The following is a 47,935-nucleotide window of genomic DNA, read 5'->3' as shown; positions in this document are numbered from 1 at the left end:
TCCTTGTCATTGCTTAGATGATCAGATCATGAAACCTAAAAATAGTTCAAAAAAAATCCCCAAGCGTGGCTTAGGGATTTGTGTATAAGAGACAGTCCACAAGGAAGCCTTTTTAGTGCACGTTACTTTCTTCAATCAAGAGCGAGATTCCCTACTCGTTCGTTCCTCACGATAGGGAATGACGGTATTTTTTGTCATCCCCGAGAGAGAATAATCACCGAGTCGGGGATCTCTTAATAGTTCCCCGAACCAAACTCATCGAAATCACACGGACCGATGACAACTAGGGCTTAACAGGGAAACTGATCTGCGCTTTTAAGCCACCTTCACTGCGATTATTGACCACCACTGCGCCTTGGTGTTGGCTAACAATACGCTTGACGATCGCCAAACCTAACCCCGTTCCTTCACTACCACGAGCCGTATCGCCACGAGTGAAGGGTTCAAATAGCTTGCCGATCTGGTCTTGTGGGATGCCAGGGCCGTTATCCTCTACCGTTACCCAAGCCAGCTTGTTATCCGCTGTCATGCCGGTTGATACCTTCACCCAACCATTGCCATAACGCAGCGCATTCACCACCAAGTTACTCACGGCACGCTTCATCGCGATCGGGTTGCCTAATGCAGGCTTCATGGTATCCGGAATATCCGTTTCAATCTGTACCTCATACCCTCCCTCAGAACTCGATACCTCGCGTGCAATGTCATCGACATCGACCGCTTCAAATGACTCTCGATCAACTGGCTTTAGGTAATCCATAAATTGGCTAATGATCTCGTTACACTCTTCCGTATCACTGATGATACCTTCGGCTAAATAACTGTCTTCCGGTGACATCATTTCTGTCGCTAAACGAATACGAGTAAGTGGGGTACGTAAATCATGACTCACCCCTGCCATCAACAACGTTCTGTCTTCTTCTAACTCTTGGATATCCTTAGACATTTGATTAAAAGTCCGAGTCACTGAACGAATTTCCTTTGTGCCTCGCACCGTTAATGGCGGTGGAATTTCACCACGCCCAACCTCCTGCGCTGCTCTTTCTAAAGCGATCAATGGCCGATTTTGCAAACGAATAAATAACCATCCACCAGCAACGATCAACATTGCCATGATCAGACTATTGCGAAATAGTGGCATAAAGTCTTCTTCTTGAAGCTCTGATAACGGTATGCGAATCAGTGAATTAGGAAGTTTTGCAATATCCATCCACAACACATAGCTATCTTTGGCTAGAATCAGACGCACTTCAGTCTCAGATCCTAACTCTTTGGTCATCTCCTCACTCATCAAGTCAATCGAGACTGCGTGATAATATTCGTTCGCGACTTCGCTATCTTTAGCATGTACCGTCACCCCTAATTGCTCAAGCACGCGCTGGCGCATTGGGGCCTCAATCTCAATATTATTTCTTTGGTCTAGAACTAAATTCAGCTCATGAGCCAGTATCTTATTGAACTGCTGCAAACTAGGCATTAAAGCGTAATTAAATACTGCGTAGTAAGAAAAGATTTGGCTTGCGACCAATAACGTTAAGAAAAGTACTATCGACTGAGTAAAGGAACTACGTATACGCATGGGGCACCCAAGATGTTGAAAGAAAAAACAAAGCGTTATATGACTATAACCATAAACCTTCGCTCTGAATAGAAAACGGGCCATCACATATCAATGAGATGGCCCGCAAATAGAGAGCTCTGAATCGCAGAATCAATGAAACGGCTTTCGGGCTTTCAATACTAAATTACAACGCCTTACCATCAGGAACGAAGACATAACCTAAACCCCACACTGTTTGGATATAGCGAGGCTTACTTGGGTCTTCTTCCACTAGGCGACGTAAGCGAGAAATCTGCACGTCGATAGAACGTTCCATCGCTGAATACTCACGACCACGAGCCATGTTCATCAGCTTATCGCGAGACATTGGCTCACGTGCGTTGGTGACTAATGATTTAAGTACCGCAAATTCACCTGAAGTCAGCGGCATTGGCTCTTCACCGCGGAACATCTCACGCGTACCCAAATTCAAACGGAATTCACCAAACTCAACCACTGATTCTTCTGTGCTTGGGGCACCTGGCGCTTCAATTACTTGGCGACGTAATACTGCTTTGATACGAGCAAGCAGTTCACGTGGGTTGAATGGTTTTGGTAGATAGTCATCAGCACCAACTTCCAAACCAACAATACGATCCACTTCATCACCTTTTGCAGTAAGCATCAGGATTGGTAGCGAGTTGTTTGCATTTCTTAGGCGACGACAGATCGATAGACCATCTTCGCCCGGCAACATTAAATCCAATACCATCAAGTGAAAATTTTCACGGGTTAACAGGCGGTCCATCTGCTCACTGTTTGCCACGCTACGCACTTGAAAGCCCTGCTCTGACAGATAGCGCTCTAACAGTGCACGTAAACGAGCATCGTCATCGACCACTAAAATTTTGTAGTTTTCTTGCATGTAATGGTTCCACCTATTAATCGCTTATTGGGTTATAAGCTTTTGGGCACAGTCTAATGAGTTTAATACATTAAAAATGTAACATTATTGGAGAAAAAGTCGCCTAAATAATTGTTAACGTATGTTGCCTTTCTATATATTCTATCTTAGATCATCATTTCATTAAGTCAGATTTATGAAAACCAAACTTATCACCCGAGAAGGTTATAACAAGCTCAAAGCAGAACATGACCACTTATGGCACGAGAAACGCCCTGAAATTACTAAGATAGTCACTTGGGCTGCAAGCCTTGGAGATCGTTCAGAAAACGCAGATTACACCTTCAATAAGCGTTTACTTCGTCAGATCGATCGCCGAGTACGTTTCTTAAGAAAGTTCCTACCTGATGTCACGATCGTTGATTACTCGCCACAACAAGAAGGTAAGGTATTTTTCGGGGCTTGGGTCGAAATTGAGAATGATGATGGGGAAATTAAGAAGTTTCGAATTGTCGGCCCAGAAGAGATATACGGCGATGCTAAAGGCTATATCTCTATCGACTCACCAATGGCTAGAGCTCTGCTCAAGAAAGAAGTGGATGATGAGTTTACGGTAAAAACACCGGAAGGCGACAAAGAGTGGTTCATTAACTCGATTCGCTACGCAGACAACGAATAACCAAACTTAATAAATACTTAGCGATGAGCTGAGTATTCAAGCAAACTCAAACTCCAGACAAAAGAAAACCCCGCTAGGCTTTCGCCTGACGGGGTTGAGTCTCTATCGCAGCAATCCGGCTACTGTTTATCTCTTCGAGATAAGGTGCTCCCTGCATCTTTCCTTGATAGTGGCTAAATCCTTTAACCAATTTCCTTTTTGTTCATCGCCATCCTAGCGGTGTCCATTCTAGCCTGTCATCCTGACTGGCGAATCTCATCCAGAGATTGTTACTTCCTTGCTGACTACTCATCCTAAGTAATCAAATCTTCATCCTGAAGATACCTAGTCCATTAGGCTTTTTCCTGTTCCTGCCAACTCCCTGTCGACAAGTTAAATATTACGGTAATTGAGCGAGTTTCCTAGATAGTCGCAAAAAACATTTCAGGTGGGAAATACACCCGAAAATACACAATCAAATAAAATCAGTGACTTAGGTTAATTTCAAGACAGTTTCATCGATTTAAAGAGACTTAGTCTCACATCACTTGTAAGAGATCTCGCACAAAGCAGGTATCACAAACGGAAATTCGACTTCTGACAGGATAATTACACAGCCAAAGCTAGAAAAAGCGTACGCTCACCCCCATGTATTTGTCATGATATTAAATAAGAGATTCATCGGATGAGCCAAGCTATCTGTCGACTGATCGCTGAAGAACTGAATGTCCGTTCTGAGCAAGTCACTGCCGCAGTAAACCTAATTGACGACGGTAACACCGTTCCCTTTATTGCCCGCTACCGTAAAGAAGTTACGGGTGGCTTAGACGATACCCAACTACGTAACCTTGATAGCCGCCTTTCTTATCTTCGCGAGCTAGACGATCGTCGCCAAACGATTCTTAAGTCGATTCAAGACCAAGGAAAACTCACGCCAGGACTCGAGCGTGATATCACTCAAGCAGACAGCAAGACTCGTCTAGAAGATTTATACCTTCCATACAAACCAAAGCGCCGTACCAAAGGTCAGATCGCGATTGAAGCAGGCTTAGAGCCACTTGCCGATAAGTTATGGAATGAACCACAGCACGATCCGGAAACGGAAGCAGCTAACTTCATCAGCAGCGATAAAGGCATTGCTGATACCAAGGCTGCACTGGATGGCGCACGCGCGATCATCATGGAGCGCATTGCGGAAGATGCAAACCTGCTTGAAAAGATTCGCCAACACCTGAACCGCAATGCAGAGCTTGGTGCTCGTGTTGTGGCTGGCAAAGAGAACGAAGGTGAGAAGTTCAAAGACTACTTCGAGCACAACGAAGCGCTTAGCAAAATACCGTCTCACCGTGCCCTTGCAATGCTGCGTGGCCGAAATGAAGGCTTCCTAACACTGGCAATGAACGCAGACCCAGAGCAAGAAGAAGGAGTACGTGGTTCATACTGCGAGAACATCATCTCTGATCACTACGGCATTACCCTAAACAGCGCTCCTGCAGATGCTTGGCGTAAGCAAGTGATTAGCTGGGCATGGCGCATCAAGGTTTCTATGCACATGGAAACCGAATTGATGGGCGCGATGAAAGAACGAGCAGAGATCGAAGCAATTGAAGTATTCGCCACCAACCTTAAAGACCTGCTAATGGCTGCGCCTGCTGGCCCTCGAGCAACATTGGGCTTGGATCCAGGTTTACGTACCGGTTCGAAAATCGCTGTTGTGGACTCAACAGGTAAAGTTCTAGCGACAGAGACTATTTACCCTCACCCACCGCAAAAGCAATACGACAAGTCAGCACACGTGGTTGAGCAGATGGTTCGTCAGTTCAACGTTGACCTGATTGCGATTGGTAACGGCACAGCTTCCCGCGAAACCGACAGCTTCGTGGCTGATGTGATTAAGCGTGGCAACCTAAAAGCACAAAAGATCATTGTTAGCGAAGCGGGCGCATCGGTTTATTCTGCGTCTGAGTTAGCAGCAAAAGAGTTCCCGAACATGGACGTATCGATCCGTGGTGCAGTGTCTATCGCGCGTCGTCTGCAAGATCCATTGGCAGAGCTGGTGAAGATTGACCCTAAATCGATCGGTGTGGGCCAATACCAACACGATGTGAGCCAAACTATGCTAGCTAAACGCCTCGATGCGATTGTCGAAGACTGTGTAAACGCCGTAGGTGTTGATGTGAATACCGCGTCTGCCGCACTACTTACTCGCGTAGCGGGCCTTTCTAGCACCATCGCTCAGAACATCGTGGATTTCCGTGATGAAAATGGTCGTTTTGAAGCGCGTACTACGCTGAAGAAAGTCGCTCGCTTGGGGCCAAAAGCCTTTGAACAGTGTGCTGGTTTCCTACGAATTATGGACGGCAAGAACCCTCTCGATGCATCATCGGTTCACCCAGAAGCTTACCCTGTGGTGAAAAGCATCGCTGAGAAAAACCACAAAGACATCAAATCTCTGGTGGGTAACACAGACTTCCTGCGTGGCTTGCATGCCATTGATTACACCAATGAAAACTTTGGTGTGCCTACGGTGACCGACATCATCAAAGAGCTAGATAAGCCCGGCCGTGACCCTCGCCCAGAGTTCAAGACTGCTACCTTCGCCGACGGTGTAAACAGCGTTTCAGACTTAGAGCCGGGCATGATTCTAGAAGGTGTGGTTTCAAACGTGGCTAACTTCGGTGCCTTTGTCGATATCGGCGTTCACCAAGATGGTTTAGTGCACATTTCAGCGCTTACCGATCGCTTTGTCTCTGATCCACGTGAAGTGGTTAAAGCGGGTGACATCGTGAAAGTGAAAGTGATGGAAGTGGATGTTCAGCGTAAACGTATTGCACTCAGCATGCGTATGAAAGACGAGCCGGGACAAGACAACCGAGCTCAACGTTCAAGTGCACCTCGCACGCAAAGCCGCCCGAATCAACACTCGCAAGGTGGACAACGCCGTCGTGAAGAGCCACAACAAAATGGCGCAATGGGCGGTGCATTCGCAGCTGCTTTTGCTAAAGCGAAAAAATAATCCAATAGCGCATTTGAAAAACAGATTCGCCTAAAACAGAAAACCTGCATCCCTTAGGGTATGCAGGTTTTTTTATTATTTGTTCAAAAAAGACATCGAAATTTAGCTGAATCATGAATTATCGATTCATAGCACGACTAACATTTCAGATGGAGCATGAGGCGCAACAGCATGACCATAATGATACTTTATGACCTTACGTCGTTTCTCCATCTGTCCCTCCTGAATCGCCGCATCTAAAACATGCTTTGGCAGGCGGAAACGCATGGTATAGCCTTTTCCTTGGTCAGCACTGTATGTTCTCAGCGCTAACAAGCTGAACAGCCGCTCAAAAGGGTCTTGTGGCTCTTCTTGGCTAACCGAATTGGCCTCTGACTCGTTCTCCATTTCATAACCTGGATGGTCTGAAGGATCCCAAGCCGACTGCTGCCTTCGTTTATCGTCTGATTTTACCTTACGCTCTGCATTGGTTCTCGCCAATGCTACTGCGGGAGCAACAGGCTCTCGGACTCTATTATCACGCGCAACTTGCTCTGTTTGCACATTAACGGACGGGGCGATTAGTGGCACACTCACTGCAGTTGCAGGTGACACAATCATCGCGAACTCTCCTCAAGAATCGCCCATCACTATTGCCATAACACTGTTGTACCGAGAACACACAACAGGCATGGCCCAAGTTACTGCACTCTGCTCAGGTGAGAGAGAGATGTCTGAGTATCATGCAGTGCATTGGTTAGATTATATATCGACCAAGATGGTGATAAATTTAGCAATTATTTTTGTGCGAAACTGACTAGCTCACTGCAGAAGGCATCCGCTTCCGTCATAAACGGTGCATGCGAGGATTGAGTGAAGATGTACTGCTCGGTGTGAGGTAGTGCATTGCCCAGATCTTTAGCGACCTTGATTGGCACCAGCCCGTCTAATCGACCGTACAAGCGCAGCATAGGAACGGAAATCTCCGGTAATTGTTCTCTTAAATCGACATCAGACAGCATCTTTAGTCCTGCCAATAATGATTCAGGGTTTGGTAATGGGCGGGACAGTACCGCTTGCTTAAGCTGTTTTACGTCTTGCCTTGCCGAAGGGCTGCCCATGGCTTGCAGGGCCATAAAACGTTCGATGGTGGTTTGAAAGTCTTCAACCAACTGTTCCGTAAACGCGGTTAATACGTTGGGTTGGATGCCGCGCCATAGTACCGGCTCTTTTGCGGCAGCGAATTTCGGTGAACTAGCAACCGTCACCAACTTGCTTACATAATCGGGATGATGTAATGCCATGTGCGTTGCGACCAAGCCACCAAGTGACCAACCGACCCAAATAGCTTGCTTAGGAGCTTCGGCCAATAGTTGCTGGGCTATCTCCTCAAGATCTTGAGCATGACAATGAGAGCTATGACCGTAACCAGGCAAATCGACAACGTGCACTCGGAAATCGGCCTCTAACGCATTTACGGTTTGCTGCCAGATTGCACCATTCATTCCCCAGCCGTGGACTAACACCAAATCGGGTCCCTGCCCTGAAACATGCCAATATAACGCGTCACTCATTCTCAATATTCCCTACTTTTTCCATCAGCGATAACCTGCACTTTTCAGTATGGTGAGCAAAAGGAACACCATAACCCAAAAGCATCGCGAGCTATGTTATCCGATTGGCTACAAAAACACACACCACGTCTGGTCACACCTCAATGTCACCTCTGCAAGCTAGATAAACAGCCTAATGATCACCACCCTCGATGGTGTGATAGTTGCCTAAAACTGTTCGAGCTCGTGCCTCGCTGTCAAAGGTGCGGACTGAAAACGGTCACAGCCGTCGAGCAATGCGGTGAGTGCTTGGCTGCCCCACCCCCTTGGCATCGGCTCTATTGTGTTGGTGATTACACCTTTCCAACCGCAGGCTATATCCAACAGATGAAGTATGCCGATAAATTCTGGTTTGCTCGAGATTTGTCGACCTTGCTCGCGTCACGCATCGAAGAACCAGCATCTCTCGTCACCAGTGTTCCCTTACATTGGCGTCGATACTTTCATCGTGGTTTTAATCAAAGTCAGCTACTGGCGCGTTACACCGCTCAAGACCTCAAGGTGGAGCATGCCGTTTTATTCAAGCGCATCCGTTCAACCGGTTCACAGCAAGGGCTAACTAAATCAGCCAGAAAAAGTAATTTGAAAGGTGCATTCGCGATGAAAAACACCAGCTTCTCAGCGATGGATTACTCGCATGTCGCGATAATTGATGATGTTGTAACCACAGGCAGTACTGTGTATCAATTATGCCAATTATTACTTGAAGTAGGGGTGAAAAGGATTGATATTTACTGCATCTGCCGCACTCCTGAGCCCTCTGGATAACTGGCGTGAGTCGCTACTTGTACAGCAATCCAACAAAAAAGGGCTGAATTACAAATCTGACAGGAGTAGAATGGCGCTAATAGCCTACAAATTTACTCAGGTATTCGTCGTGTCAAATATTACTATTACAGAAACAGCTCAAACTCATTTTGCCAATCTGCTGTCACAGCAGCCTGAAGGTACAAACATTCGTGTGTTCGTGGTAAACCCGGGTACACAAAACGCAGAGTGTGGTGTTTCTTACTGCCCAACAGATGCTATTGAAGCGTCTGACACAGAACTTAAATTTGAAGCCTTCTCTGCATACGTAGATGAGCTAAGCCTACCGTTCCTAGACGAAGCTGAAATTGACTTCGTTACTGACAAAATGGGCTCTCAGCTAACGCTTAAAGCACCAAACGCTAAGATGCGTAAAGTAGCAGACGATGCACCGCTTCTAGAACGTGTTGAATACGCAATTCAAACACAAGTTAACCCACAACTTGCTGGTCACGGCGGTCACGTTAGCTTGGTAGAAATCACTGAAGATGGCGCAGCTATCGTAGCATTCGGTGGTGGTTGTAACGGTTGTTCTATGGTTGATGTAACGCTGAAAGAAGGTATCGAAAAAGAACTTCTTCAACAGTTCGAAGGTGAACTGACTGCTGTTCGTGATGCAACTGAGCACGATCGTGGTGAGCACTCTTACTACTAATCTCTAATTTAGAGTTAATCGCTATTTGAAAGGTTGATGCGCAAGCGTCAGCCTTTTTTGTTATATGGATAAGCAAGTTAGGACTACCACGTTCTCTCTATACTCTTTTGTTATCCAGCAATATTTTTACCTCGTTACCATCTTGAGTAAGGTATTCAAGTGATCGTAATCGATTCCTGCTTCAATAATTTTCGGATATGAAAACTCGGATCTAGGAACTCAAGGTCATTTCCCCTATATTAGAATGACTTTATAAGAAAGAATTCCAATGAGCTAAGGAGCGAGCGCAATGACAAAAAGGACCAAGCCAGAGATTTTGACTAAACAAACTGTCGCTCAATCAAGACTATTCTCTATCGAGTCTCTCGACTTACGCTTTTCAAACGGTGAAGAGCGTACTTACGAACGCATGAAGCCTAGCGGGCGCAACGCAGTGATGATGGTTCCGATTACTGAGCAAGGCGATATTCTATTAGTCCGTGAATATGCAGCGGGAACTGAACGCTACGAGCTCGGCTTTCCGAAAGGACTGATTGATCCAGGTGAACAACCAAGTGACGCTGCGGTTCGTGAACTCAAAGAAGAAATTGGCTTTGGTGCTAACAAGCTCACTCCACTCAAGGAAGTGATTCTCGCCCCCTCTTACTTTTCTAGCAAGATGACGCTTTTTATCGCGGAAGATCTCTACCCAGAGAAGCTAGAAGGTGATGAACCTGAACCATTGGACATTGTGCGCTGGCCGCTTGCTCAAGCCGAAGAGCTATTAACGCATCTCGACTTCTGTGAAGCTCGCAGTATTACCGCCCTACTATTGACCCTTCGCTCGCTAAATAATAATTAAAGCCATAAGCGCCCCCGAAGAGTAAGAGAATATTTATGCCAACAACAAAAGATTTGTCTCATCTCCTACCCTCTGTGATTGAGGTTGCTCGCTCCGCAGGCCAACTCATCTTAGAGATCTACGAAAAGAAAGATTACGAAGAGTTCACCAAGAGTGACGACACGCCAGTCACCAGTGCCGATCTGGCAGCGCATAAACTGATCTCGAAAAAACTGAGTGAACTCACGCCAGATATCCCAGTGCTATCTGAAGAGGCCGCTGACATTAGCCTAGAAAAGCGCGCGCAATGGGATCGCTACTGGCTGGTTGACCCATTAGATGGAACGCAGGAGTTCATCGCAAGAAGCGGTGATTTCGCGACAATTATTGCACTAATTGAGCACAATAAGCCGGTGATGGGTGTGGTGTATGCACCAGTTTCTGGTGTGAGCTATTACGCTTACAGCGGTAAGGGAGCTTGGAAGATTCCAGACCTTAACGACAGCGTTAAAATCAAAACGCATCGTCATGAGTTACCAAACCAATCTATTGCAATGGCGATCAGCCGTCGCCAAGACATCAATCGTATCACTAGCCGTATGAGTCCCGCTTGGAACTATGACTTAGTGCCATTAGGCTCAGCAGCTTTGAAAGCCTGTTTAGTCGCAGAAGGTGCTGTCGATTGTTACTTGCGCCTTGGGCCTACTGGCGAGTGGGATACCGCGGCGACACAATGCATTGTTGAAGAGGCAGGTGGACGCATCTTAAGCACGCAATTAGAGCCACTCTCTTACAATGAAAGAGAGACGCTTGAGAACCCGAACTTCATTGTACTGGGTGATTCAGACTTACCATGGGTCGAGATCTTACAGGGTAAAGATTAGTCTTATCAATTACATAGCATTGAGGCCTCAGTCTAACTTTAAAATATAAAACATGAATAAAGCTCAAAGAGTAACCATTCATAATGCAAATAGTTTGATACTGATTCTATTCCTATTTATAAAAAGCGACTAAAAAAATAAATAGGAATGGATACTCCATGAAACGTCTTAGTTTGCTAGCTAGTACCGTCGCCCTAATTCTATCAGGATGCGGTAGCGACAGCTTAGATAATAGTCCACAAACACCACCAAGCTCATCATGTACCCTCGCCCTAATTCTATCAGGATGCGGTAGCGACAGCTCAGATAATAGTCCACAAACACCACCAAGCTCATCATTTAAGATCAACTCTACGGCAAGCACAAACGCCATAGAAGATATTCAATACCAATATCAACTATCGACAAACCACTCAGAATCCGTAGCCTACTCTGCTACTAATATACCTACTGGTATGAGTTTGAGCACTGATGGTTTGCTCACATGGACACCACTAGAAGGTACCCTTACATCTGGTGAGATTACCGTTAAGGCATTCGCTTCAAGTGATGCAAACCTATCTGACACTCAAACATTTTCAATAACTGTCAGGCCTGTCAACGACACTCCGGTAGCAGATACACCATTACAGCTTAATACTAATGAGGATGTCGCTCTTACTATTTCTCATGCAACTCTTCTAAGCAATGTGATAGATGTAGACTCTAGTAATTTAACAATCACAAACTTATCAATTGATAACCCAGCCATAACTATTACTGAAAACAGTGACTCGATTACTCTTACAGCAATGCAAGATTACAATGGCAGTGCGAACTTATCATTCAATGTTTCAGATGAAGAATTTACTATCAGTAATAGTGGCATTGTATTAATTTCAGCAATCAATGACCCTGTACAAGTAGAATCTTTTACTAGCTTAAGTGTAGAAGCTGGTGAATCACTATCTTTTCAAGTTCAAGTCACCGATCCAGACGATGAAAACAATGGTTCTGATATTAAGTTCTCTTTGACCAACGCGCCTAATGGACTGTCGGTTTCAGAGACAGGGAACCTGACAATATCCTCTTCTGTTCTTGCCTCAACCATTCATGACGACATCGTTTTAAAGGTTCAAGATGGCTTAGAAGATGGCGCCGTAATTGCGCAAAACAATTTCAAACTCTCTGAACTGTTCTACTACACCGTACAAGGTGAAATCTCTAGCTATTATGAGAACACAGCGATTGCAGACAGCATCGTCAAAATATCGAATAACGGTTCTGTTTTAGCTGAAGGGAATACTGGCGTATCAGGTAAATACAGTATTAAGGTACTGGATACTGATTTAGATACCAGCAGAGCAATTATAGTTTCAGCTGATGCGGTAGGTTTTTCTGAAGCTTCAGAGTCCAAGCAATTTTCGGATATCAGTACAGCAATAAATTTATATCTACCAACGATTCACGCAAATATTAGCTTTGATAGTCAAGTAGCTTCAGATCTACAAGTCGATAATGAAACTCTTGTTTCAGTTGAGGCTCATAGCTTTGTAAACGTGCACGGGGAAGCAATAAATGGACAAATTAATTCAGAGCTATTCGTCATAGATCCGTCGTTAGATATTGATTTGATGCCTGGTGAAATGATTACTGAGACTCCTTCAGGAGAAATAGTTCCAATTGAATCTTTTGGAGCTATCACTGCAACCTTTACTGATAGTGATGGAAATGAACTCCAATTAGCAAATGGTAAAACTGCACGAGTTCGAATCCCTGCTTCAGGTGCTAATCCACCGGCGACAATTCCACTCTTCTATTACGATGAAGTACAAGGTATTTGGGTAAAAGAGGGTACTGCAACTTTAGAAAATGGATTCTACGTTGGGGAAGTAGCCCACTTTACAACGTGGAATGCTGATAGGGTTTATGAAACCATATTTATTAACGGTTGTGTCGTTGACAAAGAAAACCAACCAATTGTTAATGCAAGAATTCGCTCGGAAGGTATTGACTACAATGGCAGTTCATCTGCCTATAGTGATGTTCAAGGTAACTTTAGAATACCGGTTAGACAGAATAGCAGAGTGCTAATCTCTGCAGAAAGTCAGTATCAAAGTCGCACAGAAACTATTCATACCAGCTCACCTAATACGCATGAGTGCTTAACTCTTGATGATGCTACAACTAAGATCCAACTTACCTGGGGACAAAGACCTGAAGACTTAGATACGCACTTCTATGGTCCAAATGGTGAAGACGATCGATTCCACGTTTACTATAGTAATAGGAACTTCATTCAATCTGGCAACAATATCTTCTTAGATGTTGATGATACAAGTAGCTACGGCCCCGAAATAGTAACCGTTCCTGACTTTACTATTCCTGGAACCTATCGTTATGGCGTATACAACTTCTCTAGAACTGGCGAAATTCAACGTCGAGAAACTAAAGTAGAAGTCATTTTAGATGGCATTCGTACTGTGTTTACTCCACCAGAAGGTAACGCTGAACTATGGTGGCATGTATTTGAAATTGAGGTTAATGATAACCTCAGCTATGACCTTGTGCCTATAAATCAGTGGTCAACAACGGATCCTGATTCAGTTGCTAGACCTACTCCTGCCGCTCGTAGTAGTAGACAAATACTGGAATCACTCCAATTAAAGAAAATTTACGCAGGGAAAATGCTAGAAAGCAAATACTACGCTGACTAAGTATTAACATGTAAATAGTAAAAAGGGGATAGAATTTAATTCTATCCCCTTTTCTTTTACTCATTCATTTTTTAAAAAGTATTAAAAACGTCCTTGGTAACTAAATTGGTACTTACCTTGGCTATCTGGATTACCAAGCCATTTCAGCTGACTCTGCATGGCTGGTGGGAATTCTGCACCCGGTTTGAACCATGCTGCCGAGGTGTAGCTTTGATTTGGTGTAACGTTCGCAGAGAACTCGCTATCCACTTGAGCACTCTTCTGAGAGCCCTTGGCTGCCAGTGTATTATCTTCACAAGTGATGTCAGCAATCACAGGCCCAAGGTCCAACGAACCCACAGGTGAATCGACTGCAGCACCAGACCAAGCCACAGTACCTTCTCCAGACTGACACCAAGGTTGAGCATGAACCGCATGCTTGATCGTCAGCTCAACCTGTCCACCAATTGCAACCGGGACTGGAATCGCTGGCGCATATTTCATCACGTTAGCAGCGGGCATTGATGCGACTAAGTTTTCCGCATACGCACCACTTATGCTGTACCCAACGCGCCCTTTTCCTGACAAGTTCATGTCGCTATTACGACCAAAACGAACCGCTAATTCAGCTTTGGCTTGGAAGAGTTTAGAGAACTGGAAGTCCCACTGTACTGAACCGTAATTAACACGCTGCCAGGCGATATTATTGGCGCTGCCCTGCCAAACCGTTCCTTCAACACCTTCAATATTCAAGCCACGCACAGCCGGTGCATGTTTGAGTACAAAAGAGGCCGGTAGGTGCAGCAACAGACTAACCGAGAAAAAGACGATAAAGATGCCGCCAAAAAGTAAACCTAACTTCAAAGATAAACCGCGTTTCACATTAACCTCGTTTAAACTGTAGTCGGTTGACCTCAATAACCCCTGGGTTATCGGAGCGATCAATGTCCATAAACTCAACTTCGACACCCTGCTTCTCTTTCAAGTATGTCAGCCAATCTACGAACTGATTAAAAGGCACAGGTTTCACCCAGACTTGCAGCATCTCGCCACGCGGCTGAACTCGAATTAATTCAATCTTAAAACGACGCATAGAAGCAGGCACAGATTGGTTTAAAGGCTGGCTAGCAACAATCCCACCACTTCCTCGAAGCTCCACCACTTCGTTGGCTTTGTTGGTTACCCAAGCCAGTAGTTGCTTCTCACTTTGAATACGGTTTTGTGCCATTTCAGCTCGCTGACTAAGCGGCTGCAATAGCCCCCAGTACACGATGCCTAGCACCAATAGAATCGAACAACCGATCACTAATCGTTGCTCTCTTTGACTTATTGAAGTCCACCACGCTTGGAGTGGCTCAATCATATTTCTCATCACTGATCTCCTTACGCAGTTTATTGACGGGGTTTAAGGGTAAAGCTACCAAATACGGCATCACCATTACGATTCAATGGCCCTTGCTCAACGGTAAACTTCTCTTCAAGTTTCACTCGCGCAGTCTCGAAATGTTGGAAGTCAGAACTTTTCGCTTCCAATTTCACCTCTGAGCGGTTGCCGTCGTAGCGAATACTATTCACTTCGATGGCTTTCACTTGTCCTAAAGTTTCTGGCAGTAACGCTAGCCATCCAAGTAAGGAATCACCATCACCCGAGCCACCATACTTCTTAGCTTCGTCGTTCATCTGGCGCTTAAGGTAGCTGACCGTCGGAATACGTTGCTTGCCCGGAAGTACACTTCTAAAAATACGTTCACTCTCCGTTCGGTACGCTTCGGCTTGTGCTTCGTACTGCTGAACCTTTAAGACTTGCTGAGTGACGATCACCGCCACCAGCAAACAAGCTGCGATCGCTACTTTTTGCCATACACGCCAGTACTTACTGAATGAAGATTTGGTTTTAAAGGTGCCAGTCAGTAAGTTTACGCCACTTGTGATGGCTTGTTGGCTCAGTAAAGACATCACCAGTTCAGCAGGCTTAGCTTGCCACTCAATGCCACTTTGCTGTTGAATGTCATCACTTGGCAGTGCGGTGTAGCTAAAAATCGTTGGTGACTGCTCTTCGTCATCTAAGGCAACCCAATCGCTTTGTAAGAACATCGCTATCCACGCCTCATTGATCGACACTGCTTGATAGTTGCTTTGACGCAATAACCAATGTTGGTCGATCTGCAGCGCACTGATGCCCTGCTCTTCTAAAGGCAAGGCTAAGGTGTCTGGCAGTACTTTACGAAAGATAATGTTCGCTTCGCGGAAGGTATCCAGCGCCTGCTTAAGCCACTCACGCTCAACACCACACACAGTGGCATGGGTTGCATCTTTATCTAAAACGGTCAGGTGTAAGTCTTCGATATCTTGCGCAACTTCGTCTTCTAATAAAAACGGCAGCATAGAATCGAACTGGCGAGCAGCACCTTTCGGGATCTCAACACGCTTAATTAAGCACTCATTTCCCGGTAATAAAGCGATACAACTGCGTTTTTCAGCGTAAGGTGTTAACTCATCCAGCTGGTCCCAGCTAGACAGTTCGCCACTTGCTATCACTTCTTGTTGGCTTGTCGACCAAACTAACCACTGCACAGGGCTCTGTGGTTCGCTACTCAGTCGAACGGTCAGAAACTCGCTCACTGATTCCTCCAAAACGACGGCGTACCACCGTCACTGTTTCTCGATTACTACTATAGAAAAGCGTTCGTATACGTACACGAGATTGCTCAACTAAAACCTCTGCATCTAGCTCAAAATAGGCACTATCTACAGTTAAATATGCTTTTGCTTTTTTGCTGACGTCAGCACTGACCGCGGTAATGGCGCCCTCGGCCATGAAGTCATCCACAGTGTCCCAGCCATCAAACGGGCGTTTATCAATAAGCTGTTTTGCATCCGACTCACTTAAGCCAGGTGCAAACATCGCTTCCAATAACGGCGCTTGTTGCTCAGTTAATGTATTCACATTCAGTCGAAAATCATCGGTCGGTAAGGCACACACAAAAGGACGCACTTTATTCATAACCTCACCAGTCACCTGATACACCGCTCTCAGCTCAGACTCATCCGCCATCAAACCATTTGGCGTGACATAAGGTGGTTTCATCGCCTCATAGGTGCTGTCCCCGACGCCTGCCGAAGAGGTTGCTCGAGTATCGCTGTCGACAAATTCCCAGCTTGAATGCGCGATAACCTCAGCTTGATAAGGCTCAACGTCTTGGTTTTCCAATAAGGTTTGCCAAACCGTCACTAAATAAGGTGTCTGGTTGCTGGAAGTGGTTGCCACTCCCGCTAATGCATTGAGATTAAAACAAGATTGCGCGTCAATAATACGCCCTTTAACTTGCCCATAATCTAATGGGTACACCTGCTCTTCCAGTGCCCATGGCTGACTTAGGTTGACCGTATCACTGTCTTTGTAGCTTTGCCTGATACCATCTTGTACGAGCGCTTCAACGCCAATGCTATACCAATAAGCTTGTTGGTAATTCAGCTGGTTACCAACACGTTTGAATTGAGTAAACAAGCGCTCCGACATGCTACCTGCAATGGTTACCATTATCGCCAATAACATCATGATAACGATCAGCGCGACGCCACGTTGCTTACGTCCTAGCGATCGTCTTGTTAGTACAGGCTGACTAGTTCGACGCATCACCGTCCCCCTCGCTACTGTCTGAGGAGTTACGGCTTGAAGAGTCACTGTTTGAATCACCACCAACCTGATCTAGGGTACCACTTGGTGTCAGGTAAATTCGCTCTATCTCACCATAATCTTTTAATGTCAGCTTAAGCCTCACCGCCTTTGGTAACGACTTATCACCTTGCCATTCTTTGCCCCAACGCTTTCCATCGTAGAACTCAAACTCCAAGTTCTCAACCTCATCAAGCAAAGGGGTGATGACCGCCTCCTGCCCTGCGGTTGTATCTGGGTAGCGCCACCACAGGCGTTCAAGCGTCTCTTCTTTAAGACGGTAGCCCACTTTTGTCACTTCACCACGAGGAAACTGTTGCTGTGGGTTGTGCCAGCCAAGACGAGTAAACACCACACCTATGCTATCGGAGTCCAATAAATACTCTTTCACTATGATGAGCTTAGATGATGCTTCTTCACCATCAGTACGAAATTGTCGCACTGCCATCTGGCGAAAATCATTATCTAAGATAACTAAACTGCGCTGTAGTTGGTTCAAACGAGCACTGCGCTCTGTTGAAAGCTCGTTGCTTCGCTGCACTTGATTCACTACTTGATAGGCCGCCATACTCAGCGTGGCGAAAATAGCAATCGAAACAAGCACCTCAATTAGACTGAAGCCTCTCCCTTTTGAAGATAGCCCTTGTTTGCGAGGCACACTGTTATTTACCATCATGCTTTTAACTAACCGCATTCTCTTAGTTGACCACACGCTTTTAGTTGACCACATAACTGCGCACCGTAACGACTGGAGAAGCTTGTTTATTAGTTGCCACACTCACATCAAAAGCTTTTAGCATATTATCGGTCGTATCGATTGGGGTAACTTTCCAAAACCACTCTCGACCGGCTAGCTCTTGCGTGCCTTGTGTCTTTTTCAGCTTCTCCGGGTGTAACATCACCAAAGCCATTTGATTATCAACGACCATAGCCGCGAAGGTTTTTTCTTCTAAATAGCTCAATGTATTGATGTGCTGGGTTACGGCGCGAATCACACTGATCGCCGCAGTAGCAAAGATCGCAAGCGCCACCAACACCTCAAGCAGCGTCATACCACGAGAGCGAGAAGGAGAACGGTTATTCCTCTTCATCTTCTTCTCCTGGTTCTAACAATCGAATCACACCATTATCCGACACTTTAATACGCCAGCCATCTTGTATGGTATCGCCTGTGTTGGGGTAGAAAGAGAGTGTAAATGGTGTCACTTCAGCACTCGACAAGATGAAAACCTGTGGTGGCTTAGGCTTCTTTTTTTCTTCAAGGTCAGCAAACATATCTTCATCAAATAAGCTTCCTGGGTTGAATAACCGATCATCGTCTGCCCATGCGCCACCGCCTAAGCTGAGTGATAGAGCAAGATCTTCCGGTAACTCTGTTAAAGAGGGTATCTTTTCGAATTCGACTTCCTGCCAGCCTTCAGACTTCAGCGTCATCAGAACATAGGTCGATTTCTTGTCATCGATGCGAATACCAAAATCCAGGCCACTCAAAATCGCTTCTTCGCTGAGTAGCTGAACTCGTTGATAGAAACTTTGAGCGTATTTTTTTGCGGCACCTTTATTATTGGTAGGAATGGTCGCAATTACAGCGACCGCTGTTACTGATATTAATACCAACACCAGCAGAATCTCAATCAAGGTGAAACCTGGCTGTTTGTGCTTAGCTTTCACCTTGCAGACTCCATCTGTTTGCGTCCTACTATCAACTAACGACATCAAGCCTTAGCTTACTGAAGATCTTGCATATTCCAGTTACCGATATCCGCATCAATACCTTCACCGCCTTCTTGGCCATCTGCGCCAAGAGTAAAGATGTCGATCGTGCCGTTGTCACCAGGGCTTAGGTATTGGTAATCGTTGCCCCATGGGTCGTTTGGTAAATGCTTGATGTAGCCGTCATCACGGTAGTTACGTGGCTCTGGGCTGCTTGGCTTAGAAACCAGTGCATCAAGACCTTGATCCGTTGTTGGATACACGCTGTTATCCAGTTTGTACATATCTAGCGCATTCTCTAGCGCCACGATATCTGTGATGGCTTTCTGTTGGTCAGCTTTATCTTTGTTACCCAATAGGCTAGGTACAACAACGCTCGCCAACACACCAAGGATAACCACAACCACCATCACCTCTAGTAGGGTAAAGCCTGATTGTTTCTTCATTTTATTTTTCATTATTTTCTCCAAATTACAGACAACGATTCGAGGGGAATGTTGTCCTTCTTCTCGATAATCCAAAAACGCTCTACGAACAGTGTTAGCCGCTCAATAAGTTGTTCATTTCAAGCATTGGCATCAGAGTCGCCATCACAATAAACAGTACCAAGCCCGCCATCAGAGCAATAAGTGCTGGGGTAAAAATGCCTAACGCAATATTTACCGTCGACTCAAAGCTTTGGTCTTGGTTATCAGCTGCACGAGTCAGCATCTGCTCTAATTGACCACTCTGCTCACCACTGGCAATCATGTGCAGCATCATTGGCGGGAAGAGCTTAGTGTGATCAAGCGCTTTGCGCAGGCTTGCCCCTTCTCTCACGCTATCTGATGCTTGCAAGACTTGTTGTTTCACATGGTGGTTCGACATCACGTCAACCGCAACCTTCATCCCTTCAAGGATTGGAATCGCACTTGAAGTACAGATTGAAAGTGTACGGGCAAAACGAGAGGTATTAATGCCTTTCGCTATCTTGCCAATCAACGGGATACTCAACAATTTGCGATCCCAATTTAGACGCACGCCCGGTCTTTTAAGCGCAGTCTTAATCAACACAATCACACCAATGATCAGCAACAGTAATTGGATGCCCCAATCCTGGATAAATTCACTCGATGCCAATAAAAATTGGGTGGGCTTAGGAAGCTCTTGCCCCATTTGAATAATAGGTTCAACAATCTTAGGTACTACGGTTGCTAGTAGGAACGAAACGATAGTCACCGCAAACACCACCAGTACAACAGGGTAGACCATCGCTTGCAGCAGCTTAGAGCGCATCTTCTGGCGGTTTTCCGCGTAATCGGCTAATCGCTCCAGTACCGCGTCTAAGTGCCCAGATTTCTCACCAGCCGCGACCATGGCTCTAAACAGTTCATCAAAGATGTGCGGGTAATCAGCTAAGCTATCTGCTAGCGAGTAGCCTTCCGTCACTTTAGAGCGAACTGCCAATAACATAGTTCGAATGCGAGGCTTTTCCGATTGCTCCGCTACGGCCTTCAAACACTCTTCCAACGGCATACCGGATTGTACTAGAGTGGAAATTTGGCGAGTAATCAAAGCAAGGTCTGATGTACTGATGCTACGCTTAAAGCTGGTCGATGGCGTTGAGCCTTTCACTGTTCTCGCTTTAGCTTCGGTCATTTCAACCGGCATCAAACCTTGCTCTTTTATGCGCTGACGAGCCTGACGAGCGTTATCCGCTTCAATCGAGCCCTTTTTACTTTTGCCTCTAGCATCCAGTGCTTTGTATTCAAATGCCGCCATACTAGACTTCCTTGGTCACACGCATCACTTCTTCTAGTGAAGTAATACCTTGACGAACCTTAGCTAGGCCATCATCGCGAATACTTGGGGTTGTGCCACGTATCACTTTTTCGATCGCTTGCTCACCCGCTTCGCTGTGAATTAACTCTTGTACTGACTCATCGACCATTAGCAACTCATGAATACCGGTTCGGCCGCGATAACCCTTATGGTTACACGCCTCACACCCTTTGGCATGATAAAGCGTTAGGCTGTCTTTCTTCTTCAAATCAAAAAGCTTTTTAGTCTCTTTGTCCGCTTCGTACGGTTCTTTACAGTCGTTACACAAGGTACGAACCAAGCGCTGCGCCAACACACCAAGCAGTGAAGAGGAAATAAGAAATGGTTCGATACCCATATCACGTAAACGCGTAATGGCACCTACTGCGGTATTGGTATGGAGGGTCGACATTACTAAGTGACCCGTCAAAGAGGCTTGAACCGCAATCTCAGCAGTCTCTAAGTCACGGATCTCACCAATCATTACCACGTCCGGGTCTTGACGAAGAATCGCACGTAAACCACGAGCAAAGGTCATATCCACCTTAGGGTTTACTTGTGTTTGGCCGATACCATCGATATCAAATTCGATTGGGTCTTCAACGGTAAGGATGTTGCGTTCGTTGCTGTTTAGCTCTTGCAGGCCTGCATACAAGGTTGTGGATTTACCTGAACCCGTTGGACCCGTTACCAAGATAATACCGTGCGGACGCTGAATCAGTTTACGGAAGTTCTCGTGGTTCTCTGCCGTCATACCCAAGCTATGAAGGTCTAGGCGAGTCGCGTTTTTATCCAACAGACGCATTACCACGCGCTCACCATGCGATGAAGGCATGGTTGATACACGAACGTCAACTGCCCGACCACCAATACGCAGTGAGATACGACCATCCTGTGGCACGCGTTTTTCCGCAATATCTAACTTCGCCATAACCTTTACTCGCGACACGAGCAGCGGCGCCAATTTACGGCTTGGCGCGAGAACATCACGCAACACACCATCAATACGGAAACGAATCGAAAGCGACTTCTCAAAGGTTTCGATATGGATATCCGAAGCACCTTCTTTTATCGCCTCACCCAACATCGCATTAATCAGCTTGATGATTGGGGCATCGTCTTCTGACTCAAGCAAGTCTTCATCTTGCGGTAACTCTTCTGCTAGCGAGAAAAAGTCGTCATTGTCAGCACCAATGTCTTCCATTAGCTGACGCGCTTCTGACGAGTCACGCTGATAAGCATCTGTCAGCTTTTTATCAAATTCGTCTACGCTGATCGCTTGTGGCGTAAAACCATTTTTCACCACACGGCTTACTTCGATGATCGCCGCCGATTTCAGAGGCTCAACGTAATACAATGTCGGAGCACGTTCTGGGTGCTGATACTCGAGCACCATTTTGTAGCGGTTCGCAAAGCTAAACGGCAAGCGCTGATAAGTACGTGCCGCCCCTATCAACTCAGCCATTATTCTTGTTCCATTTGATCGATGAATGCTTGGATCTCAGCCGGATGATTCCTCTCTGAACCGAATTTAGGCAACACTGGGATGTTATCGTCTGCCATCAGTTTAAGGCCCTGCTCTGACTTATACAGCTGTTCAGCGCGGATGAAGTTATATTTACGCTGAGTGATACCATCGGCTGTCATGCCATCACGAATGATGGTTGGCTTGATGAATACCATTAGATTCTTTTTCTCAACCTGAGTACTGGTTGATTTGAATAGATGACCGAGCACCGGGATGTCGCCCAATAGTGGCACCTTAGACTCACTCTCTAATGCACGTTCATCAATTAGACCACCAAGAACCAGCATTTGACCGTCTTGAACAATCACTGAAGTATTTAGCTGACGCTTGGCAAAACGAACATCGACTGCGCCGTTCGCACCCAATACGTTCGACACCTCTTGTTCAATATTCAACTGAACTGAGTCGCCTTCGTTGATTTGTGGAACCACTTTAAGCTTGATACCCACTTCTTTACGCTCAACCGTTTGGAATGGGTTGTCGTTGCTTGAGCCCGCCGTCGAGCCAGTAAGAACCGGTACTTCTTCACCAACGATAAACGACGCTTCGCCATTGTCCATCACAGTAATGCTTGGAGACGATAGGATATTTGAGTTTGAATCGGTCGCAACTGCACTGATCAAAGCTGTCCAGTCGCCCATCACCACACTCATTGCGGCACCGTTTACGCCAGCAAGAGCGGAAGCTAAAGTCGAGTAATCACCCTGCTCTGTCTCTTGCACAGTGTAAGGCTTTGAACCATCACTTGGCGTAACAACTTTATCAACTGTCTTGTCTTCGGCTTCTTCTAAGCCAACCATAACCTGACCGATCGATGCGCCGGTGTTGCTGTATTGAATCATGGCACCCGTTTCTAGGTTACCCCATTGCACGCCAAGGTTAACGCCGTCACCTTCTGCCATTTCAACAATCAAGGCTTCAATCAATACTTGAGCACGACGAATATCTAGTTGAGCAATCACATCTTGTAGCGCGTTCATGATATCTGGCTGTGCGGTAATGACTAACGAGTTAGTATCGCTGTGCGCTGAAATCACGACTTTATCGCGTTGAGATGAGCTGCCTTTAGTTGAAGTTTGCTTCTCTGATTGCAGGTTGTCCGACACGCCTTTCAGTACATCGACTAAGTCTTCTGCTTTTGCATATTTAAGGTAGATAACTTGGTTATTACCCTTAGTTGCCATCTCGACATCAAGTTGCTCAATCAGCTTTCTTAAACGGCTACGAACCTTAGGGTCACCAGAGATAAGAATTGCATTGGTACGCTCGTCGGCCACCAGCTTAGGTTGTAGGAATGCTGGTGTGTTCTTCGCGTCGGTGGTTTTATTCAACGCATCAACAATACGCACCATTTCAGCGGCTGAAGCATTCTTTAGCTCAACCACCTCGATCTCTTTATCACCGGCTTGGTCAACACGCTTGATGATTTCCGCTAAGCGGTTTACGACCGCCGCACGACCAGTGATTAGAATGATATTCGCTGGGTCGTAGTGCACAACGTTACCCGCGCCCGCATTATCGTTCAGTTGACGAAGCAGAGGAGAAAGCTCACGAACCGAGACATTACGAACGGTAACAACGCGTGTTACTACGCTGTCGCCCGCGATAGAATCACGATCACCGACAACAGGAATGGCAGAGGTTTTAGAATCCTTAGCCTTGATGATCTTCAGAACACCTGAGTCCATTTCAACGACCGCATAGCCGTAAACCTCTAATACATTGAGGAAGAAGCTATAATATTGTTCTTCATTGAGTACGTCATAACTGCGCACATCAATTTTTCCGCGCACCGATGGGTCAACGATGATCGTTTTCTCAAGGTTGCGGCCAACAATATTAATAAACTCTTGAATATCAGTGCCTTTAAAGCTGGCACTAAAATCATTAGCGATGGCTGCGGGTGTGCAGATTAAGCTTCCTGCCAGTAACCATGCACTTTTCTTAAACCAATGCTTCACGTACTTCTCCTACACTTTCGTCTTTCATTAGACGTAAAGTTTTAAAATTCAATAAACACTTCATGTTGTTGCCCATCTCTCTCGACGACCAGATTTAATTCTGTCAGTTCTGAGATTGAACGGAATATGTTGCCCATAGCGGCTGGGTCTGTCAGGTCTTGACCATTTAACTGAGTGGCAATATCTCCGTTTTGGAGCCCAACAGAGTTAAAAAGTTCTGAATCTTTGCCAGGGCTCACACGATAACCGATCACACTGTCGTCGCGTTTCACCTGAGACAATCGAACATATTGGAAGATTTGTTGCGGGTCTTTCATTATCTTCGCTTTAATCTCATCAAGCTTCTCTTCTGCAGAAGCCGGGTTATTACCACGAACTGAAGAGGCACGACGTGGTGCAGGTTCTGATACCGCTAAACGCTTGTACTCAATACCTTCTAGCATCAGCGTTTCATCACGACCTGAGTTATCAATGATCACGCGGTCGATTAACACGGCTTTTAGCTTAGCTCTGGTGCCTTCTATCTGTTCATTGATCCCATAAGTCGCTTGCGTACCACGGTTGGCAATCACCGCTAAGCTCAATTCAGGATTAGAACTGGCAACCGCACCAACCAAGACGAGGTTAAGGCGTGTCTTGGGGGCATCTTGAATCACTTGTTGCTCAACCACTGCGGGTTTGCTTGGGTTATAGGCACCAAACATGTTGCTCTGTTGTAAAGAAGAGATATCGAGAGTCGACTGAGGCGTAGCAGACGACGACACCATTGCTTTCCAAGGCACAACCGTTTGCTCGGCAGGTTCAACAAACCAGACAAGTTGTCCTAAAATCCATGCTGAAGCGGCAATGAGTACACAACAAGTGGCGATACTCAGTTTCTGCTGAAGCACAAATCCATTATCTAATAAGCGGCTCAACATAGGAGAATTTCCTATACGATTTTTGAGCTCTAAAAAGTTCACTTCCCTTGCCCCTTCTCATGACAACAAACGCTGCAAACTATTAAACTTTCAGCTTTTTTATTCATTCGTTCGATACCGAGCTTATATAAGCATAAGATCTTGAACTATATCATAGCAAATCGATAAATCGGCATTACATAGCGATTTTGCAATATGACTTGAAAAAAATGCTAGCCGCCTCCACATAAAACTTCTACCTAATGTGATAAGCATCATCAAAAACATGTTGCGCACTGTTCACTACAGTTAAACCGCATTCATTTCTCACTTAATAAGGCACAGCCCTATATGAAAACTTCTAATGAAGCTGTCAGACTCGATAAATGGTTGTGGGCAGCACGCTTTTACAAAACTCGGTCTATTGCTCGTAACATGGTCGATGGTGGCAAAGTCCACTATAATGGTCAGCGCAGCAAGCCAAGTAAGATTGTCGAACTTGGGGCAGTTATTACACTGCGCCAAGGTAATGAAGAAAAGACGGTAACGATCGAGAAAATCTCAGCCCATCGTGGTGGAGCACCGATCGCTCAAACCCTCTATGAAGAAACCACCGAGAGCTTAGCAAAAAGAGAAGAGTTTGCAAAACAGCGTAAACTGCATGCACATAACCCAGCTCCAGAGCGTCGCCCTGATAAAAAGCAACGTCGTGACATCATCAAGTTCAAGCATCAATAAGCTAGAAGGAATAGCCAAATGGCAAACAATGTTTTAAATCGCTACCTATTTGAAGACCTATCAGTACGTGGTGAATTGGTACAAATGGATGAAGCGTACCAACAGATTATTTCTAGCAAGGAATACCCAGCTCCAGTACAAAAACTGCTGGGTGAGCTATTGGTTTCAACTACGCTACTAACTGCGACCCTAAAATTTGAAGGCTCTATCACTATGCAGCTGCAAGGTGATGGCCCGGTATCTCTAGCAGTTATCAATGGCGACCATAACCAGAAGATCCGTGGTGTTGCTCGCTTTGAAGGCGAAATTGCCGACGACGCAGGTCTACACGACCTAATGGGTAAAGGCCACCTAGTGATCACTATCGATCCTAAGAAAGGTGAACGCTACCAAGGTATCGTTGGTCTTGAAGGCGACACACTAGCTCAAGTACTTGAAGGTTACTTCGCGAACTCTGAGCAGCTTAAGACTCGTCTATGGCTACGTACTGGTGAGCACGAAGGCAAAGCACACGCTGCAGGTATGTTGCTGCAAGTTATGCCTGATGGCACAGGTACTCCAAATGACTTCGAGCACTTAGAGCAACTAACAGACACAGTGAAAAACGAAGAGCTATTCTCTCTTGAAGCAAACGAACTGCTTTACCGTTTGTACAACCAAGAGAAAGTACAGCTGTTCACTCCACAACCGGTTGAGTTCTTCTGTGGTTGTTCTCGTGAACGAAGCGCAGCAGCGATCATTACCGTTGCTCAAGAAGAGATTTACGACATCCTAAGCACCGAAGGAAGCGTTGCTCTGCACTGTGATTACTGTGGCACAAACTACTCGTTCGATAAGAACGATGTTGATGCACTGTATGCAGAAGCAGCAGATAAAGGCAGCAATACGGTTCATTAATTTACGTCGTACCAAAAACACGTAATTTACCCCAAAAAGGTCAGCACTAAGCTGGCCTTTTTTGTGATCAAAATAGCGCAAACTTCGTAACATCTCGTAATAAAATCACCGCTTAATTTTAATCAATTAATAATGTTCCCGCCCCTAGCGCAAAGGTTTGCGTACAGGATAGACTAGTTAGGCCAATATGTGACGAGACACTTAAACCCCATGGTTAATATGGATATTTTTTGAGCTGTATCCCTGTTTCCCCCGAGTCTCGTTGCTAGCATGGTGAGCAGATAACAATAAAAAATTAATACAAAATCCCTACAAAATATCCTACAAGGAGCACCTATGACCGTTATGGAACATACTAAGGCTGCACAAATTGATCTAACTAAGCACGGACTTACTGGCGTTACCGAAGTTCTTCGTAATCCTAGCTACGAGCAGTTATTCGTTGAAGAAACGCTGCCTGGTTTGGAAGGCTACGAAAAAGGCGTAGTAACGGAACTAGGCTCAGTTGCTGTTGACACTGGTATCTTTACTGGCCGCTCACCGAAAGATAAGTACATTGTTAAAGATGACACGACCCGCGATACCATGTGGTGGTCAGATCAAGGCAAAAACGATAACAAACCGATCACAACTGAAGTATGGAATGAGCTAAAAGAGCTTGTAACAACTCAGCTATCTGGCAAGCGCCTGTTTGTGATTGACGGTTACTGTGGTGCTAACCCAGATACACGCTTAAGTGTACGTATTATCACTGAAGTAGCGTGGCAAGCGCACTTCGTTAAGAACATGTTCATTCGTCCAACAGACGAAGAGTTGGCAACGTTCGAGCCAGATTTCGTGGTAATGAACGGTGCTAAAACAACCAACCCTAATTGGGAAAAACAGGGCCTAAACTCTGAGAACTTCGTTGCTTTCAACCTAACAGAGCGAGTTCAAATCATCGGTGGTACTTGGTACGGCGGTGAGATGAAGAAAGGCATGTTCGCAATGATGAACTACCTACTTCCTCTGCAAGGTATTGCTTCAATGCACTGTAGTGCGAACGTTGGCGAGAAAGGCGATGTAGCGGTATTCTTCGGCCTATCTGGTACAGGTAAAACAACGCTATCAACAGACCCTAAACGTGAACTAATCGGTGATGATGAGCACGGTTGGGATGACGACGGTATCTTCAACTTTGAAGGCGGTTGTTACGCGAAGACGATCCGTCTTTCTAAAGAAGCAGAACCAGAAATCTACAATGCAATCCGTCGTGATGCACTGCTAGAAAACGTAACGGTTCGTGGCGATGGTTCTATCGATTTTGATGACGGTTCTAAAACAGAAAACACTCGTGTTTCTTACCCGATTCACCACATCGACAACATCGTTAAGCCAGTATCAAAAGCAGGTCACGCTCAAAAGGTTATCTTCCTGACTGCTGATGCATTTGGTGTACTACCACCAGTTTCTAAACTGACTCCAGAGCAAACGAAGTACCACTTCCTATCTGGTTTCACAGCGAAACTAGCAGGTACAGAGCGCGGTATCACAGAGCCGACTCCAACCTTCTCTGCAGCATTTGGCGCGGCGTTCCTAACGCTTCACCCAACTCAGTACGCTGAAGTACTTGTGAAACGCATGGAAGCAGCAGGCGCTGAAGCTTACCTAGTAAACACAGGTTGGAACGGTACTGGCAAACGTATCTCTATCCAAGATACGCGTGGCATCATCGACGCTATCCTAGATGGTTCTATCGACCAGGCTGAAACTAAGGTTATCCCTATGTTCAACCTAGAAGTGCCTCTAGCGCTGCACGATGTTGACCCAGCGATCCTAGACCCACGCGACACGTACACAGACCCACTACAATGGGAAAGCAAAGCGAAAGATCTAGCAGAGCGCTTCATCAACAACTTTGATAAGTACACTGACAACGCTGAAGGTAAGTCACTGGTTGCGGCTGGTCCACAACTCGACTAATCCAAGCATCTGCTCGGGCTAAGCCAAAAGCGAACGCCCATTTAAAACGATATTTTTGTAGCAAGCCCCTCTTTTGAGGGGCTTTTTTGTTGATGCTTGTCCCTTTTTGTTCCACTCTGTTTTAAGACTATTGAAATGTAAGGCTTTCAGGGAATGAAAAAGGTATTCATGGTGTTCGGCATTGTGTTGGCTATCGCCGTTGCGGCTATCGCAGCGTTGCTATTAAGCCTACAAACTCAATACCGTGCGGATGTTGCTAACTTTTTTATCAAACACACGGTTGACCAACCGGTGGTCATTGAAGATGTCGAGTATCAAGCGCCTTATCACATCACCCTAATGGGAATCACCTATACCCAACCAGAAAAGCAACCACCTCTGTATATCGATAAGGTCGATCTCTGGTTCAGCCCTGACTCTCTCATTGAAGCCACACTCGTCTTAGACTCTGTATTAATCAGTGGTATCCAGTTGGAAGCGAGCGATCTCGAAGCGCTCTCACCACTATTAACCGAGCAAAACCTCAAGCTCCGCCAATTGGCGCTCAATAATCTGGACTTTTCGACCAACAGCTTTAATGTGCGAGGCATCGATCTGCAGATCGCCGAGCCAACCTTTAGCAATAATCAAACACTGCTGCCTTACGGCAAAACCCAACTTTCCGCTTCGCAACTCTATTGGCAAGGCGAAGCCTTCGATAACATTCTGATCGACCTTGACCTAAAACCGAGCGACAGCACACTTTATGGCGCTTCGTTTGAATGGCGCGGTGCCAAAATTTCAGGACAAGCAGAACAGTATCAGCATGATTGGTCACTAGTGAATGTTACCGTTGATGGCTTACGCCTCAGCCAGCAGCAAACTCAGAGCCTATTAAGCAAAGTATGGGACGTAGCGGGCATTCGTATAAACCATATCAACAGCTTAGACATTTTACGCAGCGACATCGAATGGCCAAGCGGGCACCTTGCAGCCTTTGATGCTTCATTAGAAAACATCAAGTTACCTTTCGAACTGTGGAGACAACAGAAAGCGCTTTTCTCTCTGCAAGCCGAAGGAGTCACTGTTGATGATGACATGTTTGTCGAGCCAAATATCAAGCTAAGCCTAGAGCCAAACCAGATACAGATTGAAGATTTCTACGCTCAAGTCCTGCAAGGCACCGTTCAGCTCAACGGCGAAGTCACGCCCAGCAGCATTGAATTAGCGCAGCTCGATCTGCAAGGTATTAAATGGGTCACAGAAAACCAAGATCAAACTCTGCCAGCCATGCGCCTATTACCTTGGCTTAAAGAGCTTCAGCAAATCTCTATAGAACGATTGAATGTAGAACGCACCCAACTTATCCAGCTTGCACAAAAGCCTTACTGGCAAGTCTCTGGGCTGCACATTGAAGGACACCAAGTTCAACTGCTTCAAGATAGAAAGCTAGGTTTGTGGCAAGGGAAGCTGATGGCGAGCGCCAATGATGCCAGCTACAAAAATATTCTCAGCGCACAGCCTGTGGTTGAAATGAATAGCGAACAAGGGAAATGGACGCTGACACGTCTGTTTGCACCTCTCAGAAATGGCTACATTGAAGCTAATGCGACACTCGATTTTAACCAAATCAGTAAGCCATGGAGCATAGACATCTCAGCCGATGGCTTGCCTATCTCACCCATGTTGCAGCAACTCGACTTACCACTCGATGCAACAGGTTATAGTGAGTTTGAGCTTCAAGCTTCTGGTCTCTACGGTGATTCGCTCATGTTGGGCTATTCAACCACAGGTCAACTTAAAGGCAGCGTTCGCCAGGGTGTGATGACCTTTAACGATAAGCTTTCTGAAACCTCGACCGATAACGTGTTTGAAATCCCTGAACTCAGCGCGAATTTTGACCGTGGTCGCTTCACACTAGAACCGATGCACATTATTGGTGCATCGGCCGTAGAGGAAGGCTCACAAAGAGTTCAAACGCTCAATGGTGAGGCTTCTGGAGAGCTAGACCTACTCAAAGCAGAGCAACACTCTCTCTCAATTATGCTGTCCGACCCATGCAACCAAGTCTCTGGCAAACTTGATCAACCGGAGTACACAGCGATTAATAACTGCCAACAAAAAAGCGCCACTCCAAAGGAGTAGCGCTTTCAATTCATAACTCAAGCTATCATCAAGCAAGCGTGAAGTTATTCGCTCACCTTGCTGTCACTCGACAGGATCTTCTTGTAGTCAGGGATCAACATATAAGTTCCGGTAAACTCTACCGCTTCCACGTCGCCACTATGAATGGTCACGTGAATAATAATACGCGCCTTTCTGCCTGATGCAAGGCGGTCCAAGTCACCACTGATACCGTCTAAAGAAGTAGAGGCGACAGGGTTTTGCTCGACCGGATGACGGTAGCGAATATTACTGTCTGCGAGAACGATGTCACCGGTTAGGCCGCGCTCTTTCATCAGTAACCATGTCATCCCCCAGCCAGTTAAGGTTGCCAGCGTAAAAGCTGAGCCAGCAAACATGGTGTTGTGTGGGTTCAGGTTTGGATTCAGCTGAGCACTACACTCGAACTGATAACCTGTGTACTGGTTTATCTTGATACCCATCTTATCGCTGATAGGGATCTGATGCTCCCAACGCTGCTGAAGTTCATTACACCATTCAGGTTTGCGCAGAACATCTGCCATTGGATCAAGCGGCTTCACCATCTGTTGGTGACGAACAGGACCACGTTGGTCGTTAATCTCACCACGACGCTCAAAGCTGTTCTTTTCATAGAATGAAATCGCATCTTCACGCGCGTTACACACCAAGCGCTTAGCGCCCTCTTGGCGAGCCAGCGACTCTAGTGCGACTAAAATCAGTGAGCCCATGCCTTTACTACGGCGAGAGTTTTTTACCGCCATGTAGCGGATCTGACCTTCGAGATCTGGGGTGATATACAGACGACCAATCGCCATCGGACGACCTCGACCATCCACAATCATGCGATGGTGACTCATGCCATCGTATTCGTCACGCTCGGAACCCACTGGCATTCGCCAAGGTTCACGCAACATCTGCCAACGAAAATGGTAATACTTGTTCAGTTGATTTTCGGTGGTTGGGGTTATGAGTTTAAACATGCTTATTCCTTTAAGCTTAAACCTGCAGCCAGAATGTTACTGGGCCATCATTAACCAGAGACACTTTCATGTCGGCTGCAAATCGGCCACGTTCCGTTGGCAATACTGATTCACATTGGTCAGAGAAATAATTGTAAAGACGCTCGGCATCTTCTGGGTGAGCGCCACGAGAAAAGCCTGCTCGTGTGCCTTTCTTGGTGTCGGCTGGAAGTGTGAATTGAGAAACTACTAGCACCTTGCCATTCACCTGCTTCACGTTGAGGTTCATTTTATCGTCTTCATCTCCAAAGACACGATAAGTCGTCACTCGTTCCATCAAACGTTTCGCTTTGGCTTCGTCGTCACCTTTTTCTACGCCTAATAGTACTAATAAGCCTTGTTCAATCTCACCAACTACTTCGCCATCAACACGGACGGCAGCTTCACTTACTCTCTGAATCAGTGCTATCACTGTTGTTTCCTTGCTCTGTGATTTTGTCGTTATCCGTGGAGTGTACCATTATTTTTTGCGTCTCACTCCACTCTTCCTTCTCACCGAGCGCAGCCGTCACCTCAGCCCCCACCAGCACTATCAACCAGCATAAATAAACCCAAACAAACAGAATCGGGATCGCCGCCAATGCGCCATAGATCACCTGATATGAAGGGAACTGAGTGATGTAAGCAGCGAAGCCTTTCTTACTGAGTTCGAACAGTAATGCCGCCACCAAAGAGCCAGCAGCTGCATGAGAAAAGTGGATTTTCTTATTAGGTACCAATAGGTATAAACCAAAGAACGCAAAGAAAGAGAGAATCAGAGGGAGTTTGCGAATCAGAGTATTAAAAGCACTAGACACCACTTCGTTTTGCAGCAAACTTAGTGATGTCACATATGAGGTGGCTGCAATGCTCGCTCCCACCAAGATTGGCCCGAGAGTGAGCACCATCCAGTACATCGAGAAAGACAATACTGCACGTCGCTTCTCGGTCACACGCCAGATGTAGTTTAAGTTCTTATCGATATTAGAGATCAGCATCAGCGCAGCGATAAATAAGAACACACTACCAACCGCCGTCATCTTGCCCGTGTTGGCGACAAACTCCAACAAGGCACCATGCACCGCATCCCCTGACGCTGGAACAAAGTTAGTAATGATGAAGTTTTGAATCACGATACCCACATCCGCGAACACGGAAAATGATGACAAGATAGAGAGCAAAACCGTCAACATGGGTACGATTGAAAGCAAAGTAATGTACGCCAAATAGCCCGCATTCACATTGACTCGATCATGCGTCATACGCGCTAAGAGGTAGCGAAAATACTGGATACTAAGTATGCCGACCTTTCTTATCTTCAACTTGTAACTCCCTGGTAACTCGTTCATAGTTTTAATTAATAATCCGTTATACCAACCAAAGTGAGTAAGTTATTTACTACGATTGATATTATTTAACTATAGGAAACAAGGATGCCTTATTTAATAGTTATAGTCCTCTCTATTTTTACTCTTACTGGATGCCAATCCGCTTATTACTCTGCAATGGAACAAGTGGGTTATCACAAACGTGACATCATGGTCGACAGAGTAGAAGATGCAAAAGAGTCGCAGCAGGATGCTCAGGAAGAGTTTACCAGCGCACTTGAAGCGCTCAGCAGCCTGACTAATTTCAGTGGCGGCGACCTAGAAGACATGTACAACAAGATAAACGATAAATACCAAGACAGCGAAAAAGCAGCGCAAAATGTGACTGACCGAATCGCTGCGATTGAAGATGTGTCTGATGCGCTGTTTGAAGAGTGGCAAGCCGAGCTCGATCTCTACACCAGTGATTCCCTACGTCGTTCGAGTGAGCAAAAACTGCGTGAAACTAAATCGTCTTACCAAACCATGCTGTCAGCTATGAAGCGTGCAGAGAAGAAGATGGATCCTGTGCTCAATACTCTGCGCGACAACACCCTTTATCTAAAACACAACCTCAATGCGAGTGCGGTTGGTTCACTGCAAGGTGAGTTTATGAGTCTAGAAAAAGACATCGCGTACGCGATCAAACAGATGAATGCAGCGATTGCTGAGTCGGATAAGTTCCTTGCTCAACTCAATCAGAAGTAACGCCTAAAAAGACAAAACAAGATAAGCCCGTATGAATCCAATCATTATAACTGGCGGCCCTGGCACCGGAAAAACTACTCTGATTAATGCATTGGCTGATACGGGTTACCCCACCTTCGCAGAGTCCTCTCGTCAGTTAATAGAACAGCAAAGTCAGCTTGAAGGCGGTATCTTACCTTGGGTAGACCTTCCCGGCTTTGCTGAGCTTTGTCTAGGTGTAATGAGCAAGCAAAAGGGTCAAGCTAATCAACATCCGATTGCCTTTCTCGATCGCGCTATTCCGGACATTTGTGGCTATTTGGCTCAGGCTAGCCTAGAGATAGATGCGACCTACCGAGAAGCGAGCCAAGGCTATCACTCACAAGTCTTCTTCTGCCGCCCAGAGGCTTCCATTTATGTTCAAGATGAAGTGCGCCCTTATCCATTCGAAGAAGCGTTAGAGATTCACCACGCGCTGGTGAGAGTCTATCAAGAGCTTGGTTATGAGGTAGTTGAAGTGCCGTTTATGTCGGTCGCTGAGCGAGTGCTGTTCGTTGAAAGTCAGCTAGCAATCAAAGCTACGCTCTAACTTAGTGAGCATATCTTGCCTGCTGCCAGTGTATATCTAAGAGAGATTCCAGATATTTCGTTCCTCAATTCTGGAATGACGATTCGATGACAGGAAATGGATAAAAGAGAACGGGCACCGAAGATACTCACCCTCTTAGTACCTGGTTATCTCCAGTCTAAACACGCTCCTCGTATCCCGCATCTCGTTTACTCGTATCTTAGCTAACTAAAAAAACAAAAGCCCTGAGTAGCTTGGCTACTCAGGGCTTTCTTATTTACTTAGCTAGAAGCTAGTCAGCGAGCAATTAAGCTTTAGCTGGACGTGCTGCACGCTTACGTTCGTTTTCAGTAAGAAGCTTCTTACGGATACGAATGTTTTCTGGCGTTACTTCTACTAGTTCGTCTTCGTCGATGAACTCAAGAGCTTGCTCTAGAGTGTGACGGATAGGTGGCGAAAGAACCTGTGCTTCATCAGTACCAGATGCACGAACGTTCGTTAGCTGCTTACCTTTCAGACAGTTTACTGTCAGGTCGTTTGAACGGTTGTGAATACCGATGATTTGACCTTCGTATACTTCGTCTGCGTGCTCAGCGAATAGACGACCACGCTCTTGTAGGTTGAATAGTGCGTAAGTCAGAGCTTTACCGGTTGCGTTCGAGATTAGAACACCGTTGTTACGTTGACCAATTACGCCACCTTTGTGTGGACCGTAGTGATCGAACGTGTGGTAAAGAAGACCAGAACCAGACGTTAGCGTTAGGAACTCAGTTTGGAAACCGATAAGACCACGAGAAGGCATCATGAAGTCCATGCGAACACGGCCTTTGCCATCTGGAGACATATCAGTTAGCTCACCTTTACGTAGACCGATGTTTTCCATGATGCCACCTTGGTGCTCTTCAAGCACATCGATAGTCACTGTTTCAAACGGTTCTGTTAGGTTGCCATCTTCATCTTTCTTGATGATTACTTCTGGACGAGATACTGCTAGCTCGAAGCCTTCACGACGCATGTTCTCGATCAGGATAGAAAGGTGAAGTTCACCACGACCAGATACACGGAAACGGTCTGGATCGTCTGTTTGTTCAACACGTAGTGCAACGTTGTGTACTAGTTCTTTCTCTAGACGCTCAAGGATGTTACGTGAAGTTACGAACTTACCTTCTTTACCCGCGAACGGAGAAGTGTTTACTTGGAACGTCATTGTTACTGTTGGTTCATCAACAGAAAGCGGAGTCATCGCTTCAACGTTGTTCACGTCACAGATAGTGTCAGAGATTTTAAGCTCACCAAGACCAGTGATTGCAATGATGTCACCAGCGTTAGCTTGTTCAACTTCGTGACGGTCAAGGCCTAGGTAACCTAGTACAGTACCTACTTTACCGTTACGCTTCTTACCGTCAGCGCCGATGATAGATACTTGTTGGTTTGGCTTAACAGAACCACGAGTAACACGTGCAACACCGATAACACCTACGTAAGAGCTGTAATCTAGTTGAGAAACTTGCATTTGTAGTGGACCGTCAAGGTCAACAGCTGGCGCGTCTACTGTATCAACAACAGCTTGGAACAGTGGTTCCATGTCTGTACCAGTTTCGCCTTCAGTCATTGTTGCCCAACCGTTTAGAGCTGAAGCGTAAACAACTGTGAAGTCTAGTTGCTCATCAGTCGCACCTAGGTTGTCGAAAAGGTCGAATACTTGATCCATAACCCAATCAGGGCGAGCGCCTGGGCGGTCAATCTTGTTGATTACAACGATTGGCTTAAGACCGTGTGCGAATGCTTTTTGCGTTACGAAACGAGTTTGAGGCATTGGGCCGTCAACTGCGTCAACGATCAGTAGAACAGAGTCAACCATAGACATGATACGCTCAACTTCACCACCGAAGTCCGCGTGTCCCGGGGTATCTACGATGTTGATACGGTAATCATTCCAGTTGATTGCTGTGTTCTTAGCAAGAATGGTAATGCCACGCTCTTTTTCGATGTCATTCGAATCCATGACACGCTCTTCAGCTTCACCACGAGACTCAAGAGTGCCTGACTGTTGTAGCAGTTTATCAACCAAAGTCGTTTTACCGTGGTCAACGTGCGCGATGATCGCGATATTTCTTAACTTATCAATCTGTGGAGTAGACATGGATTCTCGATTCACTCATAAAAGTAGCCGCAAATGACCTCTGAAAATAGAGGAAATGCCACTAGCTTGATTAAAAAAACGGTCAATAATATACCAGATTCTAGACAAAAACCCAGAAATATGTGATCTGAACCAAGGCTTTTTTCTTAGTTAGCGATTCACATTGGCTTAACTTTGATTCAGTACAGTGTTGGCTAGCAAAATCTGTAGGATTCTAAAAAGTCTCGTACGCGAGTAACTCGCCAAAACTCCGGCTAAATAACAAAAGTGGATTGACAATGTCTGCAATTCATTGCTGAATGGTGTTCGCTTTTGTCTCATATTGGTGCATCGACAAACAAATGCACCAATATGGTGCAACCAAAGATCATTTTGGTGCAAAACTAGAGACAGGCGAAACAGCAAAACAAGTAACACATTGAAATTAATGGAATAATTTTTTTGGCACGCTTTTGGCTATAGATAAATCAGCATCGATTAATGCACTTGTTAGACATTAATCAATGCTAGTTTCAACCGAATCGAGCTAATACCAAATTAATAACACTGGAGGTTATCCAAGATGTCAGTAGAAAACGTACTATCGCTGATCCAAGAGAACGAAGTTAAATTTGTAGACCTACGCTTTACAGATACTAAAGGTAAAGAGCAGCATATCTCTATTCCTTCTCACCAAGTTGACGCAGACTTCTTCGAAGAAGGTAAAATGTTCGACGGCTCTTCAGTAGCTGGTTGGAAAGGCATCAACGAATCTGACATGGTAATGATGCCAGACGCATCATCTGCTGTTCTAGACCCATTCACAGAAGACGCAACGCTAAACATCCGTTGTGACATTCTAGAGCCTGCAACTATGCAAGGCTACGACCGTGACCCACGCTCAATCGCAAAACGTTCTGAAGAGTACATGCGCTCTACAGGTATCGCAGACACAGTTCTAATAGGTCCTGAGCCAGAGTTCTTCCTATTTGACGACGTTAAATTTGCAACTGACATGTCAGGTTCTTTCTTCAAGATCGACGACATCGAAGCAGCATGGAACACAGGTTCTGACGTAGAAGGCGGTAACAAAGGTCACCGTCCAGGCGTTAAAGGCGGTTACTTCCCAGTAGCTCCAGTTGATTCATCTCAAGACATCCGTTCAGCAATGTGTCTAGTAATGGAAGAGATGGGCCTAGTTGTAGAAGCGCACCACCACGAAGTAGCAACTGCGGGTCAAAACGAAATCGCAACTCGCTTCAACACGCTAACAACGAAAGCTGACGAAACTCAAATCTACAAGTACGTTGTACACAACGTTGCTCACGCATTTGGTAAAACAGCGACATTCATGCCTAAGCCACTAGTTGGTGATAACGGTTCTGGTATGCACGTTCACCAATCTCTAGCAAAAGACGGTGTAAACCTGTTTGCTGGTGATAAGTACGGCGGCCTATCTGAAATGGCACTTTACTACATCGGTGGTGTAATCAAGCACGCTCGCGCTATCAACGCATTTGCTAACCCATCAACTAACTCGTACAAGCGTCTTGTACCAGGCTTCGAAGCTCCAGTTATGCTTGCTTACTCTGCACGTAACCGTTCTGCTTCTATCCGTATCCCAGTGGTACCAAGCCCTAAAGCACGTCGTATCGAGCTACGTTTTGGTGACCCAGCAGCGAACCCATACCTATGCTACTCAGCAATGCTAATGGCTGGTCTTGACGGTATTAAGAACAAGATCCACCCAGGCGAAGCTATGGATAAAGATCTATACGACCTACCAGCTGAAGAAGCGGCAGAAATCCCAACAGTGGCTTACTCACTAAAAGAAGCTCTAGAGTGTCTAGACGCTGACCGTGAGTTCCTAACAGCTGGCGGTGTATTCTCTGACGACTTCATCGACTCTTACATCGACCTTAAGTCTCAAGATGTAGAGAAAGTAAACATGACAACTCACCCACTTGAGTTCGAACTGTACTACTCTGTTTAATCTCTGGTAGATAAGCTCTCTTACTGCAATCATGTAAGAATCGCTGACTAAATATTAGGCTCGCCTCGCAGGCGGGCCTTTTTTATATTCTCCCAACCTCTCCTTCTTCGTAACATGCCTTAGAAAATAGACAAAAGCCCTCAGAGGCTGTCGAGCTAAATACAATAAAATCAATAACAAACCAACGCCAAACGTGAAATCACCTAACGGTGAAAGGGGCCAACCATATGAAAAAAATACTGTTCCTGTTCGGGTTAACAGTCGCATTCTCATGCTCTGCTCAAACAGTTTATACTTGGGTAGGTGAAGATGGCGTACTTCATTTTAGTGATACACCGACAGGCAAGGGCGCTAAGTCTCTTGAGCTTCCGGATGTTCAAGCCTCAGCACCCGCACCTAAATTCGAGCCATCGAAACCCGTTGACGATCAAAGCGCCTCGGCTATTCCAAGCCAAGAGCAACCAAAAGCACAACAGACCGAGCGAGAAGTCCCAGCGCCATTAGCTCTTACTATGCTCACTCCCATTCACGACCAAACTATCCGCAGTAATCGTGGCTTCATCTCAATTCAAATCGAACTCAACCGTAAACTGGGCATTGGCGAGCAGCTGCAATTGATGCTCGATGGGCGACGCTATGGCGCACCACAAACCCAACCCAACTGGCAGTTGAAAGATATCGATCGTGGCACTCACACCATTGCAATTCAAGCACATAGAAGCGGCAAGCTTATTGCATCTACTAGTCCAGTCACCGTGTATTTACATCGAGCGACGATCAAGTAGGCCAATAGGTTAAAAGAGACTGAATAACATCAATTTTTGCCTGTTCTCAGCAGCTTTTCGCGACTTTTATGAATTATCTTTAGCTTCTGATTGATATGCGCCATACTTGAACTTAGCTACGCACCAATTTGGTGCAGTAAGAAAAACACCAGTTCAAGGACGAAACAGTGAATCGATCAGCCAAAAGCGACAGCATAGATACACACCATCTTTCCAACGCCATTCTCGACAATATGGTGACTTCGACATTGATGCTCGATGAACAGTTATACGTGCGATACGCCAACCCGGCGGCTGAACAACTCTTTTCACAAAGTGCGAGACGCATTGTTGATCACCCACTAAGTCAACTTATCCAACACGCCTCGCTCGACTTAGCACTGCTTACGCAACCTCTACAAAGCGGCCAGAGCATTACCGACAGTGACGTGACCTTTGTCGTCGACAACCGCCCGCTGATGCTTGAGGTGACGGTTAGTCCAATTACCTGGCAGCGTGAAACCCTGTTGCTCGTAGAGATGCGCAAGATAGACCAGCAAAGGCGCCTTAGCCAAGAGTTAAACCAACATGCGCAACAACAAGCGGCGAAGCTGTTAGTGCGCGGTTTAGCTCATGAAATAAAGAACCCTTTAGGTGGCTTAAGAGGGGCAGCGCAATTACTTGGAAAGATGCTTCCCGATCAGTCGCTGAATGAATACACCCAGATCATTATTGAGCAAGCCGACCGCTTGCGCGCTCTGGTCGACCGCCTACTTGGCCCACAAAAGCCGGGAACCAAGTCTGAAGAGAACCTCCACCAGATACTCGAAAAAGTCAGACAGTTGGTCGAGCTCGAGTCCGGATCCACACTGGCGATTGAGCGAGACTACGATCCAAGCCTGCCACCAATAGTGATGGACTCAGCGCAGGTGGAACAGGCGATGCTCAATATCGTGAGCAATGCGGCGCAGATTTTAAAGGCACAAGATTCAGGAAAAATTACTATTCGCACCAGAACGGTGCATCAAGCCAACATTCATGGTCAGCGACACAAACTCGCGGCACGTATTGAGATCAGCGATAACGGTCCGGGCATCCCCGATGAATTAAAAGACACCCTGTTCTACCCCATGGTCAGTGGCCGTGAAGGCGGCACAGGGCTGGGACTATCCATTTCTCAGAACCTGATCGACCAGCACAACGGAAAAATCGATGTTGAGAGCTGGCCAGGGAACACCACATTTACGATTTACTTGCCGATTTAAACGAAGTGACACCTATCAATGAGAAACTGAGTTTCAGGCAAGGAACGAATACAGAACAATAAAAACAATGATTATCACAATAGATTTGGCTGCAAAGGAATTGAATTATGAGTAAGGGATACGTTTGGGTCGTCGATGACGACAGCTCTATCCGCTGGGTAGTAGAAAAGACACTTTCATCAGCTGATATAAAGTGTGAAACATTTGCTGATGCAGAGAGCGTACTACTTGCACTTGAGCGCGAGACGCCCGATGTACTGGTGTCTGATATCCGTATGCCCGGCATTGACGGGATCGAACTATTGCACCAAGTGCATCAGCGCTCTCCCGACCTCCCGGTGATCATCATGACGGCGCACTCCGACTTAGATGCTGCAGTCAATGCTTATCAAAAAGGTGCCTTTGAATACCTGCCTAAGCCATTTGATATCGATGAGACGCTAACGCTCGTAGAACGAGCGATCGCCCACCGCCAAGAGCAGAAGCGCGAACAAGCCAGTGAGGCCTCTGAAGAGACCAATGCGCCAGAGATCATTGGTGAAGCTCCGGCAATGCAGGAGGTATTTCGGGCTATTGGTCGTCTGTCTCGCTCATCAATATCAGTACTGATTAATGGTGAGTCGGGTACTGGTAAAGAGTTGGTTGCTCACGCTTTGCATCGTCATAGCCCAAGAGCAAAAAAGCCTTTCATCGCACTCAATATGGCGGCAATACCGAAAGACCTTATCGAATCCGAACTGTTTGGTCACGAGAAAGGTGCCTTTACCGGCGCTAACAGCGTTCGCCAAGGACGTTTTGAACAAGCCAACGGCGGCACACTATTTCTGGATGAGATCGGTGACATGCCACTCGATATTCAAACTCGTTTGTTGCGTGTACTTTCTGATGGTCAGTTCTATCGTGTCGGCGGTCACTCTGCAGTTAAGGTAGACGTTCGTATCGTTGCGGCAACCCACCAAGATCTAGAACGACTAGTGCATGAAGGCGATTTCCGTGAAGATTTGTTCCACCGACTCAACGTTATTCGGATTCACATTCCTGCCCTACGTGAACGTAAACAAGATATCGAAAAGTTGACTCATCACTTCCTAGCCTCAGCGGCTGAAGAACTTGGTGTGGAAGTGAAGACACTGCACCCAGAAACCATAATCAAGCTGAATCAGCTAAATTGGCCGGGTAACGTGCGTCAACTAGAGAACATCTGTCGTTGGTTGACCGTGATGGCGAGCGGTAGTGAAATCCTTCCTTCAGACCTACCACCGGAGCTATTGGAAGAAAAAACCGTCGCACCATCAGGTACTGGAGATAACTGGCAGCAGCTACTTGCTAATTGGGCAAAATGTGCGCTTGATTCAGGAGAAAAAGAGCTGCTCACTTATGCTCTTCCGGAGTTTGAACGTATACTGCTAGAGGCTGCACTCAACCATACGAATGGTCACAAACAAGACGCAGCCAAGGTTTTGGGCTGGGGAAGAAACACCCTAACTCGTAAACTCAAAGAACTGTACTAGGCTTATATGACTCTCGATGCAGCTACTTTTTAACCAAAAAAGTGTCGCTTGGTTTGAATAGTGTCGGTACGATTACAGTACACTATTCACCAAAGTTGTAGCAACGATGTCTTTGAAAACACAAATTACATTGAGAACCGCTGTGGTTCTGCCCTTCGTGCTGATTTTTCTGTTCACTATGGGCGTAATGGTTTTCACTCAAAAGCAAAGCTACCAAGAGATGGTGAGTGATATTAGTGCACGCCAGCTAACATCACTCACAGATAACGTTCATCAAAGCCTAGATGAGTTCTTAGAGAAGCCATTTCACGCCAACCTCTCGTTAAGCCAAAACATCGGCTATCACAAGCTGTATCAGCCTGGAAACCTTAGCAAGGTTCAAGACTACATCCTTTATAAGTTTTCTGACCATTTCACAGCCGTCCCTCAATTAGATGTGATCGGCTTTGGTTCAGAAGACGGTAACTATGTCGGTTTTCGTAAAGAGGCCAACAACGGCTATACCTTAATGCTCCAAGATGACCGCACTCAAGATCAGCTGGTTATCTATCGCGGCAGTAAGATCAGTGACGATATTCGCTCGGTCATTTCCGGATACGATCCTAGAGTTCGTCCTTGGTATCGCCCTGTTGTCAATGACAAACAGCCGTCATGGTCTCCAATCTATGCCAACGCGGACGAACGCCAAGAGATCACCCTTTCAGCTCTTGCTCCTATCTATGACGACAACGAGTTCAAAGCGGTTATCGTTAGCGATATCAAGATCAACACCTTCAACGCGTTCTTAAGAGAACTGAAGGAAAAAACCGATGTGTCAGTTTACGTCATCGATCAACAGCAACGTTTAGTCGCCCACTCTGGCGCTGGCAGTGTGATTTCTTGGGGAACAGGCAAAACTAATAGAGGCCAACGCTTATTAGCTACCGAGAGCGCTAATACAATAATACGCGAGAGTGCTAGCTACGTTGACCAACTGCACTTGATTGAAAATATGGGCGCCCAACGCTTCAGGTTTACCCTAGATGGCGAACAGTACTTCAATCAAATCACTCCCTACCAGGATGAGCATGGCATCACTTGGTTTATCGGTATGTCGATACCCAAAACCAACTTGCTTGGCGAGCTGCCTGAAAATCAAAGAAATAGCTGGCTAATTGGACTTACCGTGAGCTGCATTGGCATCATCCTAGGCTTAATCGCCTTTAACCGTGTTACTCAGCCAATCACCTCAACCGCTGATGCGGCAAAGCGCCTTGCCAACGGTGATTGGGATACCAATATGCCGAGGTCTGGCCATATCTATGAAACCAGTATGTTGGTTGAAGCGTTCAATGAAATGGCCAACAACTTAAAGGCCTCATTTAAGCAATTGCAGTCTCAACTGACCTACGACTCGCTCACTAAGCTATATAGTAGAGAAGGTTTGATCGATGCCGCTAAGAAGAGTGCAGCTAACGAGAAAGGCACGCTATTCTTGGTGGGTATTGACCGCTTCCGCGACATCAATGACAGCCTTGGCCATTACAATGGTGACCAACTATTGATCATATCCGCGGCACGCTTACGTGGCATGCTACCTTCAGAGTATCTACTGGCTCGTACTGGTGGTGATGAGTTTGCTATCTACGCACCGAGCGTCACTCAAGAGAGTGACGTTCAGCTGCTGACAAATCGCCTACTGCAGACCTTCGCCTCTCCGTTTGCAATGGAATCTGAGAGCGTGATGATTAAAGTCTCAATCGGTATTGTCCATGTGTCCAATGAGCAAGATTTTACCGTGTGGCTTCGTAATAGCAGCATCGCATTGAGTAACGCCAAGCAAGACAAAGCCCGCGTCAGTATCTACAGCCCGGAAATGGGGAACGCTTCTAGGCATAGAACCAAGATGTTGGCGCGCCTCAATAAAGCGATCGACCTTCAACAGTTCGAACCATTTTATCAGCCAATCATCGATCTCGAATCAGGCTCAACCATAGGGGCTGAAGCGCTAGCGCGTTGGGTAACAGATGAAGGCATTATCTCACCATTAGAGTTTATTCCTCTTGCCGAGGAGAGCGGCCTTATCTACGACATAGGTAAGCAGATCCTGCATAAGTCTTGTCGAGATACGGCTATCGCAATCGAGTCAGGCAAGTGGAGTGAAGACTTCTCTATTCACGTTAATCTCTCGGTTGACCAGCTTAGTGAGAATGGGTTCATTGATTTAGTGAAGAAGACTCTGAGTGACACTAAGCTACCAGCGAAGAACCTCACCTTGGAGATCACCGAATCGCGAATCGTCGATAACGACCCAACGGTCATCGACAATATGCTGACACTCAAAGCATTAGGTATCTCAATTGCGATTGATGATTTTGGTACCGGATATTCGTCGCTGGCCTACCTACAAAAACTGCCTTTCGACTGCCTTAAGATCGACCGCAGCTTTGTCAGCAAGCTCGATAAAGAGAACCTAGACAGCTCAATTGTTGCCGCTATCGTCAATATCACCAGAGGCTTCAAGGTTAGCTTAGTCGCTGAAGGGGTTGAGACTCAGCAGCAAGCTGACTTGCTTAAACAGCTGCAATGTTCGCAGGCGCAAGGCTTCCTATACAGTCGCCCGGTGCCGTTTGACCAATGGCCGACTGACCTTGCTAACGCTAAACAAGGCCGCAAACAGACTACTGCCTAAGCAAGCTAAGATTAGAGTAAGCCGAATACAAAAATGCCAGCATGATGCTGGCACTTTTTATGTGTTTATTCTTGAACGAGTGATTAGATAACGCGCGAGAACTGCTGTTGGCGAGCCTTAGCACGCAAGTATTTATCGAAACACATACAGATGTTACGAATCAACAGACGACCACGAAGCGTTACACGGATTTCTTTGTCGTCGACTTCAACCAAGTCATCGTTAATGAAAGTTTGCAGAAGCTCTAAGTCTTCTTTGAAGTAACAATTAAAATCAACAGCGAACTCAGATTCGATCATCGTCTTGTCGAGTTTAAAGTTACAGATCAGCTGCTTAATCACTTCACGACGCAGTAAATCATCGTTATCTAGTGCGACACCTTTCCAAAGCGCATGACGAAGGTCATTCACTTGAGCGTAGTATTTCTTAAGTTCTTTTTGGTTTTGCGCGTAAGAGTCACCCACCATGGAGATAGCCGACACACCAAAACCTACTAGGTCACATTCGCCCTGAGTCGTGTAGCCTTGGAAATTACGGTGCAACACACCTTCACGCTGCGCCACTGCTAGCTCATCTTCAGGAAGTGCGAAGTGGTCCATACCGATAAACTGGTAACCAGCACCCGTTAGAGTCTCGATAGTATCTTGCAAGATCGCCATCTTTTCTTCAGCTTTTGGTAGGTCTTCATCTTTAATCTTACGCTGCGCCGCAAACAGTTGTGGCATGTGAGCGTAGTTAAATACCGATAGACGACCCGGTTTCATCTCAAGCACTTGCTTCAGCGTTTCAGCGAACAATGCTTGAGTCTGCTTCGGTAGGCCGTAAATCAAATCTAGGTTCGTTGAACGGAAGCCAAGCTCTTTAGCACGCTGAACCATAGCGACGATGAACTTTTCATCTTGCTCACGATTAACCAGCTTTTGCACTTCTTTATTGAAATCTTGAACACCGATACTCAGGCGGTTGAAGCCTTCGTTACGCAGGTGATCCAGCACGTCGAGTTCAATCTCACGAGGGTCAACCTCGATGCTGATCTCAGCGTCAGCAGTGAAGTTAAACTCATCACGTAGAATCATCATTAGACGCGTGATTTGTGTCTTGCTTAGGAAGGTTGGTGTACCACCGCCGAAGTGCAATTGAGTCACTTCGCGACCATTCAATAAAGAAGCACGTTGGCGGATTTCATGCTCAATCACATCTAGGTACTCGTCCGCTTTGTGCGAGTGACGAGTAATCACCTTGTTACAACCACAGTAGTAACAAAGCTTATGGCAGAACGGGATATGCACGTAAAGCGACAGTGGACGCTCTGGGTATTGCGTACACGCCATGTCGTAATCAGAGACGGTAAACGCTTCATGGAACTCCAACGCAGTTGGGTATGAAGTGTAACGAGGTCCCGAATAGTTGTACTTGTTTAAGATTTCTTGGTCCCAAACGATTTGCTGATTCGTTGTTACTGGCTTGCTCGACATAGCGGTACTTCCAATTTAGATCCGCGAGAACGTAGGCTCTCTCAAATCAATTTACATACATTAAAATATAGATGGGTTATTTTGCCACACGACCTGTAAGGTCGTTTCAAGACAAAATCCATTTTCTAGATAAAAACTCAGAACTGCTAGCTTGATCACTAACAATGCACCGGAATACGGAGGTGCAAAAGGTAAGAAGGCTCATTTAGCACTCGGGTTAAAGATAATTCATCTTAAAAACACCGGTAGTAAACAAGCCTCTATATTTAATAGTCTTAGCGACTAGATCATCTGGATGTTGATTTGGTTGTTAAGAGGCTTAACCTTCTCCTGCAACCTTTTCAAATCCTCGATGACAGCATCGTTCAAGCGAGTCTCTGCCTTGTGGCGTGTGAGATTCTGCTGCATGCGCTCTTTCTTTGTCAGCTCCTGCCTTTCTTCTCCGCGCGCCATATCTTTAACAATATGGTACAGCTCGGAAAGGGCCGGATATTCTGCGTCAAGATCGACACGCTCATCTCCCTGAACATTATCCATGATGATACACACTCGGATACTGATCTCAGGCAAATCACACTGGCCTTGAATACCCGCAAGACACAAAGTATTTACGTTTTCGTAAATCGTCGCGTTACGTTTTTCAATCGCTAGTGCTTGATGCTGCTTTTGCAACTCCGTCTGCTTCTTCACTTGAAGTAGAAGGTAACCTGCGTAAGAGCCCAAGCCGAGAATGATAATTCCACCAGCAATTGCTAATAAGGTTACGTTCATTGGCTATTAACCTTTAAAGCTGTCTAAGTCGATGTCTTCGAACTGAGATAACAAGTCTTCGTCAGAGCTTGCTTTCTTTTTCGATACAACGGGTGCTTCTTCGAAGATTTCTTCTTCATCGTCTTCTGGCTCTAGCAAACCTAAACGGCCCATTAGGTGCTCAATGCGATCAAGCTTCTCATCAACGAACTTCTGTAGACCAGCACCTAGGTTTTCACCATTTTCGATACGGTCTAGTAGTGTGTTCAGCTGTGGATCATTCTCAAGCATCTCTAACTCTTGCTCGTTAGATAGCTTACGCTCTTGCTTAGTCAGCTTCTTCACTGGTTCAACGATCAGTGGGATTTTTTTCTTGCTACCTAAACGTGGGTCGCGATCTTGTGCAGCTTTACGCTGTTTTGCTTCGCTACCATCTGAGTGGCGGCTACCCGATTTTAGGCCCTTGCGCTTTTTAATACGCTTACGTTCACGACCTTCAACGTCAGATTCGCTACGGTTACGAGTAACGATAACTTCAGGAGCACCATATGCTCCCGGCTTTCTAGATTTTTTACTACGGCTCATTACTGGGTCTTCCTCAGTAAAATTACATCATTTCCAATAAATTCGAGTTCGAGCTTATCCCGCTCAGCCAAAAACTGGAATGTTTGACGACTAAAGAAGACGACATGTGTCGGGTCATTCTTATAGTGCCAACCAGCAAACGCGTCCACGTCTATTACTAGCTTGGTCATCAGACCAATCCAGCCCTTGGGCTTAACTAAATTCAACCATTGCTGCCACACCTTATCTGGGTGGTAAAGATGCTCTATCACCTCGGTGGCAGTCATAAAGTCATACGTTTTCTCCAGCACAGAAGTTTCTGGGTGGTAGTAAATATCGTATAACTCCATG

The 47,935-nt window shown here is 46.0% G+C and carries 42 protein-coding genes (1 of these 42 running past the window's edge); 18 read left to right on the top strand and 24 right to left on the bottom strand.

The genetic code is table 11. The features are described from left to right. Positions 1–283: 283 nt before the first annotated feature. A complete protein-coding gene (gene envZ / locus JC606_RS06230; protein ID WP_004741442.1) occupies positions 284–1,579 on the bottom strand; it encodes a two-component system sensor histidine kinase EnvZ in 1,296 nt (431 codons plus the stop codon). A gap of 166 nt (positions 1,580–1,745) precedes the next feature. Next, the gene (gene ompR, locus JC606_RS06225) at positions 1,746–2,465 is read right to left on the bottom strand and encodes an osmolarity response regulator transcription factor OmpR (RefSeq protein ID WP_004741443.1); all 720 of its coding nucleotides are present in this window, start codon (positions 2,463–2,465) and stop codon (positions 1,746–1,748) included. 175 nt (positions 2,466–2,640) lie between these two features. Here ompR and greB point away from each other — a divergent pair, with 175 nt between their 5' ends. Together greB and JC606_RS06215 are read left to right on the top strand one after the other, a co-directional pair. Next, entirely contained in the window at positions 2,641–3,123 is a 483-nt protein-coding gene (gene greB, locus JC606_RS06220) for a transcription elongation factor GreB (protein ID WP_017062470.1), read from the top strand. A 664-nt stretch (positions 3,124–3,787) separates the two neighbouring features. Further along, a complete protein-coding gene (locus tag JC606_RS06215; protein ID WP_198778236.1) occupies positions 3,788–6,118 on the top strand; it encodes a Tex family protein in 2,331 nt (776 codons plus the stop codon). A gap of 126 nt (positions 6,119–6,244) precedes the next feature. Here JC606_RS06215 and JC606_RS06210 read toward each other — a convergent pair whose 3' ends face one another. Further along, positions 6,245–6,718 carry a hypothetical protein gene (locus JC606_RS06210; protein ID WP_061033121.1) on the bottom strand — a complete coding sequence of 158 codons (474 nt, stop codon included), beginning with the start codon at positions 6,716–6,718 and terminating at the stop codon, positions 6,245–6,247. A gap of 176 nt (positions 6,719–6,894) precedes the next feature. Further along, entirely contained in the window at positions 6,895–7,671 is a 777-nt protein-coding gene (gene bioH, locus JC606_RS06205; protein WP_137406352.1) for a pimeloyl-ACP methyl ester esterase BioH, read from the bottom strand. Positions 7,672–7,764: 93 nt separating this feature from the next. Between bioH and JC606_RS06200 the strand changes: the two genes are divergently transcribed. The 5 genes from JC606_RS06200 to JC606_RS06180 all read left to right on the top strand — a co-directional run bounded on the left by JC606_RS06200 (position 7,765) and on the right by JC606_RS06180 (position 13,572). After that, positions 7,765–8,478 carry a ComF family protein gene (locus JC606_RS06200; RefSeq protein ID WP_171730403.1) on the top strand — a complete coding sequence of 238 codons (714 nt, stop codon included), beginning with the start codon at positions 7,765–7,767 and terminating at the stop codon, positions 8,476–8,478. Positions 8,479–8,587: 109 nt separating this feature from the next. Beyond that, positions 8,588–9,172: a Fe-S biogenesis protein NfuA gene (gene nfuA / locus JC606_RS06195; protein ID WP_004741449.1), complete on the top strand. Its 585-nt coding sequence runs from the start codon at positions 8,588–8,590 to the stop codon at positions 9,170–9,172. Between the two features lie 289 nt (positions 9,173–9,461). Continuing rightward, on the top strand, positions 9,462–10,013 hold the full coding sequence (nudE, locus tag JC606_RS06190) for an ADP compounds hydrolase NudE (protein WP_137406353.1): 552 nt from the start codon (positions 9,462–9,464) through the stop codon (positions 10,011–10,013). A gap of 35 nt (positions 10,014–10,048) precedes the next feature. Then, entirely contained in the window at positions 10,049–10,876 is an 828-nt protein-coding gene (cysQ, locus tag JC606_RS06185) for a 3'(2'),5'-bisphosphate nucleotidase CysQ (RefSeq protein WP_137406354.1), read from the top strand. 158 nt (positions 10,877–11,034) lie between these two features. Next, positions 11,035–13,572, top strand: a complete 2,538-nt coding sequence (locus tag JC606_RS06180; RefSeq protein ID WP_137406355.1) for a cadherin-like domain-containing protein — start codon at positions 11,035–11,037, stop codon at positions 13,570–13,572. An 81-nt stretch (positions 13,573–13,653) separates the two neighbouring features. Here JC606_RS06180 and JC606_RS06175 read toward each other — a convergent pair whose 3' ends face one another. The 12 genes from JC606_RS06175 to gspC all read right to left on the bottom strand — a co-directional run bounded on the left by JC606_RS06175 (position 13,654) and on the right by gspC (position 25,149). Further along, positions 13,654–14,433: a type II secretion system protein N gene (locus JC606_RS06175; protein ID WP_198778235.1), complete on the bottom strand. Its 780-nt coding sequence runs from the start codon at positions 14,431–14,433 to the stop codon at positions 13,654–13,656. Between the two features lies 1 nt (position 14,434). Then, positions 14,435–14,923 carry a type II secretion system protein M gene (locus JC606_RS06170; RefSeq protein ID WP_137406357.1) on the bottom strand — a complete coding sequence of 163 codons (489 nt, stop codon included), beginning with the start codon at positions 14,921–14,923 and terminating at the stop codon, positions 14,435–14,437. A gap of 20 nt (positions 14,924–14,943) precedes the next feature. After that, the gene (gspL, locus tag JC606_RS06165; RefSeq protein ID WP_198778234.1) at positions 14,944–16,173 is read right to left on the bottom strand and encodes a type II secretion system protein GspL; all 1,230 of its coding nucleotides are present in this window, start codon (positions 16,171–16,173) and stop codon (positions 14,944–14,946) included. Further along, positions 16,142–17,188, bottom strand: coding sequence for a type II secretion system minor pseudopilin GspK (gene gspK, locus JC606_RS06160; protein WP_198778233.1), 1,047 nt, complete (start codon positions 17,186–17,188; stop codon positions 16,142–16,144). The genes gspL and gspK overlap by 32 nt, the downstream gene beginning before the upstream one ends. Beyond that, positions 17,175–17,957, bottom strand: coding sequence for a type II secretion system minor pseudopilin GspJ (gene gspJ / locus JC606_RS06155; protein ID WP_198778232.1), 783 nt, complete (start codon positions 17,955–17,957; stop codon positions 17,175–17,177). Before gspJ ends, gspK begins: the two co-directional genes overlap by 14 nt. Further along, positions 17,944–18,318 carry a type II secretion system minor pseudopilin GspI gene (gene gspI, locus JC606_RS06150; protein ID WP_198778231.1) on the bottom strand — a complete coding sequence of 125 codons (375 nt, stop codon included), beginning with the start codon at positions 18,316–18,318 and terminating at the stop codon, positions 17,944–17,946. The genes gspJ and gspI overlap by 14 nt, the downstream gene beginning before the upstream one ends. Continuing rightward, on the bottom strand, positions 18,305–18,898 hold the full coding sequence (gene gspH, locus JC606_RS06145) for a type II secretion system minor pseudopilin GspH (RefSeq protein WP_198778230.1): 594 nt from the start codon (positions 18,896–18,898) through the stop codon (positions 18,305–18,307). The genes gspI and gspH overlap by 14 nt, the downstream gene beginning before the upstream one ends. 56 nt (positions 18,899–18,954) lie before the next feature. Continuing rightward, on the bottom strand, positions 18,955–19,398 hold the full coding sequence (gene gspG, locus JC606_RS06140; RefSeq protein ID WP_198778229.1) for a type II secretion system major pseudopilin GspG: 444 nt from the start codon (positions 19,396–19,398) through the stop codon (positions 18,955–18,957). Positions 19,399–19,480: 82 nt separating this feature from the next. Beyond that, on the bottom strand, positions 19,481–20,701 hold the full coding sequence (gene gspF / locus JC606_RS06135) for a type II secretion system inner membrane protein GspF (protein ID WP_198778228.1): 1,221 nt from the start codon (positions 20,699–20,701) through the stop codon (positions 19,481–19,483). A gap of 1 nt (position 20,702) precedes the next feature. Next, the gene (gene gspE, locus JC606_RS06130) at positions 20,703–22,205 is read right to left on the bottom strand and encodes a type II secretion system ATPase GspE (protein WP_198778227.1); all 1,503 of its coding nucleotides are present in this window, start codon (positions 22,203–22,205) and stop codon (positions 20,703–20,705) included. Further along, entirely contained in the window at positions 22,205–24,229 is a 2,025-nt protein-coding gene (gene gspD / locus JC606_RS06125; protein ID WP_198778226.1) for a type II secretion system secretin GspD, read from the bottom strand. The genes gspE and gspD overlap by 1 nt, the downstream gene beginning before the upstream one ends. 41 nt (positions 24,230–24,270) lie before the next feature. Next, the gene (gene gspC / locus JC606_RS06120) at positions 24,271–25,149 is read right to left on the bottom strand and encodes a type II secretion system protein GspC (RefSeq protein WP_198778225.1); all 879 of its coding nucleotides are present in this window, start codon (positions 25,147–25,149) and stop codon (positions 24,271–24,273) included. A 330-nt stretch (positions 25,150–25,479) separates the two neighbouring features. Between gspC and hslR the strand changes: the two genes are divergently transcribed. The 4 genes from hslR (at position 25,480) to JC606_RS06100 (ending at position 30,849) form a co-directional block, all read left to right on the top strand. After that, positions 25,480–25,866, top strand: coding sequence for a ribosome-associated heat shock protein Hsp15 (hslR, locus tag JC606_RS06115; protein ID WP_004741464.1), 387 nt, complete (start codon positions 25,480–25,482; stop codon positions 25,864–25,866). Between the two features lie 18 nt (positions 25,867–25,884). Further along, positions 25,885–26,763 (top strand): Hsp33 family molecular chaperone HslO, encoded by an 879-nt coding sequence (hslO, locus tag JC606_RS06110; RefSeq protein WP_061033109.1) that lies wholly within the window; start codon positions 25,885–25,887, stop codon positions 26,761–26,763. 336 nt (positions 26,764–27,099) lie between these two features. Further along, a complete protein-coding gene (gene pckA / locus JC606_RS06105; RefSeq protein ID WP_137406363.1) occupies positions 27,100–28,725 on the top strand; it encodes a phosphoenolpyruvate carboxykinase (ATP) in 1,626 nt (541 codons plus the stop codon). 153 nt (positions 28,726–28,878) lie between these two features. Further along, on the top strand, positions 28,879–30,849 hold the full coding sequence (locus JC606_RS06100; RefSeq protein WP_233090127.1) for an AsmA family protein: 1,971 nt from the start codon (positions 28,879–28,881) through the stop codon (positions 30,847–30,849). A gap of 44 nt (positions 30,850–30,893) precedes the next feature. Here the strand turns inward: JC606_RS06100 and JC606_RS06095 are convergent, their stop codons facing one another. Genes JC606_RS06095 through JC606_RS06085 form a run of 3 tightly spaced genes read right to left on the bottom strand, consistent with a single transcriptional unit; the run spans position 30,894 to position 33,196 of the window. Further along, positions 30,894–31,829: a bifunctional GNAT family N-acetyltransferase/hotdog fold thioesterase gene (locus JC606_RS06095; RefSeq protein WP_004741468.1), complete on the bottom strand. Its 936-nt coding sequence runs from the start codon at positions 31,827–31,829 to the stop codon at positions 30,894–30,896. A 16-nt stretch (positions 31,830–31,845) separates the two neighbouring features. Further along, positions 31,846–32,280 (bottom strand): D-aminoacyl-tRNA deacylase, encoded by a 435-nt coding sequence (gene dtd, locus JC606_RS06090; RefSeq protein WP_004741469.1) that lies wholly within the window; start codon positions 32,278–32,280, stop codon positions 31,846–31,848. Next, positions 32,252–33,196, bottom strand: a complete 945-nt coding sequence (locus JC606_RS06085) for a virulence factor BrkB family protein (RefSeq protein ID WP_137406365.1) — start codon at positions 33,194–33,196, stop codon at positions 32,252–32,254. Before JC606_RS06085 ends, dtd begins: the two co-directional genes overlap by 29 nt. An 84-nt stretch (positions 33,197–33,280) precedes the next feature. Between JC606_RS06085 and JC606_RS06080 the strand changes: the two genes are divergently transcribed. Next, entirely contained in the window at positions 33,281–33,922 is a 642-nt protein-coding gene (locus JC606_RS06080; protein WP_137406366.1) for a DUF2959 domain-containing protein, read from the top strand. A 31-nt stretch (positions 33,923–33,953) separates the two neighbouring features. Next, on the top strand, positions 33,954–34,490 hold the full coding sequence (locus JC606_RS06075) for an AAA family ATPase (protein ID WP_198778224.1): 537 nt from the start codon (positions 33,954–33,956) through the stop codon (positions 34,488–34,490). Positions 34,491–34,776: 286 nt separating this feature from the next. Here JC606_RS06075 and typA read toward each other — a convergent pair whose 3' ends face one another. Then, positions 34,777–36,612 (bottom strand): translational GTPase TypA, encoded by a 1,836-nt coding sequence (gene typA, locus JC606_RS06070; protein ID WP_008218470.1) that lies wholly within the window; start codon positions 36,610–36,612, stop codon positions 34,777–34,779. Between the two features lie 562 nt (positions 36,613–37,174). Here typA and glnA point away from each other — a divergent pair. From glnA to JC606_RS06045, 5 genes are all read left to right on the top strand, one after another. Then, entirely contained in the window at positions 37,175–38,584 is a 1,410-nt protein-coding gene (glnA, locus tag JC606_RS06065; RefSeq protein WP_004741473.1) for a glutamate--ammonia ligase, read from the top strand. Positions 38,585–38,811: 227 nt separating this feature from the next. Continuing rightward, on the top strand, positions 38,812–39,369 hold the full coding sequence (locus tag JC606_RS06060) for a DUF4124 domain-containing protein (protein WP_198778223.1): 558 nt from the start codon (positions 38,812–38,814) through the stop codon (positions 39,367–39,369). Between the two features lie 167 nt (positions 39,370–39,536). After that, positions 39,537–40,613, top strand: a complete 1,077-nt coding sequence (gene glnL / locus JC606_RS06055; RefSeq protein WP_061033103.1) for a nitrogen regulation protein NR(II) — start codon at positions 39,537–39,539, stop codon at positions 40,611–40,613. Between the two features lie 107 nt (positions 40,614–40,720). Then, entirely contained in the window at positions 40,721–42,124 is a 1,404-nt protein-coding gene (glnG, locus tag JC606_RS06050) for a nitrogen regulation protein NR(I) (protein WP_198778222.1), read from the top strand. Positions 42,125–42,230: 106 nt separating this feature from the next. Continuing rightward, a complete protein-coding gene (locus JC606_RS06045; protein WP_198778221.1) occupies positions 42,231–44,795 on the top strand; it encodes a bifunctional diguanylate cyclase/phosphodiesterase in 2,565 nt (854 codons plus the stop codon). Positions 44,796–44,878: 83 nt separating this feature from the next. Here JC606_RS06045 and hemN read toward each other — a convergent pair whose 3' ends face one another. From hemN to JC606_RS06025, 4 genes are all read right to left on the bottom strand, one after another. Then, positions 44,879–46,270, bottom strand: coding sequence for an oxygen-independent coproporphyrinogen III oxidase (gene hemN, locus JC606_RS06040; protein WP_137406371.1), 1,392 nt, complete (start codon positions 46,268–46,270; stop codon positions 44,879–44,881). Between the two features lie 282 nt (positions 46,271–46,552). Then, positions 46,553–47,041, bottom strand: a complete 489-nt coding sequence (locus JC606_RS06035; RefSeq protein WP_008218483.1) for a DUF2489 domain-containing protein — start codon at positions 47,039–47,041, stop codon at positions 46,553–46,555. A gap of 6 nt (positions 47,042–47,047) precedes the next feature. Next, entirely contained in the window at positions 47,048–47,605 is a 558-nt protein-coding gene (gene yihI / locus JC606_RS06030; RefSeq protein WP_008218484.1) for a Der GTPase-activating protein YihI, read from the bottom strand. After that, positions 47,605–47,935, bottom strand: the 3' portion of a protein-coding gene (locus tag JC606_RS06025; protein ID WP_032498331.1) for a class I SAM-dependent methyltransferase. It continues 308 nt past the right edge of the window; the window shows 331 of its 639 coding nt (coding positions 309–639); the start codon falls outside the window, past its right edge; its stop codon occupies positions 47,605–47,607. The genes yihI and JC606_RS06025 overlap by 1 nt, the downstream gene beginning before the upstream one ends.

The sequence above is a fragment of the Vibrio sp. IB15 genome (assembly GCF_016406055.1).
Lineage (GTDB): Bacteria > Pseudomonadota > Gammaproteobacteria > Enterobacterales > Vibrionaceae > Vibrio > Vibrio chagasii.
Note: the sequence above shows the minus strand (reverse complement) of the source record. Positions and strands in the feature narration are given on the sequence as shown.

Coding starts and splice junctions, on each gene's coding strand:
- gspI (WP_198778231.1), bottom strand. CDS start 18,318: ATGAAGAGGAATAACCGTTCTCCTTCTCGCTCTCGTGGTATGACGCTG.
- JC606_RS06210 (WP_061033121.1), bottom strand. CDS start 6,718: ATGATTGTGTCACCTGCAACTGCAGTGAGTGTGCCACTAATCGCCCCG.
- JC606_RS06200 (WP_171730403.1), top strand. CDS start 7,765: ATGTTATCCGATTGGCTACAAAAACACACACCACGTCTGGTCACACCT.
- typA (WP_008218470.1), bottom strand. CDS start 36,612: ATGTCTACTCCACAGATTGATAAGTTAAGAAATATCGCGATCATCGCG.
- gspG (WP_198778229.1), bottom strand. CDS start 19,398: ATGAAAAATAAAATGAAGAAACAATCAGGCTTTACCCTACTAGAGGTG.
- JC606_RS06080 (WP_137406366.1), top strand. CDS start 33,281: ATGCCTTATTTAATAGTTATAGTCCTCTCTATTTTTACTCTTACTGGA.
- gspC (WP_198778225.1), bottom strand. CDS start 25,149: ATGTTGAGCCGCTTATTAGATAATGGATTTGTGCTTCAGCAGAAACTG.
- hslO (WP_061033109.1), top strand. CDS start 25,885: ATGGCAAACAATGTTTTAAATCGCTACCTATTTGAAGACCTATCAGTA.
- JC606_RS06180 (WP_137406355.1), top strand. CDS start 11,035: ATGAAACGTCTTAGTTTGCTAGCTAGTACCGTCGCCCTAATTCTATCA.
- gspK (WP_198778233.1), bottom strand. CDS start 17,188: ATGCGTCGAACTAGTCAGCCTGTACTAACAAGACGATCGCTAGGACGT.
- gspJ (WP_198778232.1), bottom strand. CDS start 17,957: ATGTGGTCAACTAAAAGCGTGTGGTCAACTAAGAGAATGCGGTTAGTT.
- cysQ (WP_137406354.1), top strand. CDS start 10,049: ATGCCAACAACAAAAGATTTGTCTCATCTCCTACCCTCTGTGATTGAG.
- JC606_RS06045 (WP_198778221.1), top strand. CDS start 42,231: ATGTCTTTGAAAACACAAATTACATTGAGAACCGCTGTGGTTCTGCCC.
- gspF (WP_198778228.1), bottom strand. CDS start 20,701: ATGGCGGCATTTGAATACAAAGCACTGGATGCTAGAGGCAAAAGTAAA.
- JC606_RS06060 (WP_198778223.1), top strand. CDS start 38,812: ATGAAAAAAATACTGTTCCTGTTCGGGTTAACAGTCGCATTCTCATGC.
- nudE (WP_137406353.1), top strand. CDS start 9,462: ATGACAAAAAGGACCAAGCCAGAGATTTTGACTAAACAAACTGTCGCT.
- JC606_RS06170 (WP_137406357.1), bottom strand. CDS start 14,923: ATGAGAAATATGATTGAGCCACTCCAAGCGTGGTGGACTTCAATAAGT.
- ompR (WP_004741443.1), bottom strand. CDS start 2,465: ATGCAAGAAAACTACAAAATTTTAGTGGTCGATGACGATGCTCGTTTA.
- gspE (WP_198778227.1), bottom strand. CDS start 22,205: ATGGCTGAGTTGATAGGGGCGGCACGTACTTATCAGCGCTTGCCGTTT.
- hslR (WP_004741464.1), top strand. CDS start 25,480: ATGAAAACTTCTAATGAAGCTGTCAGACTCGATAAATGGTTGTGGGCA.
- JC606_RS06085 (WP_137406365.1), bottom strand. CDS start 33,196: ATGAACGAGTTACCAGGGAGTTACAAGTTGAAGATAAGAAAGGTCGGC.
- glnG (WP_198778222.1), top strand. CDS start 40,721: ATGAGTAAGGGATACGTTTGGGTCGTCGATGACGACAGCTCTATCCGC.
- envZ (WP_004741442.1), bottom strand. CDS start 1,579: ATGCGTATACGTAGTTCCTTTACTCAGTCGATAGTACTTTTCTTAACG.
- JC606_RS06100 (WP_233090127.1), top strand. CDS start 28,879: ATGAAAAAGGTATTCATGGTGTTCGGCATTGTGTTGGCTATCGCCGTT.
- greB (WP_017062470.1), top strand. CDS start 2,641: ATGAAAACCAAACTTATCACCCGAGAAGGTTATAACAAGCTCAAAGCA.
- JC606_RS06075 (WP_198778224.1), top strand. CDS start 33,954: ATGAATCCAATCATTATAACTGGCGGCCCTGGCACCGGAAAAACTACT.
- yihI (WP_008218484.1), bottom strand. CDS start 47,605: ATGAGCCGTAGTAAAAAATCTAGAAAGCCGGGAGCATATGGTGCTCCT.
- hemN (WP_137406371.1), bottom strand. CDS start 46,270: ATGTCGAGCAAGCCAGTAACAACGAATCAGCAAATCGTTTGGGACCAA.
- bioH (WP_137406352.1), bottom strand. CDS start 7,671: ATGAGTGACGCGTTATATTGGCATGTTTCAGGGCAGGGACCCGATTTG.
- JC606_RS06215 (WP_198778236.1), top strand. CDS start 3,788: ATGAGCCAAGCTATCTGTCGACTGATCGCTGAAGAACTGAATGTCCGT.
- glnA (WP_004741473.1), top strand. CDS start 37,175: ATGTCAGTAGAAAACGTACTATCGCTGATCCAAGAGAACGAAGTTAAA.
- pckA (WP_137406363.1), top strand. CDS start 27,100: ATGACCGTTATGGAACATACTAAGGCTGCACAAATTGATCTAACTAAG.
- JC606_RS06035 (WP_008218483.1), bottom strand. CDS start 47,041: ATGAACGTAACCTTATTAGCAATTGCTGGTGGAATTATCATTCTCGGC.
- JC606_RS06095 (WP_004741468.1), bottom strand. CDS start 31,829: ATGTTTAAACTCATAACCCCAACCACCGAAAATCAACTGAACAAGTAT.